Here is a 57671-nt window from a genome sequence, read left to right as displayed (position 1 = left end):
AACCGAAGCATTAATGGGCATTTTAAAGAACAAACTTATGAAAAGATACAATAAGAGCGGTAGTTAAAAGGTGGGGGTAGTAGTCGTGCGAAAATTACAAAACCGATTTGATTATTTCATTCTTTGCTCATACGGTTTACTAATTTTATACATATGTTTTGCATTCCTACACGGTGATTTGTTACTCAATTCCTATATCAGTAACCAAGTTGCTGCTGGCCATTGGAATGTATATCGATGGTTTTCTGAAAACCCATCGTTAAAGAGTATTCCGACTCCAATGGCCCCACTATACTACGTCACTAATGGATTATATATGTTTATTCTTCATATGCTACATATTGATCCAATGACAACAGCCACATCAGGAAATTTATTTCTTGTATTCGGTACTTCTTCAGGATGGAAAGCCGGTTTAGGTGCACTATTGTTAAAATTTCCAAACTTGTTTTTTTTAATCTTAGGTTCTGTTGTTATACTTCGTATTGCTAAGCTAAGGAATTTTAATTCACGTGCAATTATAGGTTTGTGGGTGTTATCTCCTATAACCATTGCAGGAAGCTTAATGCAAGGACAAATTGATATTGTTCCGGCTACAATGACATTGATAACTTTATATTTTATAGTAAAACGTGAGTATTACTGGTCCATGTTTTTCCTTGGTATATCAGCAGGATTTAAAAATTATTCATTGTTGTTTATGCTCCCAACAGCTATTATCATTGGCCAAGCACAAATACGAAAGACAATTCAACTATTTTTAGTAGCCGTCTTCACATATATACTATGTTTATTGCCGTTTGCTGGGAATGACTTGATCGTGCGTCTCTTTGAATGGAAGGATGATTCAAGTTTATTCGCTACCTCATTCAAATTAGGACTTCAACCGGTCTATTATTTTGTATTGTTTTATTTATTGCTTATCGGTGCCCTTGTGACATTCCGACATAAAATTGAAGATGTATTTTATGCTGTTTGCTGGTCAAGTTTTTTTGTTGTGGCTAGTATTATGCTAACCACATGGTGGCTACCTCAATGGATTATATGGTTAGTTCCATTCGGTGTATTTCTAGTAATTGAAAATCCAATTAGTAAGTTTTGGTTCTTGATTTTCTGTACTTCAGTTTTAATTAACAATTTAATTTCATTCCCAGATAACCTAGATTATGCAATGTCAATTTTTAAGGGTTCAGAAAATGCAATTAGTTATTCAGGAGTTGGTGGTCATTTATCTAGTGCAATATATACAGTTATCATTGTATCATTACTATTTATTTTAGTTTCATCATTTAAGTCAGTCGTATTTACACCAATTTCTGATTCTAATTACTCAAGCATAACTAAGTTTTTTTTTCTTAGGCAATATCAACCCATATTCCTAATTCCTACCCTTTTATATATTATTTTAATTTATATGCAACCCTTATTTGGAGTTTATATCATTCAACAGACAGAATCTAACGTTCCAGTTGGCCCGATTTTACAATCCACACCTATTGAGCAGGTTTTTGATACAAATGGACAACCCTTCAATACTTTAAAGATACTCTTTGCTACTTATGCTCGGACAAATAATTGCCTGGTGACGGTTGATATTGCCCCATTGCATTCAAATCATAAATCAGTAAAAGTGATAGAACATATCAACGCCAGCCAACTTAAAGATAATTCGTGGGTTAAGTTTAAATTCCCAATGATTCATCCTGTGGAAAACAGATATGTTATAACTATCACCTCAAACACAAATAACCCCAGTAATGCAATAACTGTATGGAGTACAAGTTCGTCTGTTTCTTCTCTGAAAGATTATTTAAGTTTTTATGGTAAAAAAAGGGAAGGAAGTATTGCGTTTGAAGTCGGACGTATTTTGCTTCCATAGAGATTGCACTCATTAAAGTAAGCGTCAAATAGTACACACCTTGCACCACTCATTCACTGATTCTAGTCTTTCTACATAAATGGGGCTACCCCGTCAGCGGTTTTCAACCGCTTTTGGGACAGCCCCACACAAAAAGTGCTATTAGCACGAAGCTTAGTAAGCAAAAGTTTGGAATCCAAGAAGTGAGAATCCTTGACTTACCTGCATGTTAAAACTAGTTGCATGATTCTAGTTTAAATTAATAAACTCCTAGGTGCTCTTATCCCCTTTTAATTCCAATGAAAGCACTTGCCCGCTTTATGGGATGTTGAAATCTCCCCAGAATCTACCTTTCTTTGTTGTTATCAGATGCCACCAAGGTACGGTACTTATTAAGGGACCTCAACTATCTTTCCATTCCTAAGTAGAAAGCAATGTAAGAGCCCTTTTTTTCTTCCGGGAACACGTACGCCAGCAGAATATGGTGTATGATAAACATTTGATGTTAGGCTCTAATGGTGGACACAGCAAATCGAGAATGTGAAAATAAGTAAATCATCGATTTGAGGTATCTGTGTTGGGACGTGTATATGATAGAGATTTTAAGTTGAATACGGTGAAGTTGGTGTTGGGGGGGAGGGGAAGACAGCCTCACAGTGGCACGGGATCTTGGTATGATTTCAAAGACGCTTTATGGGTGGATTGCTCAATATAAAAGGGGTCCGAAACATCCCTTTGTTGGCAGTGGGAATTTGAAGCCCGAAGTCCAAGCGACTTGGGATGTAGAGCGTGAGAACCGTGAGCTGAGAGAGGAAATAGAAATCTTAAAAAACGCTCATGACCCTTCGGGACACAGGCTATGATGAAAATGGTCATGGCTTTTTTGTTTGCTAAGAATCTCGCATAATGGAGACGAATCCGACCAGTTCGGTTCTGCTTTGTGGTGGTTTGACCCCGATAAAAAAACTGAATGGACAACCCTCGAAGCACAGGATATTGGACCGAGAGTCCGAGTAAAAAATCTTCAATGTCGGGTTGTCTTCGGATTCATCATTCTGTGGGATGGAGGTTGTCATTCATGATGGAAGCCATACTTGAGCGGTGTGCTGGGCTGGACGTACACCAGGAATCTGTAGTCGCCTGTGTGTTAACAGGCCCACTGGATCGCTCGCCCAAGTCTGAAATCCGGACGTTTGGCACGATGGTTGAGGATCTACTAGCGCTTGCAGATTGGCTCAACGAGAGTGGCTGTACGCATGTCGTCATGGAGAGCACGGGGGTCTACTGGAAGCCCGTCTGGAACGTGCTTGAAGCCTTTGATTTTGAATTGCTCCTCGCCAATGCGCACCACATCAAAAACCTCCCTGGACGTAAGACCGACATGAAAGATGCAGAGTGGATAGCCAAACTCCTTCGCTCTGGTCTCATTGAAGGTAGTTTCGTCCCTTCTCAAGAAACACGGGACCTGCGCGATCTGACTCGGTACCGGAAGAAGCTCGTACAGGATGCTACTTCCGAGAAAAACCGAATTCATCGACTCCTGCAGGATGCAAACATTAAATTGACTACGCATATGTCGGATATCTTCGGGGTATCCGGACGAATTCTGCTACAAAAGATTATGGACGGCGAAGTCATTACATTGGAGTTCCTAGAGTCGGAGATGAAGGGTGCACTACGGCATAAATCAGCCAAATTGCTGCAGTCACTGAACGGTCGCTTACGGAGACATCACCGAGATATGCTGCGATTTTCCTATGAACACCTGCAATTCATTGAGAAGGCCATTCTGGAAGTAGAGCAAGAGATACGCGCTCACATGGCGGATAAGCAGGAAGCTTTTGAACTCATTACGACCGTACCCGGAATTAATGCAAATGCGGCAGCAATCATCTTGGCTGAGATGGGTACCGACATGGAGCAGTTCGGCGGTGACAAACAATTGGCGGCATGGGCCGGACTCAGCCCAGGAAATCATGAGAGTGCAGGTAAAAAAAACGGGTTCGGTCCCGAAGCGGGAACAGTGCTCTAAAAGCAGTGCTTTGCGAATGTGCCTGGGCAGCAGCACGAACAAGAAATACCCGCCTGTCCGCCCGTTATTGGTTATGGGTCCGTAAGATGGGCGTCAAGAAGGCGCTTGTCGCTCTCGCTCATACTCTGCTTCGGATTGTGTACCACATCCTGCATCGTAAAGAACGGTATACAGAGCTTGGTCCAGATTATCTAGATAGTTTCAGGCAACGTAGTGAAGAACGTCGGGAAGCGGACATGATTCGTAGGTTGCAAGAGAAGGGATTCCAGGTATCTAAACCTTGATACCGATGCGAATATCCAGTCATTCCGCGAGACTGTAGTGACAGCCTCTATTTCCGTTCGTCCATATTCGATCGAGACTCTTCAGCTGATACGGACTCATTTTCGTAAAAAAGCAAACCCTCACTCCCTCAGATGATTAGCCTTTTCTCACGAATGCTCGCTCATTCGCAGGATTTCATTAACCTAGTTATAAGATGGAGTGGGAATGAGGAGATACCTCGTAAGGCAGAACCGTTCGAGCGCGTGCGGGAACAGAAGGTGCAGTGCGTTTTAACAGCATCTTCCATATAGGTCCTTTGCTGCACGCTTCTCTCCACAAGGTCCCTGGGATTCACTCTCCCAAATCTCGACGGGTCTACGCCCTTACATTCCTTCGTCCTATCTATCCAAGGTGTGGAGTCCAATCAACGTTTGCGCAACGGGTCTGCTTTGCCCTAAAGTGAGGGTTTCTTGGTACTCCGTGCTTTCTTTGTGAAATCCTGCGAATGAGCCAATCTACGTGTCGAGACCCTCAGGTTTCTTAAGCTGCTAACGTAAGTTGGACTTTAGCTAAACTGAATTCTTCCCCTTGTCTGGCCATAGCGACGAGCATTCGAGCCAGTTTACCGATTAATTTCATGATGGATTGCATCTTGGTCATCCGTTTCACTTCAATGTTGTGTGTATGCAGGGCTTGAAACGCAGAATTGTGGGGCAGCAGGCGAAACACAGTGAAGTAGAGGTGCTTGCGTAGTAGCGAATTGCCTCTCTTTGTGAGCTTTATTTTCCCCTTGTATTTACCAGAACTCTTCTCAGCGAGGTTCAAACCGGCATTTCGCAGCAACTGGTTTCCATGAGACAGCTTACTTAAATCACCGCCAAAGGCTAAAATGGCAGCCGTTGCAGGAGCAGATACCCCTACGGACAGAACGAGTTCTGAACCAGGAATCTCGGGCAGCATCTTCTTCATCATCTCGTCAGCTTCCTCAACAATCCTCTGAATTCGTTCGTACTCATCCACCAAATGTGTGAGTTCCCATTTGTCTTCCTCCAGGGCGAAAGTGTCTCCAACACTGTGTCTGGCTAACTCAAGAAGTTCAATCGCCTTGCGCTTCCCACGCAAACCACCAGGTCTCGACATGTACTCTTCCCAGATTTCTATCATTCGTTCTGGAGTCAGCTGTAGCAAGTCAGACGGCGTCGAGAACCGGCGCAATGTCGCTAGGGAACGAGCACTGAAAATATCCTCAAATGCTTGTCCATACTCAGGGAAACGAATATCCAGCCAACGATGGATACGGTTTTCGATCCGTCCACGTTCGACCACCCAGTGCTCCCTGTTTGTGACGACGACTCGGGTCCGCCGGAATGCTTCGTCTTTTGGGGAAAAGGAGCCATTCCTGTAATGAATTAATTTCGGGTTTGAAATGAAAAGAGCCGTAGTGAACCCGATTTTGTCAAGACAGATGGGATGGCTTTTAAGAGAGAAATGCAATTCAGATAAAAACCGTCTCACGCTGCGTTCCGTTTCTTTTGCCAATTTCTGAATTCCAAAGGCGAGCGATAACCTAGTGCGGAGTGTGGTCGGTCCGTGTTGTAAAAGTGAATGTACGATTCAATTGCCGCTTTCGCCTCGGCAAAGCTGTTGTATTCCTGCAGCCAGACTTCTTCCTCTTTCAGTGACCGGAAGAATCGCTCGATGTATCCGTCAGCATCAGGGTTGTTGTACCCCGTCCGCTCGTGATTGATTTGGCAGACCTTCATCGCTTCGATGAACCGTCGACTCGTCATCTGGCAGCCATTGTCCGTTCGAAGCGTCAAACCGGCACCTTGAACGCCGCTTGGGAAACGATAATTCAGCGCCATATCTACAGCATTCAGCAAGTCCTCCGTACGGCAGAACCGGGAAAATGAGTACCCCACAATCTCCCGGTCATAAGCGTCAATCACGGCAAACAGATAACCCCATCCGTCTTTCCCGCACCACACCTTCGTCATGTCGCACTGGAAATGCTCGTTGGACCTGGTGACTGGTATTTTCCCTCGCCGTTTCGCTCGTGAAGCGCCCCGTTTCTGGGTTTTCACCAGCAGCCCCATTTCCTTCATCAGCCGATACACCCGTTTATGGTTCACCCGCAAGTTGTATCGGCGGCGCAGCATGACTTGGATTCGCCGGTATCCGTACGTGGGGAATTCTTCGCACAGTTTCCGAATCCACTGATGAACCACAGCGTTCTTATCCACAGGAGGCCGCTTCGGTTTTGGCACATACGGCTTCAATAGGCTGTAACAGTACGTCCGATTCAGCCCTAACGCTTTTGCAATCACTGGGACCGGGAACCCTTCTTTGGTGAGCTGACAGACCAAAGAACGGCTATTTACTTCCGGCCCCAATTCGATTTTTTTCGCAACACATCCACCTGCATCGTAAGCTCACCGATCTTAGCCCTAGCCTCCTGCAACTCCTTCTCCAACTCCTGCTCCCTCGTAGAGGGTCCGGACTGAAGTCCAGCCCGCCCACCAGACAGGAACGCTTCACGCCACCTGTAATAAAGACTCTGGGCCACGCCATGCTGCCGACATACTTCGCTAATATTTGCACTAGGCATCATGCCCTCGAGGACGATGTTTATTTTTTCATCCACTGTCCACTTACGTCCCAGCATCACAAACACCTCTACTTCATCTTAACCCATCCCTTCTGTCTGGGTTGACTTTGGGGCAAGTATACCGTAAGTTGACCTACATGCTTCGACAGGACTATGGACTCGTCATTAACGAAAAGAAAGTGTACCGGTTGTGTAAGGAACTGGGTGTGTTACGCCCACAACGGAAGATCCGTCAGAAGCATTCCAGGAAACTGGCACAGAACCGGACAATCACGGCACCAAACCAGTTGTGGGAAGTCGACGTGAAGTACGGATACATCACAGGCGAAGACCGATTCTTCTTCGTGCTATCCTATATCGACGTGTACGATCGTCAAATTGTGGGATATCATATCGGTCTAACCTGCGAAGCCAGACATGCCCTTGAAGCTTTTCGGGCAGCCCTGTGGAAACGTCAGATTCTTCAATCCGATGCGCCGATGCCGGTCATCCGTTCCGACAATGGCCCCCAGTTTGTGAGCCATCTGTTTGAATCGGAGTGTGAGCGATGGAATTTCCTACACGAGCGTATACCGCCCAAGATGCCGAATATGATGAACGCATACATCGAGTCTTACCACAGGCTTCTCGAGGATGAGTGCTTGTCCATGTACGAGTTCGAGACATACGCCGAGGCATACCAGGCGGTCGTGGAATTCGTGAGCCGGTACAACAACCGCCGATTGCATTCCAGCTTGCACTACCTGTCGCCGGCAGAGTTCTACTGCCGCCATCTCGAGACAGGGCTCCAGCCCACACGCACTGTAAGGGTGTGACGCACGTTGGTGCGTATCCAGGGCCTTTGCCTCTAACTGCCCCAAGCCAGCGGGAGAATGGGCAGTCAGGGGACCGGAGGGTCAGCGACAGCGGCCCTGGACGGACCGACGACCGATGGCAATTTATAGACCAGGGCAAAGGCCTGAAGATCAACTGCGAAAGATTTCAATATCGGGAGTATGTGTCCAATCTACGGGTGTTAATTCGTGAAAAACCGGATGATGGTGTACTGCATCACTCGGACCGTGGAAGTCAGTATGCGTCAAGGGAATACCGGGACAAGTTGAAGGAATACCAGATGATCGGCAGCATGAGCCGCAAAGGCAATGGTTACGATAATGCTTGCATCGAGTCGTTCCACAGTGTCATTAAGCGGGAGCTAATTCATCTTGAAACATATGAAACAAGGGCAAGGGCAAAGCGAGACATCTGGGAATACATCGATCTTTGGTACAACCGAGTGCGGATTCACTCGCCAATCGGCTACAAAACGCCAGTTCAATATCACTCCATGTATGACCAAATGATACTCAAGGCGGCTGGCTAAACAGGTTAAGTGATACAAAACTGAATACTTAGACATTCTCTGTTTGGTCTGTCCACCCTATTGACTTAATTCCACTTTTTCACAGGGTTGAAGACAAAGCGGTAAAATATACGTTGACGTACGCCAAGAAAGCAAAGGAGTAATGAAGGATGGATACCAAAATAGATTTAAGCACTCCGGCTGTGGGTGGTTTTTTACGTTCCGCTTCTCGCTCCAAAGAAGAACGTCTCAATCCTTTTCCCTGGTATCGCAAACAACTTGAGAAGGGCGCAGTGTTAGCAGACGATTCATACGGGGGTTGGCACATATTCGGATATACCGAAGCGCAAACAGCGCTTCGAAATCATACACACTTCTCATCTGAACGATTCCGAAATTCAGGAAATATGACAAATCCTCGCCCCAGCATTCTAAATCTAGATCCTCCTCGCCACACTCAGCTTCGTAGTCTGGTCAATACTGCATTCACACCCAAAGCCATCCGTCATTGGTCAACACGTATTCAAGAAATTGTCGACGAACTGCTCAACTCCATATCTATCAACAACGAAACAGGAGAGACAATCGACCTTGTATCCACGCTCGCCTATCCTTTACCTGTAATTGTGATCGCTGAAATGATGGGTATTCCTGCAAAAGACCGTGAAAAATTTAAACGTTGGTCAGACGTTTTGGTGGAAGGACCTTCTAGTCTCACGCCGGAAATCATCATGGATTTAATGCAGAGAAAACAGGTTGCTCGTGAAGAAATGCGACATTATTTTTATGATGTTTTGACTAAATCTCAACATCCTGAACACAGTTTGATTGCCATACTTTTAGAAGCTAATTTAGAAAGAGAAAAACTAACCGCTGAAGAACTGATTAGTTTTTGTATTTTACTTTTAGCCGCTGGCAACGAAACAACCACAAATTTGATAACAAATTTTTGGAGGTGTATGTTACAATATCCGCAAGCACTGGAAGATTTACAACATGATCATAGCCTCGTCCCTTCCGCAATCGAAGAAACGCTCCGCTATTACTCGCCAGTCCAAGCCACGAGCCGCATCGTCACAGAAGATATCGAATTTTACGGGGTAGAAATGAAATCGGGCGATCACGTTACGATTTGGCTTGCCGCCGCCAATCGAGACTCAAGTATCTTTACAAATCCCGATACGTTTGATATTTACCGTTCGCCGAATCATCACTTAGCGTTTGGACATGGCATTCATTTTTGTTTAGGCGCGCCTCTCGCCAGATTAGAAGCAGAAATTGCCATTCATACCATGCTGCAACGATTTTCTTCGTTTCAAGCTGTGCCAGCAGAATGGGAGCCTATTATTAGTGGGTTTGTTTTTGGTCTACATTCGTATCCAATGAAAATTCGCTGAATGGGTAATGGCAACCCAGCAAAATAACTGATTTATTTCAATTTTCTCGAATCTATACCTGTCTCTTCCAAACGTGATAAAATTACTAAAATAGGATAGGACGTGAGGAAGGAGAAACCATATGCCTGACATTACTGATGAATTGCCCAGACTCGCGCCAATTATGCAAAACTTACTGAAAGAAAATGTATTAGTAGGGCCAACACTTACTAATGTAGCCGTGATGGAAATTACCCAAGAATATCAAAACCTGATTAACCAAGAGGCGCAAAAACTGGTTCACACATATTGGACGACAGAATTATTTTCTCACCCATTCATCCAACCATATTTTCAAAAGGTAGTCGCCACCAATGCTATGATTGACGCGATTACCAGCACCGCAGCATTTTATGCGCATTTGCGCTTAGGTCAAGAAGGTCTGGATGAAAGCATGATCTTCGTTGCCTCAAAGTTATTGGAAACAAGTATGCAACGCTATACTCCGAAAAATATATTCTGGTTGGCGTTTATTGTAAATGCCTATGATGATTACCAGGCTATACAATATTACCAGCCCATGTTAGCCACTGATTTTGTCAGCGGATCCTTTCATCGTCCCTGGTCAATTTATCGCTTAGAAGAAGAATTTAAGTTGATTCTCGACTATGGTGCAGCTGAATGGGTAACCCATACATCAGACATGTCCATTCGTTTGACGCAACGTGGAGAAAAGCATCTCTATAAATTTCGACAGTTTTTGGATGCTACTGGATTTCTGGAAAAACGCGCACAACTGAACCGTTTTGCCGGTTTTGGTCAAATGCAAGATTATGATGACGTTATGAATACCCTCACTAACACTCAAGAACTACGCTCCCTCGTGCTTCAAAACGCTAAGTTGAAACCAGGTATGCATGTCCTAGAACTTGGCTGCGGCACTGGTGCACTGACACTAGAAGGAGGACTGGTGAATCAGGTTGGTTCACACGGTTTAGTCACTGCCATCGATCCTTCTGTTGGAATGTTAAATCGTTCCATGCAAAAACTGAAAAGTTACCCTGAGTCTTCGGTCAAGTTTGTGCAAGCAACAGCCGAGGAGCTTCCATTTGAAAACAATACATTTGACGCGGCGATAGGGTGTCTATTTTTACATTTCACGAATATTCAAGTAACATTGAAAGAGATACACCGAGTCTGCAAGCCAGGTGCATGGTTTACCACCGTCTATGGACTTCAATTTCCACAGACAGAACCTTTTATGACAGAATGGCTGACACCTATTTATGAGAATAACGAAACTTTAAGAAATTCGACAACCGATCAACTGCCCTCAGAAGACACTGTTCGTGAAATCATCGATACTCTAGACGAAACATACGATCAAGTACAAATTTATCCAGTCGAAATGATTGGAAATACATTTCATATCGACAAAACTATTGAATTTTGGTTTCGCGCTGCACATATTTTTGAACCTTTTATGCGCAACTTACCTTGGAAAGCTCAACAAGACTTAATTGAGAACCTAACGAATCGAGGTTACCAAATTCAGAATAAATATGGTAAAGAGGGTATGATTCAACACCATCCCGGACAGTTTTTGCAAGCTCGCGTTATCAAAGTCTAACCTTGAAGGACGGTGTAACGTGGAACAATTCTACTGCATTTACTGCCAGGATCTTTGCAAAATCAAACAAAGTGCTCGTGTATTCCAAACTGGGTTTATTCGTGTCAATCAAAAAGACTATCCCATGGGAATCTGTCAAGACCATGCTCGAGATGACAAGGAAACAGAAACTCTTACCACGCCCTGATTGACGTTGAAAAATGAAACAATGAGTTTCGCATCTCCATCTATTTTATGTCGATTTAAATTTGATTGTTATATACTAGAAATATATCGAATATAGATTTACATTTGAGATATTTAAGAATGGTATTTATGAGATAACACTTAACCAAGGGTAAAAACTATTCATGGTAGGAACAAAATAAGAAGCGATAACCACCAACAAAACACTCCCATTCTATGGTCTGTTTGGCGGTTTTATCGCTTCAACTGCATCATTTTTCTCTATTTTTCTTATGCCTAGTTGTCAATTATTCGACATGTGTAAGCTGTCGATGCATATGGACTAACTTTTTATACCATTCACCACTCTCTTTGAGAGTACGTCGTTGGGTTGCAAAATCGACGTGCACGATACCAAAACGTTTGCTGTATCCATGCGCCCATTCAAAATTATCCAATAGTGACCAGAGAAAATACCCTTTGAGTTGGTTGTTTTCTGCACAAAACCGTTCTGCTGCCCGCAGATGCCCTTCCAAATAGTCAATTCTCGCAGGATCAGACACTTTTCCATCTACCATCACATCATCAAAAGCAGCCCCGTTCTCCGTAATATAAATCGGAATAGAAGTATATTCGCTGGCCAAACGAGTCAATAATCGATACAGAGATTCCGGATGAATTTCCCATCCCATAGCTGTACAAACGTCAGGATGCGCAGGCACTTGTTCAACCTGAAGAAACGGATTGTCTGAAAAATGCCGAACAACACTGCGCGAATAAAAATTGACACCGAGAAAATCGATGGGCACGGCAATCGTCTCTACATCTCCATCTTTTAGAAAATCCCAATCAGGAACATGCGTTTGAAATGCTTCAAGCATATCTTCTGGATAATACCCGTGAAAAATCGGATCAAGGAACCAACGATTTGAAAATCCGTCAGCCAGCATTGCAGCCTGCTTATCTTCTGGGCTTTCTGAAGCTGGATAACAAACATTCAAATTGAGCGTAATTCCAATTTGTCCATCCATGCCAAGCTGCCGATACGCTTTTACCGCTTCCCCGTGAGACAGCAAGATATGATGAGCTGCCATCACGGCTTCCTGCCAATTCTGGTGTCCGGGTGCGTGCTCGCCAATACCGTAGCTCAGAAAAGACGCACACCAAGGTTCGTTATGCGTAATCCACTTTGATATGCGCTTTCCAAAATGTTTGAAAAGAGTTTCACTAAATTCACGGAAATGGTCAATTACATTACGTTCCAGCCACCCACCTTCTTCTGCCAACCAAGCAGGAAGATCCCAGTGGTAGATAGTTCCTACGGGTTCAATATGATGTTTTTCCAGTTCATCCAGAAGCCGATGATAAAATTCTATACCGCGCATGTTTAACTTTCCTTTTTCCGGAAAAATTCGCGGCCAAGCAAACGAAAAGCGATAAGCTTGAACACCGAGATCGGCCATTAAAGCAATATCCTCCGGAAAACGATGGTAGTGATCACAGGCAATGTCACCATTATGACCTTGATACGTTTTACCGTCATAGCAAAAAGTATCCCAGTGCGAAAGTGTGCGACCATCTTCACGACTTGCACCTTCAATTTGATAGGCAGAGGTGGCTACACCAAACAAAAAATCTCCAGGAAAATTCCAGTTTTTAGTCAATGATATAACTTCCTTTCTCAGTCAACCTGTGGGAATCAATAGTGTTCTCATAGCTATCTATCAGACTGTAAACTCGAATTTGTTCACACACTTCTTTCAGTGACAAATCTACCGAAAGAAATTTTTTAGAAAGCAAAACGGTATACGGAGTTGCAGGCAGAAGATCGAAATAATTGTCGCTAAAAACGCCGTCTGCTTCTGATAATTCAAGCATGACGTACTTTGCAAAAGTTTGACTTGTCAAATGGATTTCAAAATGATCGTCCAGTTCTTCCATATCTAAAGAAATATCGGGAGACAAAAGCTCCAAATGCTTAGCTTTACAGAAAATTACCGTTCCTGTTGACGAGTGATTTTCACCAAATTGACCTTCGTACTGGAAGAACATTTGTCGAGCATGACCTGACTGAAGTTGAGAATTCAAATCAACTTGCAATAGGATGCGACTGTCCATCGCCGATATCTGGACTTCCTCATGTCCATGTGCGACGACTGTGCCATCGAATTTTTTCAAAAACCAGGCAACTGTCCCTTGAACGGGATCGAGTGTATCGTTGGTTAAATGTAATTCGACCGTACTCCCCTCTTCACATGCACTGAGTAGAATCGGAGAATAGAAACGTTTAGCAAAATAATGTAATGCTTTCCAACGACCAAACGAATCTAAGCTCGACCACGAGGCTACAGGCCAACAATCATTTAACTGCCAATACAAGGTTCCCATACAGCGACCGCGATTTCGTCGCCAGTGTTCTACACCATAACGAATGGCTTCTGCCTGTAAAATTTGTGAAATACAAGATAGAGCTTGAAGATTTTTCGGATATTTGAAATTCTCCGATAAATAGTAGAGAATCTTGCCATTTGCAGATCCGTTTTTTTGATGTTTCTCCATGATATAAGAGAAAATATTCCTATCCTGTTCTTCTGTAAAACTACATATAGTTTTTATGGATGGAAATGATTGAAAACCAAACTCAGAACAGAAACGAAAGTAATACTTGCGATAGTCAGTAAAAGGTTTTAGTCCATGCCATACTTCCCAATAATGGACATCTCCCTCCCTTTCACTATTTGGCGAGCGAAATCCTCCACCTGATGAAGGAGAAGCTGGCCAGTAAAAAGTTTGGGGGGCGATTTCTTGGCAAATGGCTGGAAAGTCTTCCTCAAACATTCGCAAATAGTCTTTTTGCCGTTCTACTGACTTGGGTAGATCCCAATCATGCCAAGCGAGTTCCATCTCATTATTGCCGCATATGAGACCAAGGCAGGCATGGTGGCGAATACGGCGGAGATTATCTTCTACTTCTGCACAAATATTAGCTTGGAATTCTTCGCTTAAACGATATACCGCACAGGCAAACATTAAATCTTGCCAGACAATGAGTCCATATTCATCACAGAGATCGTAAAAATCATCTCCTGGATAAATGCCGCCTCCCCAGACTCGAATCATATTGAAATGAGCTGTTTTGCAGGCATGGATTAAGCGTTCCGTTTTTTCTCGGCCAGTTCTTCCCAGTAAATTATCCTCTGGAATGTAATTGGCTCCACGAGCGAATATGGGAACTCCATTAATGACAAAAGCGAAAGATTTTCCCCACCGATCAGGTTGCTGAACCACTGTCAACGTACGCAAACCAATTCTATAGCTTCGTTGATCAAAGACCTTATTTTGCTGACCAACCGTAATTTCAACTTGATACAGCGGCTGATTACCTAAATCTTGCGTCCACCAAAGTTCAGGATCTTTAACTTGTATACGAACATCTGCATGGCCATTGCAAACTACAGTGCGTTCCTCTTGAACAAACCCGTTGGGGTGCATCAGCCTCACAACCACCTCAGGGTTTAACGCTTCGGATTTTTCATACGTTTCAATTTGAGTCAGCACATCGACCCAAACCTGATCAGCTTCATGAGTCTGCAAAATCGATGCGTCTAAAAGTCGAGTTCCCGAAAAAGCTACCAATTCTAATGATCGCCAAATTCCTGCATCTGGAATTTTCGGACCCCAGTCCCAACCAAACATGTAATGTGCTTTGCGCAAATGCGGGAAACCGGCAATCGTGTGATCGGGGCCCCAAAGTGGAAATTTTTCTTGCATCTTTTCCACGTACTGCAAGGGAGAATCAAAGCGAATTCGTATGATATTTTTACCATTACAAAGTTTATCTTTAACATTCCATTCATAAGTACGATGCATGTTTTCAGTTCTGCCTAGACGAGAACTGTTTATCCAGACTGTCGCTAATGTATCTAGACCATGAGCTAGCAAACAAACATAATCAGCCTTTAGAAATGATTCGTCTACTATAAACTCATGTTCGTATTCATAGTCTTTAGCAGCTATTTCTAAAGCAATCGCTTCGTGATCACGATAAAAAGGGTCCGGAATTTTCCCGGCCGTCAATAAATCTTGCATGACGGAACCTGGCACCTTTGCTGGATTCCATTCTGTCTCACCGACCGCTCGCATCTGCCAATAACCATTTAAACTCATGGCTTGCCGAAACATTTTCTGCATGGCAAACTGCCCCCATTTCCCAAAAACCAGACAAATCGTCCAGAAACACTCATGAAATTTGAAATTTACTGTAAGGTTTCTGCAAAATGACAAGCAACATGGTGTTCTTTTTCAAACTCACGCAGCGCAGGCGTCTCTTCTCTACAACGCTCCTGAACGAATAAACAACGATGAGCAAATGGACATCCTTTACGACCTTCCAGTAAGTTAGGTGCCCCATTACTGGTTTCCGGTAACGGTTTGCTCCAATCACTTCCAGGCGTTGCAGCAAACATGAGACGCGTGTAAGGATGCAATGGATGCTTGAGTAAACTGCGCGACGATGCACTTTCCATGACTCGTCCGCCATACATGACCATGATTCGATCTCCAAAGTAACGAGCCGACGCCAAATCGTGCGTAATATAAAGATAGGAAAGTTGAAAATCTTGTTTTAACTCGTTCATTAACTCTAAAATTCCTGCACGAATGGAAACATCGAGCATGGAAATAGGTTCGTCTGCCACGATGAACTCTGGACTCACTGCCAGTGCACGTGCAATGGCAAGTCGCTGGCGTTGCCCACCAGACAATTCATGCGGATACTTGATACGAAATTCACGCACTGGTGTAAGACCTACTCGTTGCAAAAGATAATCAATATGGGCAGATACTTCAGCATGGTTCTTTGCACGATACTTGCGCAAAGGAAATTCCAGATGTTTCTCCAGCGTTCTTACAGGATTCAGTGAACCAAAAGGATCTTGAAAAACCATTTGCGCTACTTTGTGATAGTTCACTAATGAACGACCACGAATGTGCGTAACATCTTGACCTGCTACTTGAATTTTCCCTGCTGTCGGTTCAAGAATACGAACCAAGGAACGGCCTATGGTACTTTTTCCACTTCCTGACTCACCGACAAGAGCCAAAACTTCGCCAGGTTGAATATGAAAGCTCACATTGTCAACAGGCGTGATAAATGCCGGCCCTTTACGTGTTCGAATAGAAAAACGAATTTTCAAGTCGTCGACTTGTACAAAAGCTGCTTGGCCGGCCATTCCGAATCTCCCTCCTTGGTTGGACTGTAGAGATGGCATTCAATCGTGGCGTGTGACAATCGATGCAATGTCGGACGGATTTCCATACATGCAGCTGTTGCATACGGACAGCGCGGGGAGTACGCACATCCACTCGGCAAATCAATTAAATCTGGTGGATGTCCTTGAATGCCTTCAATCACAACATCTTCGTACGTCAAACGTGGAATAGCGCGCATGAGCCCTTCTGTATAGGGATGATGGTCAACTTCTGGCAACAGCACTTTTGCTTCTGTGTTCTCAACCATTCGTCCCGCATACATAATGGCAACACGTGAAGCAATTTCTGTTACTAAACTGAAATCATGACTAATAAATAGGATGGCAAAGCCTCGCTCAGCCTGCAGTTCCTGAATTTGATTAAGTATCGACCGTTGCACTACCACATCGAGAGCTGTTGTGGGTTCATCCATAATGACCAATTGCGGTTCCAATGCAATAGCAATAGCAATGACTACGCGCTGGCGCATTCCACCCGATAACTCGTGTGGAAAACTGCGCAAATGTTTTTCGTCAATACGCACGAGCCGCAGCAAATCACGCGCTCGTTCTTTAGCCTCCTTGACAGACATTTGTGGACGATGGCTGCGAAACGTGTCTACAATTTGTTTCTCCACCGTCATCACAGGATTTAGTGCTGTCATTGCACTCTGAAAGACCATTGACATTCGACTCCAACGAAATGTGCGAAGCTCTCGTTTGCTTAAAGCGTAAATATCGGTTCCCATCACACGAATTTGCCCTTTAGTTAGTCGAGCATTGCCTCTTAACAAGCGCATAATGGCGTTTGCTAATGTCGATTTTCCCGATCCCGATTCACCGATTAAACCAACAATGGTTCCCGGATATACAGTTAAATTAACATCACTAACTGCCTGTACTGGCCCAGAGGGGCTGTCATAAACAACTGTGACATCTTCAATTTCTAGAACGGGCTGTACTTTGCTCACGACGCTTCCCTCCTTGCTTGCGCAGGCGCGGATTTGTTAATTGATCAATACTGAAATTCATCAACACTAGCGATAGACCAACTAAAGCAATTCCCAACCCTGGCGGAACAATCCAATACCAAGCGCCGTTCAGTAACGCTCCACCTGCTTGCGCCCAATAGAGCATGGTCCCCCAACTGACCGAATTGACGCTTTCAAGTCCAAGAAAGGCTAACCCAGATTCAGCAAGAATGGCACCGAGACAAGCAAAAATAATGTTAGAAGCAATGACGCTCGTCATATTAGGAATAATTTCCGCAGCCATAACTCGCAGAGTGGAAGCTCCTGAAAGACGCGCTGCTGTAACAAACTCGCGATTGCGCAGCGACATCGTTTGAGCTCGAAAAACTCGAGCTCCCCAAGCCCAGCCAGTGAAACCTATAATCAATCCGTTAATCCAAGGCGTGGTATTATGCACCATTGATTCGATGACAATGAGAAGAGCGAGACTCGGCAGAACCAGAAAAATATTCGTGACAAAGTTAAGTACTGTATCTACCCACCCACCGATATAACCTGCCGTTACACCAAATGCCAGTCCAATCAAGGTTGCCAAGAGCCCAGCACCCATACCTACCGTTAAAGTGGTGCGTGTTCCGTAGATAAATTGCGAAAATATATCCTGTCCTGTAGCCGTCGTACCAAACCAATGAGCATAACTTGGAGGCAAATTCATAGCAAAATTCGTTGAAAGTGGATTGTAGGGCGCAATCACAGGCGCCAAAACGGCGACCAATAAAAATAGAGAAAAGAGACACAATCCTACCAACGAACGACGATCGGAACAAAGTAAACGAAAAAAACGAAATCTTTTACGTCTGATGGGAAGATTGACTTCATTCGCATGGATATCTTCAAGAGGATGCGTCATCATACAGTGGCACCTCCTGCACGAACTCGCGGATCAAGTCGACTATAGAGCAGGTCAACCAACAGATTAGCAAGAAGTACTGACAACGCGATCATTAAAAAGGCAGCCTGAATCAACGGATAATCTTGTTGCAGCACTGCAGCTTGCAACTGCGCTCCAATACCGGGATATGAGAAAACAACTTCTGTAAGAATCGAGCCACTCACGACGTTGCCTATCGCTATAGCGAAGCTGGTGATCTGAGGAAGAATGGCGTTTCGTGCAGCATACATGAGCATTAACCGGGAAGGTCGCACACCTTTTGCCTCTGCAAAAACAACGTAATCTTCACCTAGCGTCAAAATCATATTGTTGCGCATCCCTATCAACCAACCACTAAATGAACCCAGAAAAATCGTAATACCTGGCAAAATCGCATGTTTTAAAACTGACAAAATAAACGAAATGCTCCAAGACGGCTGTACACTGAGCGCATAACCATGAGCTAATGGAAACCATCCCAATTTAAAGCTTAAAAAGTAAAGCAACAAAAGTCCTGTCCACATATAGGGGGCCGCTTGAAAAAACAGAGAGACAATAGGAAGTGTATTGTCCAGAGCACCACCACGCCGCCAAGCAATTAAAATACCAAGCCCTGTTCCCAAAAAGACAGAGATTAACGTTGTTATCCCTACTAAACCGATGGTCCAAGGCAAACTATGCGCTATGACAGTTTTGGTTGGAGTAGGGTAGTACGTGAAAGACAACCCCCAATGGAGGGTGATAAGCCCCTTAAGATAGTCGAAATATTGCACTATCAGAGGTTGATTGCTGAACCCAAATTCGAGTTTTAACGCCGTCATGGCCTGGGGTGTCAAATTGTTTTGGAATTTGGCAAACATAGCGTCGGCAGGGTTGCCAGGCATCATGCGCGGCAAAACAAAGTTAATCGTCACAGCAGCCCAAACAGATACGATAAAAAACGACAAACGACTGAGAACGTATTTCATGCTGCTTCCTCCCACTATGTTGCCGCAATCCTATAGGGCGGCGAGCAGATGGACTGCATCGCCGCCGTTTGGCTCATTCCATTCAACTTCTTGGTTTTAGATGCATAAGGACAATCTCTGCTGCCGGCCATGACCATGGAGCTGGTGAAACATATGGATTGCTCGCACTCGGCCAACCTGTATAATTTTTGGTACTGTATTCGTACCAAGTACCACCATAGAACAGTGGGATAGTCGGTAAATTTTCAGCGACAATTTTCTCCACTTTATACATAGCCTGTTTTTGTTGAGCCAAGTTTGTGGTAGATTCAAAATCAGAAAATGCCTGATCAGTTGCCGCATTGTCCCATTGTTCATAATTTAAGCTGCCATGCGACTGATAGACATCCTCATCAATATAGTAAGGATTGGGTCCGCCGCCAGACGATGCAATAGCCAAATCAAAACTATGTCCCTGGAGTGCTGCTTCATACCCAGCATATTGCATTTGCTGAACATTGACCCGTATGCCAATCTGTTGCAAATCCTGTTCAATCAATTGAGCGTCTTCATCCCAGTCCGTCCAACCAGATACAACAGCCAAATTGAAAGATAATGGTTGACCATTGGGAGCTTCCATCACACCATTGACTTTCTTATAACCGTGACTCTCCAGCAGTTGCTCTGCAGCACTTGGATTATACGTAAATTTCAAATCCTTAGCCGGCAAATTGGGATCTATCCAACTTGAACTGGTAGGCAAAATAGTTGTTGGACTAGCCACCTGAACATACCCGTATTCGCCTTTTTGAGCGAGCGCGTTACGGTCAATCGCCATACTGATAGCCTCACGTACTACTTTTTGACCAAGCAGTGAGTTTGTCAAATTAGGAACCAAATTGACTACGTTATTAGGCGGGAACCAATACTTGTTGTATGGACTCTTGGAGGCGTATACTTGTTGAATATTGTTAATAAATTGTCCTCCCCAGTCTACTTGACCTTGGGCCAACGCCAGATTAGCACTATCGTTACTGCTGTATGATGGGAAAATTACCTCTGGCACAGGCGGTTTTCCTCCGTAATAATTGTCGTTGGCTTTTAAGGTGTATTCTTGGGGAGAGAAACTCGCCAAAACATAGGGCCCAGTTCCTACTGGATTACTGTTCAAATATTTGGATGGATTCCCGACCTTCGACCAGATATGTTCAGGTACAATAGGCTCTTGTACGACATACATGGCAAATGGCACATCCGGCTTTTTGAACTGAAACACAACGGTTCCAGCCCCTTCTGCTTTGACGCTGCGCAACTCAGTCCAGACACCGGAAGTATCAATAGCTGGATATTTTTTCAACAAATCAAACGTAAACACCACATCTTTAGAGGTGAAGGGCTGTCCATCTGACCATTTAGCGTCTGTATTGAGTTGGACAGTCAATGTTGTATCTCCATTGCTCCACGACATGCTTTTACCAAGCAAACTATAGACATTTGAACTGACCAAACTGTAATAGAATAACGGTTCATAAATCATGCCAAAAGTTCCAGGATTAGCTGTAGTTTGGTATTGGAAGGGATTAAAATTGTCTTGAAAACTTCCGTATGGCGCAGGAACAACCGTTAACGGTTTTCCTTGGCCTGAGCTCGCAGAGACCGAGGTGCTATGACTAGCCGATCCGTTGGTTGCATTGCCACACCCAGCCAGTGCAGCCACGGTAAGTGCAACCGTTCCAACAACGACGCCTGTTTTCCATTTGCTGTTCAACGATGAACCCCCTTATTTTTCATCAAAACCGCTTTCGAAAATAAAAACATGTTATATACCACACACCACCTCCTCCAAGCACAACAAGAAACCGCTTACAATTATGTTTGGAAAGTGAAATGCAGAATCGAAAACAACTAAGAAATAGAGCAAACACTTTCTCGAACTACAATTTCTGTATCTACAGTGATAACTGTAGGTGGTTTATCCTCACGAGCCATTAATTCCAACAACTCGAAAGCCGCCAAACGTCCCATCTCTTCCTTGTTTTGACGAACCGTTGTCAAACTTGGAGTGACATATCGGGCAAGCTCAATATCATCAAAACCCATAACAGATATGTCCTGTCCAGGTTTCTTTCCAACTTCCTGCAAAGCTCGAAAAGCTCCAATCGCCATCATGTCGGAAGCACAAAAAACAGCCGTAGGCAATTCAGAAACCTGCAAAAGTTTTTTCATAGCCTCATAACCTGAGACTTCTGTAAAATCCCCGTCCAGCATCCATTCCGACCGGAAGGGTAAATCTAATTCTTGCAACGATTGTTGATATCCTAACATCCGATCATGGCCAGGTTTCGTGCCCAGCCGATCACCAATAAAAGCAATTTTTCGATGACCATTGTTTAATAGAAAGGACATCGCTGCTCGCGTACCACCCAGATTGTCTGACATGAGATAACTGGCTCGCGAACCAATAAGATCTAAATCTATAGAAACCACTGGTATACGACTGCGAGCCAACGCGACTAACCCTGGATCAGTCCGCGGCACACCAACCAAGAGCAATCCATCAACATCTCTATGTTTTGCCCGCGCTTCAAAACCACTCGGGAAATTTTCCCGCTCAGCATCTGAAAACAATAAAAGATCATAGCCTTTACCACCTACTACATCTTTAAAACTAGCAAGAACATCATGCAAGAACGGATGGCGCAATCCACTATTGACATGATCTTGAAAAAATACGCCGACAGTCATAGAACGATTGGTAGCTAAACTACGCGCAGCTGCGCTTGGCTGATAGCCTAATTCGCTCATAATGCGTTGAACTTTGCCGCGCGTTTTGAGACTGACATCTGGGTATCCATTCAAAACTTTAGATACCGTAGTCGGTGAAACTCCAGCTCGTTTGGCAATGTCGTAAATAGTTGTCATAGACAGCGTCCTTTGTACTTCAAGTCTGGAACGATGATTACAAAACCGCTTTCATTAATGCATTGTATTCTTTTTTTGCTTTCAGATTCCTGCTTATTAAAAAAATTTTTTCAAAAATAAGAACATCGCATTTTATTGAAGTAAAAATGATAAACTTAGTAGAAAAAATCAGAAGCAAATATCCTTTTCAACGCTTGCATAAGCATATTAAAGACGTCCATTGCCAACGTCGTACCGATACCGCTTCCGAAAATAACTCAAATTCTATCAATGGCCTTTCGGCCTCAGTGGAGGATTTTTCGCTTGCCATCTTTTCGTTTTCACGGAACATTTCGTACAAATCAAATGCCTAGCTATTTTGCTCTCGTCTTTTCCATTACTCTAGTAGGAGTAGGTTTAGCTGTAACTCGACCTTACCTATCGTTGTATCTGACAAATCAAATTCACACTTCGCCCGTAGAATTGGGTGCGTTTATGTGTACCAACGGCATAGGCGGTATTATAGCCAGTACTTGGCTCGGAAAAAAATCGGACACCGGTACGCCGAAGAAATTTATTATTCTTTTGTCTTGTCTAGCTGCTGGATGCGGTTATGCCTGTTTTTTATTTATGCATAATTATATACAATTACTCATCTTTACTACTTTTCTGTTAGGTATGGGTGCAGCAGCGTTTCCTCAACTTTTCGCTTACGCAAGAGAATCGGCCATAGCATCCTCCACTTCCCATCCGGCACGAACTATCGCCTCACTCCGCGCATTTTTCTCATTTGCTTGGGTGGTTGGCCCACTGTTTGGTGCCTGGGGACTCAGCCTGCTTGGTTATAATGGACTATTTATGTCTACTTCTTTGATTTACTTTTTGATTTTCGGAGTTGCTTTACTATCTTTGCAAAGGCGCCAGCACACACAAATCCCTAAAATCGAAACGTCTACACTGTGGAAAAATTTACAACGTCGAGAAATTTTTTATTCCAGCATCGCTTTTGTCTTTGCCTCTACAGCATCTAGTGTGAATGGAATGTATATGCCGTTATTTGTCACGCGAACCATTGGAGCGCAAGAACATGTGGTGGGATGGGTGTTCAGCCTAAGTGCAGGATTGGAAATTCCTATTATGATCGGTCTCAGTGCGGTTTCAGAAAAAATAGAAAAACGTAAAATTCTGTTGTTTGGTATCATTTGTGGAATTCTCTATTATACAGGTGTCATCTTTACCGATGCCGCCTGGCAAATGCTTATCTTACAAGTATTCTGCGCTATATTTATTGCAATCATTTCCAGTACGGGTATGAGTTATTTTCAAGATTTCATGCCCGAATCCGCAGGATCGGCCACGACTCTTTTTAGCAACACCAACAATATCGGCAGTGTGGCGGGTAGCCTACTCGGTGGTACGATTGCTCAAACCCTTGGTTTTCGTGCTGTTTACGAAAGTAATATTGGTTTAGCACTGTTTGCCTTTTTCCTTCTTTATTTAGCTAAAAAACGTCAGCCGCTCAAACATTCAGAAACCAATATGGCCATACATCCAAGTCAATCCCAACATGAGAGCGTCATATTCAGGCAAGATAAATGAAAATAGATAAGAATCCAGCGAGGTGGAGTTAAAAATGGAAAAATATGCTATAGCTGCCATTCCTGGCGATGGAATTGGTAATGAAGTCGTACCTGCTGCCATGCGTATACTTGATGTCGTAGCTGAAATTCATGGTGGAATACAATGGGAATGGACATCTTTTCCTTGGAGTTGTCAATATTACTTACAACACGACATGATGATGCCTTCTGAAGGTATCGACATTTTGCGCTCATTTGATCAAATATTCCTAGGCGCTGTGGGTATGCCCAATCTTGTACCCGACCATATTTCTCTTTGGGGATTACTGATTCGTATACGTCGTGAATTGGAACAATCTATCAATTTACGGCCAGCTCGCTTACTAAAGGGACTCCGCTCACCATTACTTCATCCTGCTGATTTCGATCTCGTTGTCATTCGTGAAAACAGCGAAGGAGAATATACCGAGATCGGCGGACGTATGAAAAAAGGTGAGGATGAAATTGTCGTTCAAAACGCAGTTTTTACTAGAAAGGCTACAGAACGGGCAATGCGTTACGCTTTCGAACAAGCCAAAAAACGTCGCAACCAAGTCACGAGCGCTACAAAATCAAATGGAATTTCGCATAGTATGCCCTTTTGGGACGAGGTCTTTCGAGAAGTCAGCACAGATTATCCGCAGGTTACCACTTCCAGTCAGCATATAGATGCCCTGACCGCTTTCTTGATTACTCGTCCACATGATTTGGATGTGATTGTGGCCTCCAATTTATTTGGAGACATTCTCACCGATGTAGGGGCGGCTATCATGGGGAGTATTGGTATTGCACCAGCTGCCAATCTTAACGTGGATCGTAAATACCCATCCATGTTTGAACCCGTCCATGGTTCTGCACCTGACATTGCTGGACAAGGTATAGCCAATCCTTTAGGACAAATATGGACGGGCAAACTCATGCTAGATTTTCTTGGATACGAAGAAATGGGAACTCTATTATTAGAAGCCATTGAATTCACTTTGCAATCTGGAATCAAGACCCCAGATCTACATGGAAAAGCAACAACCGAAGAAGTAACAACAGCGATTATAGAATATTTGCAAAAGACGCGCTGAATTTCCTTCTTTTTTATAACTCCTCACTGCACATATTGAAATTACTTAAAAGTTAGTCACTGCTATCGCTGCTCGACTTTGAAAACAGCGCTATATCCCCCGCAAAATCTTCAATTTTTTCATATTTTCCTGATTGCGGGGGAGAAAATCCTTTTTCTACCCAACGCTCCATGTGCATCAGCGCAGCTTCATAGTAAGGTAGCACAGGTTGCTGTTTTCCGCGATGAGAGCGTAAAAGACCGTCCACATGATTCCCGCGATCAATCTCATACAAACGATGATAGGTACTTGCCCCTGCTGACTCGACCAATTTGGCATAAGCTTCTGCATGATCTCGAAAAGGGATGAGACAATCATAGTTTCCAGCTACTGAAAGCAAGGGCTTAGTGATTTGACCGTTATTTTCTATACGCTTAATTCTTTCATTAAAAAAAGGGAGTCGTTCCAACCATGGATAGTCAGCCAAAAATTGCGGATTTTCTAGCCAATCCTTTGACCATTCGGCTGCAAACGGCTTCCAATCTGGATCTAAATTTCTACCATAGAGCCAAAGTGAAACAAGCCAATAGACTCGATAATATACATCCCAAAAGGGTTCCGAATCAGGATGTAGACCCATCTCGATTAAATTTTCAAAAGCACTTGCACGTTCCGCTGTCGAATAATCTCCACGCCAATTACGATAGATAGGATAAGATTGAACCATAACAGGTAAAGTGGTCAGCAAGTGCCGTTGGCGAGTATGCCATAAGACTCCTTCCCACTCTACACCACCATGATAACGATGAGGATACAATTCCATCATTCTTCGCGTAATATATCCACCATTACTTACTCCAGAAATATAGATATATTGAGCTTTTGATCCATAATAACTTTCCACATGCGAGGCAGCCCAATCTGTTAACTGGGCATAGATATCTGTCCATTCTTCCATAGAACGGCTGGGATCGCGCAAAGTAAGTTGTGGCGTACCTTTATCGCAAGCTGCATAGGCATATCCTCTTTGAATGACGATATCGCTGAGCAATAAATCAAGTGAATATTCATTTCGAACCGCCGGTGTTGCCCCTATCATTAACTTCCCATTCCAAAGATCGGGACTTGGCATACGGAGGAGCACACGTGCGGCACTTAATCTCCCTGTACAAAAAAGTCCTGGTACCAAGGAGTTTATACTAGGTCTCTCATATACCAGTGCCTCTGCATCGGGATCAACCCCTAGTCCATTTGTGGTTAAATCTTTTACGGTTTCCATGCAGATAGAAGGGTCCATTCCATTTCCCCCACTCTAGCCATGTGTTTGTTGAAGTTTATCTAGCATCCACAGCAATAAAGTCATTTTACTCCTCAATTCCAACGGTGGCCTCTGAAAGTTGATAAATTTCATCTGGAGATTGGCCACGCGCACGCTGGAGTACATTCATCCGTCGTTGAAATTGTGACATGGCATATTGTATATAATCATTCTTGTCCAGCGGAAAAGGCGGTTCCACACCTGCATGGGCAGATTCAGTCTCTCTATCACTGAACAATTCGTTAACCACTCCCACTGCAAAAGGAACGAGTAATTGAATACGCGTTTGTATAACATCCCATATTCGATCATCTTCAGCAATCAGACGAGAAAGCAAATAAGTACCATAGCCAATATGACGTGACTCATCCTTTTGCAAATAAACAATGGCACGAAGCAAGCCGGGCATTTTCCCGTTTTTTTCTAGTATATTATGGAATGCGTAATAACCGGTTTCAGCCAGAATACCTTCTACCACCATATTATAGGTCACTGACGCTTCTGCTTGGGCGGCAGGTGATGGATCATGAATAAGGCGTTCCATGGATTCGGGAAGGTACTTGCTAAAGATGGCTTCATAGCTCGGGCCAATTTGCTCGGAAAAATCTTCTCGAACCCTTGCAATATCATCAAAAAAACGTCTAAATACTTCTGTGTGTTTAGCTTCCTCCCAGAGAAAAGTGGTCAAATACATTTCTTCTTCCAAACGTCCTTCGAGTGAAATGGCTCGAATGAGCGGCAATAAATCTCGTGTCACAGCTTCTTCTCCCGCCTGAAAGAGCGTGCAAAGACGAAGAATGACTCGTTGTTCCGATTCACTAAAAGTTAACCAATCTTCCCGATCCTTTTCCATGTCAATGTCACGCGGATCCCAAATCCCGATTTTTTTGGCTTTATGATAAAGACGCATGGGCAAACTGGCATGATCTAACCCTTTTTTTGTAACTGTCTGATAAATTCTCAATTTCCTTTCCTCCTTCAATCCTGTAGGATACAGATATAAAGATAGATCACCATTTCGCGGGGGTGCACAGATGTCTATAGAGTCCTTCCCCAAACTCACCACACCTGGTCGTCTATCCTATCAACGTCCTGTTCCCGCCTTGCCAAACCGATGCCTGAAACAGCTATTGCAAGCTGTTGAGAAAAACCGCGCACAGCTTCTCTCTACTTGGGAGGCCATGACAGCAGCTGGTGGCCAATGGGACAGCAAAACTCGCGAAGGCGCGCGCACTGCGCTTCTATACTTATTGACTCACTTGCAACTCGTCACTGCTGACGAAGCCCGTGCTATTGATGAGACTTTGCATTGTTTTCGCAAAACAGCACTCGGTAACTCCACTGCGGCAATTCTGCTTGTACTCTCGGATTTTGAAGAAATGATACTATCCATCGCCCGCTCACATTTACCAGCTGAAGATTTTGAAACCGTCTATCACTGGTTACATGTTTATTGTGTCAACCTGATGCAAATGTTTATTGAGGCATCTTCTGACCAAGCGCTCGATGAGAAGCAACAATTTCCAACCCATCACCAGACTTCCCGTATGCATAGAACCATGTTGGCTGTAGAAGTACAGAAACTTTTGCTCTTTGATGAACATCTATTTCTAACGCATGACGTTCATGAGGTCTTTCAGACGTTAGTGACAGACAGTTGCCAACTGGCTGGTTTTAAACGCAGTGCCCTTTTTCTTTATAACCCTTTAAATCAATCTGTTGAGGGATTATTTGGGCATCACGTCGAACTAGATGTTATCCGTCGAATTCGTGAAAACGGTTACCGTGTACCTCTGCTTAACCGGCTTTTGCAACTGGACAGACCTGTTTTTCTTGAAGATGTCTCAAATCTGCTACCTGTTCAACATGTGCAATCTTTTCACTTAACTTCATTGCTTATCTGTCCTGTACGAGGGCCTGCATCCGAAACTTTAGGAGTACTTTTGCTCGATCACAATGGACAAAGATTCCCGCACGTACCCAGTCAGCTTGAATTGGTAAAAGGGATGCTCGACAGAGTTTCATTTGCACTCTCATCTCATCTCCACCAAGAGCAAGAACGAATTCCTAACCACAGTTTCGCTTTGACGGAAAGAGAGTTGGACGTTCTTTATCTGTTGGCAGATGGTCTTGACACGAAACATACCGCTGAGCAACTACACATCAGCGAATACACTGTTTCAGAACATATCACTTCTATACTCCGCAAACTCAAAGTGAAAAATCGTACTGCCGCTGTTGCCAAATCACTTCGAGAAGGCCTGATCCGCTGAACGAGTTTGTGCATCGTCGGATGATAAATTTTGTAACACAGTTTGCTCTAATTGGGAGATTTGCTCTCGCAACTGTCTTACTTCCTGCTGCACTTGGAAAAGCGATTGCTGCCATTCCGTACTCAGCGTACGTTGAACTGAACGTTTTTGCCGCCAAGTTATCAGACGCTGAAAAAGCAACAACATGGAATGATCTTTACTCACCGCATCGATAAAAGCGTCTTCCAACGTTTCACGATATCCTGAACGACCATGGTCTTTCCCATAAAGCAAATGATTTTGAAGAATCTTTTGAATCTGTGGATTTCCCGGTCCTCCGCTTTGACGATAAAACGCCTGAATACGAAATTCTAAACTAAGTTGTTCTTGCTCTCGTGAAGATGCTGACATATCCACCACCTCCAACGTAACTTTTCGCCCAAGTCAAAGACGCGCCCGCAGTGCGTTCCAAATGACACCTAGTATAAAAAGAGCGCTTGCTGAGAGAGCTATCATGCCAATTCGATGCGCCATCAAAGAAAACTCAAAATTTCCACCTCGAGACGTGATCAAAATAGCTCCTCCTAAAAAAAGAATACCTGCAAGAAAAGCAAATGCGACACGGTTGGTAAGGCGTGAAAGATTGCGCTGAGCCACTTGCGAAAGTTGAGCGTCTATCGTGAATTGTAATTTATTCCATTCCAGATGCTCGAGAATTTTGTTCAAACGTCGTGGAAACGTTGTCGCCAATTTAGCAGTTTCCGTCAAAAGTGCTGCATTGGTATGATAATTGAGACGTCGACTCATCCAGTCCCGAACAATTTGTACATCTGCTGTTTCCACTAAATCGTGGAATGATATTTCCGGACAAAGCCACCGCGCATTCCCTTCAGCCGCAGAAAATCCTTTGGCCCAAAGAGCAAGACCGGTAGGAATACGACAGTGATTTTTCAGGGCAATCATGATGGTACGAAAGAGAAGATTCCCCCAATTGTAATGACTTCCTTGATGGCTGTCTGTGTAGTGAATGAAGAGACTGCGCAATTGATCTTTCAATTGAACAGGATGTGTGTAAATGGTGGGTTCATAAATATCGAGTGCTGACTCAGCAGCATCTTCTGCTTGATTGACGCGAATATGCAGGAGCATACGGAAAATGGCTTCTGTATGCAATGTGTCCATCCGTCCCGTCATACCCCAATCGAGAATGACTGCTCGTTTCGTTGTCCGCTCAATCATGATGTTAGAACCGTGTGGATCGGCGTGGTAAAAACCTTTGAGAAACATTTTTACATAGTAATGAGCGAGATCGGCCATTCTTTCTAGTCGCTCTTCAAAAGTCAGAAAATCGACTGGAAAATCTTTGAGATTCCAACCGTCAATGTATTCCATCACCAGAACTTGAGGTTTTACACAGTAAACCTGAGGAATGTGCAAGGTAGCAAATTCGTCACAATATTGTCTCTGTTGATTCATCGCTTCAGCCTCTAGCCGCATATCCAATTCGTTCATCGAACTGCTGTAGTAGTCTTGAAGAAGTCCCTTAACATCTAGCGTTTCACGTAACTCAACGGGGAAAAATCTTTGCAATCTCCCAACCAGTTTACGAATAGCCGCTATATCTGCTGAAAATAACTTTCTGGCTAAAGGACGTACAATTTTGACTGCTGCTCTCCGACCATCTTGCAAATAGGCTTGATACACCTGGGCCAGAGAAGCAGAACCAATGGGCACGGGATGAATAAAGTCAAATTCATCGCGCCAGTTTGGCATGGATTCATCCAAAACGACTTCCATGTAAGCAAAATCAATGGGCGGCACTTCAGCCAAAAGCGGTTCTAACTCCCTTGTCAGAGCATCCGGTAACAGCTCTTGCCTTGTCAGCATTACCTGCCCCAGCTTGATATACGTGGGTCCCAACTCTTGAAAAGCTAAACGCAATCGCTGGCCAAGCAATCGATATCGGCTTTCTTCGTCTCTGCTTCGGTCTTTCAAGATATGCAAGATACCGTGTTTGACCAGCGTTTTACTGACGGCTCGAAAACGTCGTGCCGGCGTTATGGATTGACGCTCATTGGCAATCTTCTCACGGATATTGGCCTTGCTCTTGGCTTGAGATGATTTGACCGCTGCGCCTGCCATTCGATTTGCCCCCCTTCACTCCTATACCTCTTGAGTGGACCATAATGATTCAGGCTTAAAATGTGAATAATTCAATACCCCCCGAAACGTTTAGACCAATTCCGGTAATATATTTTGCTTTTTCCGAGCAAAGAAAGACAATGGCGTTAGAAACATCTTCTGGATCACCTGGACGTTTAAAAGCTGTGCGTTGCACCATGCGCTCGTTCATCTTACTGTTCCCCATTCGAAATGCTTCAGTTGCAATAATCCCAGGAATAATCGCATTGACGCGAATTCCATGGCGTGCACCTTCTAGAGCCATACTTTTAGTAAAACTCAGCAAACCTCCCTTTGTCGTTGCATAACTAGCTTGACCAAATCCCCCGAGCGTACCAGCAACGGAAGCCATATTAATAATTGTACCGCTGCCCTGTTCTTTCATAATGGGCCAGACCGCTTTTGTGCAGTTGTACGCCCCCGTCAAATTGACCCGTAAATCTCGTTCCCACCACTCGTCGCGTTGGTTTTCAATTTGTGAAACGTGATCGAGCGTGCCCGCATTATTTACAAGAATATCAATCCTCCCCATCTCTCTATATACTTTGTCGATCACGTCACGGACCTCATTTCGGTTGGTGACATCCATCTTGGCCACTATCGCTCTTCTGCCCATGGATTCAATCTCACGAGCCGTCTGCTTAGTAAACACGGTTTGGGTACTTTCCATAACTTGTGCCAGCGGTCCCATTTGCATGGCTCGCTCTTTACTAGTCGCGTCGCCTTCAACAAGAATATCGGTTACCACAACATCAGCCCCAGCTTCTGCAAGCGCTAATGCATCTTGCCGACCCAATCCGCGCGATGCCCCCGTCACAATGGCAACTTTTCCTTTTAATAGTTGATCCCAAGATGAGGACATGACTTCCACCTCTTTGTCTTATGAATGCAGGCGATATCTATCAGAGCAAGCTATAAAATTGGCTGGTCGCTTGCTAAAAAAAGCAGCCAGTCCTTCCATCGGCTCGCCTGTAGTAAAGGTTTGCTCAAAAGCCTCGCTCTCCAACGTATACCCATTGCCTTCTCGATCCTCAGCCGCAAGCAAACAGGCTTTAGCCAAACCCATTGCCTGTATGGCTCCTTTGGCAAGTCGATCAGCAAACGTCATCACCTCTACATTGAACGTTTCGGGTGATACTGTCTTGGTCACAAGTCCGTATGCTGCTGCCTCTTCGGCACTCAATCGACGGCCAAGAAAGATAAGCTCCGTCGCTTTAGCGCGCCCGAGTAATCGCACCAATCGCTGTGTACCCCCTCCTCCGGGAATAAGACCGAGAGAGATTTCGGTTAGACCGATACTGCCAGCAGACATGATGCGAAAATCACAAGCAAGAGCCAATTCACAACCACCCCCCAGCGCATGTCCGGAAATAGCAGCAATCACTGGTTTGGGTAATTGTTCTAATTCTTTTAAGACTTGTTGTAGGCGTCTACTGGAGGCAGCAATACTGCCAGGACGGTTTATCTGCTCGCTGCCTTTAGAAACCATCATTTTGATATCCATTCCAGCCAAAAATATTTTGGGATGCGCAGAGCGAATCACAATGACACGAACTTCAGGGCGACTGGAAACATCTTCTATACATTTTTGCAAATCTTCCAATAACTCATCGTGGATGGTGTTGGATGGAGGATGATTCAGTGTCCAAACAGCCACGCCATTCTCTTTCAGTTCAATTTGAATAGTTGAATGATCCACGCTCATCTCCCCTTATTTTTAGATACGCAGACCAACCTGCTCATAAAGACGACGAGCTACAATCAGATGCTGAATTTGACTCGTACCCTCAAAAATGTCGTATACTTTGACGTCACGATAGAGCTTTTCTACCAAATGGCCATCCAGTCCAATGGGTCCCATTAAATTGAGACAACCCGCGCAAATTTCGAGGGCCATTTTCCCAGCAACAGCTTTGCAGACTGCTGCCTCTTTGGCATTTGGCATAGATAAATCTCCCATCCATGCCGCCTCCCAAGTCAATAAACGAGCTGCATCAATTTCCTGACGCATATTGGCTAACTGTGCGCATGCCAAGGTATATGATTTTCCGTTTTTAGGATATTCTCGGCGTACAAAATCGAGGGTGTATTCATAAGCAGCACGCGCGATACCTACAGCCATAGCTGCAACCACAGGACGGGTTGTGTCAAAGGTAGCCATGGCAACCCGAAACCCAGACAGGCCATTCTGCCTTGCTTGATAAGCTTCTTCCCCACCGAGCAGATTCTCATCTGGCACAAAACAATCTTCGAAAAACAGTTCTGCTGTTTCTGAAGCGCGCATCCCCATCTTTTGGGCAATACGTGGGCTGCTGAAACCTGGCGTACCTTTTTCGACCACAAACGCACGATGCCCAGCTCTGCCCATTTCCGGATGAATTGTGGCAAAAACCACAACCCACGATGCTCTTTGCCCATTGGTAATAAAAATTTTCTGTCCATTGAGCAAATAACCGCCATCTACTTTTCGTGCAGTAGTACGTATCCCAGCTACGTCCGAGCCAGCTCCAGGTTCAGTCAGTCCATACGCCCCCCAACGAGGCTCATCTGGTGTAAAGATAGAAAGAAAACGTTGCTTCTGTTCTGCCGTGCCTGACGCGAGAATAGGCGGTCCTCCAAGACCCGGTCCCGGCAATGTCAACGCTATTGCCGGATCTCCCCACCCGACTTCTTCTGCAGCAATGACACTTAGTCGATTAGACTGTTTCTTCTGTTCTCGTTGCTCGAGTGTTACTGTTTTAGAACCACCATTTTTGGATTCATGAGTGTGAGCCTGAGAACCAGGAGTACTGAGTGATATCCCCATGCGATTGACTTTTACTAACCATTCATCAGGCACGCGATGTTCTGCATCTGCTTGAAGAGAAATAGGGCGCATTTCAGATTCCGCAAACCAATGAACCAAGTCCCTTACTTGTTTTTGTTGAGGTGTCAGTTCAAAGGAAATCATGTCATCCTCTCACTTTCACTTCACAGTCAAAGTAGATCGATTATAATTTTGTCCTGAGACAGTACGTTCGCCGAGTTGATTCAGAAACTGCGATTCACAACCATATAGCATGACCTGTGCTTGGGCGTCGCGCATCCACTTCTCCACAGGATATTCTTGTACAAATCCATGACCGCCGAGTAACTGTACAGCATGATTAGTGACAAAACTCACTGCGCGATGCGAACGCAGAATTGCCTCAAGAGCGTACTGAAAAGCATTCTCCTGCCCCAGATCGGTTGCTGCAGCTGCCCGCCAAACCAAGTGATGAGCTGCTCTTTGTTCCATTTCCATATCTGCAACCAAAAAAGAAACACCCTGAAACTGAGCAATCGGCTGACCAAAGGCTTGGCGTTGTGCCGTATATTCCACTGTATAATCTAATGCCGCCTTAGCCAAACCAACTTCTGCCGCAGCTTGCCGAATATAAATGCGGCTTAGTGCCTGTTCCACTAAAAGCTGAGCCTCTTCACCACGAGCAAGAACAGCATGCTCTGGCACCCAGACTGCATCAAAGGAAATACGCCCACAGCCTGCAGCTAAAAGTCCCAGACGAATGTCTCCAGCTAGGACTGTCCAAGGAGTTTCAGACTGATGCAACAAAAGCACCAGCCATTCTCCGTCTTCATCACGAAAACAGGCTATTATGCCTGCCACTTGATGAGCCAGTCGAATGGGTTGAGAGTGCCCATTCAATTCATAACCATGTGCTACTCTCTCTAATCGTAAAGACTGTCCCCATTCGGATGGCCATGAGACAGCATCCAAAAACCCAAACTCGCATCCACTCGCAGAACATTGCGAATTTTTTATTTGCGGGTTTTCTGACAAAAGCCGAAAGAAAGACGATGCGTCTGCTGTTCCGGGGAAACCTTGAAGAATGCCTAAATCTCCATAAGCCAATTCTTCTAAGACCTGTACTTGTGTGGTTAGAGGGAATTCTAACCCGTCCATCCACTCCGGCAACTCCAGTAAGAAGAATCCCAGATCTGATGCCTGATGGAGAAGCGGCTGTGGAACCTGACGCAGTTCTTCTGCTAATCGAGCCTGTGGCCGAATCTGTTCTCGCGCAAAATCACGAGCAGTCTGCAATAAACGATTCTCTTCTGCAGTCGGACGGAATGATATCACCGTTGACTCCCCTCGCTTAGCTTGTCAAATGTATGTCTCAACCGGAGACTTGACCCTCATCTTGTTTTGACCACATCGTTTTAAGACGCTTTCTGTCTATTTTGCCGATCACGTTTTTGGGCATAAACGGTATAAATTTCACCCAACGTGGAGTCTTGTATTTGGCCAAATGTTTCTGGCAATACTGCAGCAATGTTTCTTCATGAATTTCTATTCCGGGCCTTTTCACAATAAAAGCCATTACTTCCTCACCCATAGCCTCTGATGGGACTCCAATCACCGCTGCCTCAAGCACAGCTGGATGACGCATGAGCAAATCTTCTAAATCGCGTGGATAAATATTAAATCCACCGCGAATAATCACATCTTTTTTCCGGTCAACCACAAACACATAGCCATCACTGTCCATGTATCCAACGTCTCCTGTATAAAGCCAACCGTCACGCAAAGTCTCATGTGTGATTTCCGGAAGTCCATGATAACCACGAGTCACATTAGGACCTTTGACGATAAGTTCTCCGACGTCACCGTTGGGAAGAATTTGTCCTTGTTCATTTACAACACGCACTTCTACTCCAGGTAAGGGCAATCCAACAGAACCCGGTTTAACAGGAAGGTTAAAGCGAGGCGCCGTGACAATGGGCGCCGCTTCCGAAAGGCCATAACCTTCAAAAATTACACAATCAAAAGCTTGCTCAAATTGCTCTCTCTCAGATACTGGCAAAGGTGCAGATCCAGAAATACAAAGAGCCAGCGAGGTTACATCAAAACGAGATCGTTCAGGGTGGTGCAGTAAAGCATGGAACATGGCTGGAACAGCAGAAAAATGAGTGACCCGGTAGGTTTGAATTGCTTGGAGGACAAGTAACGGATCAAAATGCGGCAACATGATATTACGCTCGCCACGGAGAATGGAAACATTCATCATTGTATAACCAAACGCATGGGAAAGCGGCAATATCAGTAAACCTACATGCTCAGCACCGCCAAAGTCGTAGTCTTTTGCCAATTCAGCAGCCGCCTGAGCATTGGCTACTAAATTGTTATGTGTCAATTCCACGCCTTTCGGTTGCCCTGTAGTTCCAGAAGTGTACAAAATGACCCCAATATCTTCATCCTTACATTCATCTAGAAAAGTAAAAGCCGCCGTGTCCCGTTTTCCTGGTTGATGACGCTCTACCGCCAGCACCTTGGGTGGTGGATTGAGCTGCTGGGCTACATTTTCCAATTTCTTCTGCATTATTTCGCAAGTAATCATCACTTTAGGTTGGCAGTCACGTGCAATGAAAAGGATTTCATCCCCTTGCAAAAGAGGCATTACAGGAACTGTAATTGCACCAAGCATTGCAATGGCCGAATATACAAAGAAAACTTCGGGGCGGTTAGGCATGCTGACGAGCACAGTATCTCCTCGGTCGACTCCCTGATGGTGCAGTTCTTGTGCCCAACCTTGCGCCAATCGCAGATGATCGAGATTGCTAAAAGACTGGCCTTCATAAATCAAGCTCGTATACTCACCATAAGTCTCAACATTTTGTTCCAACAGCCGGGATAAATGCATCTGCGCTTCGCCTCCCCGTACTTGTGGAAATGAACCTGAATCAGGAAGCGTAAGCGCTGAGAACCGACTCAAGACGCATAGCTAAACCGAGATCACCCTCTACTCGCAATTTTCCGCTCATAAAGGCTGCTGTCCCATTCAAACGACCTTCCACCATCTCTTTAAAATCGTCTGCAGCCAATTCAAGTGTACAATTGGCCAGTTCCTTTTCTCCTTGAGTTACCTCCGCACTAGTTGGCGTGAGATGTATCTGGTAAACCGCGCCATCTTCACCTGTGAGATTGAACTGATAGATTGCCGTTAACCCGCCAGTTCGACTGGGATCGTTTTTCAAAACCTCATGAATCTTCTCAAAAATCTCCTGGGTACTCGGCATTTTGCATACATCCTTTCTATCCCTGATAAATGTCACGCTGTATATAGCGCTTTTCATATTTATTCAACCGCCAAAACACCATAACCACCATCCCTGATTTCCACTAAAATACCCCCAGAAAACTGGGGGTATGTCAAACTTTCCAAGTCATTGTAAAGCCAGTTGCTGTGGATTGTCTTTGCTATTCCTGTTGCCATCCCGATATAATTGAAGTCATGACTTCGATTGTACGGCGGTGCTAATAATGAACCTTTATGCCTGGTTAGCCATTTCAGTATTTCTTCTCACTTTAATCTTTGTTATTTGGCAACCAAAGGGACTTTCAATTGGTTGGAGTGCAACTGGCGGAGCGATATTAGCTTTGCTTCTGCACGTCGTTCATCTGAGCGATGTATGGACTGTCACAAAAATTGTTTGGGATGCTACTCTGGCCTTCGTAGGTATTATTCTCTTTTCAGTCATTCTTGACGAAATCGGATTTTTTGAATGGGCTGCCTTGAAAATGGCTCATGCTGCAAGAGGAAATGGACGCAAGGTATTTTTCTTCATTATCTTACTTGGGGCTATTGTTTCAGCTTTTTTTGCCAATGATGGCGCAGCTTTAATTTTAACTCCTATTGTGTTAGAAAAAATGAAACTGCTAAAGTTTGATACAAAAAAAATGCTTCCTTTTCTTTTGGCCAGCGGCTTTATCGCTGACTCCACATCTTTGCCTTTTATCACCAGCAATTTGGTCAATATCGTTTCAGCAGACTATTTTGGAATTGGCTTCCTACACTATGCATGGCGTATGATCGTGCCTGATCTATTCTCCTTTGCAGCCAGTCTAACTGTACTCTATCTATTTTTTCGCAAAGATATCCCAGCTTCCTATCGCCCCGAAGACTTGCCCGACGCAGCCGTAGCTATACGCCACAAAGGAATGTTTAAAGCTTCCTGGGTTATTCTTAGTATCTTATTCATTGGTTATGTTTTGTCCGATTTATTGCATATTCCTGTCTCATTTGTGGCTTTATCAATTGCGCTGATCTTCTTAATAGCAGGGGCAAAGACGCATTCAATTGAACCGCGTAAAACCATTCGTTCTGCTCCATGGTCTATTGTTGTTTTTTCCATTGGCATGTATGTCGTTGTTTATGGATTACAAAACGCAGGTCTAACTTACTTTTTAGGTCACTTGCTCCGCTGGTCGACAAATGGCGGTCTATACAGCGGCACATTGTTTACTGGTTTTGCCGCCGCTATCCTCTCCAGTATCATGAATAATTTACCTACAGTAATGATTGACGCACTGGCTATCCATGCTGCCAATGTCAAAGGTATCCTGCAAAGCGCCATGGTCTATGCCAATATCATCGGTTGCGATCTCGGCCCAAAAATGACTCCCATCGGTTCTTTGGCCACCTTATTATGGCTCCATATATTGGCACAGAAAGGTGTCAAGATCAGTTGGCAAACCTACATCAAAACAGGTATGGTTCTCACGATCCCTACACTTTTCATTACGTTGTCCGGCTTATATCTTTGGTTAAGCTTGATTCATTAATTAAAAAAAGAAACGACTATCTGCATGCTGTGATGAACGCCGATTCTCTTCCAAACCATTCTCCATATGAATATGAGATATCGCAAAAAATTTGAAAGGCGTGCTGTCCTTGGATGATTTATCGCCTTCTTTACATGATCGAACAATGCAGGGTATCCAGTCAGTGATCGATCGAGTCTTTCAACATGTGCAGGGCATGGAAAAAATCATCATCAATCGCTCTATCCAGATGATCTATCCTCGCCGTCAACTACTCACCGCCTACGCTAACGCTTAGAGGCGGGAGCTTGTAACTGATCTAGTGGTAAATGGCTTTCGCCTCCCACGTCACGGCAACCGAAGTCGCACACAATCGCTACCATAGGCTGGCTGACACACAGCCCGATTACAAGTGTCATGCACTTGTAATCTCGATCTCATGGCGAACTTCTCTACCACGGTCACGAATGTTTCTTGCACCGACCAAATCATCATTCAGTTTGTAATGGCATTTGCGGCACTCGAACCAATGCTTTTTCTTGTCTCGATTTTCCTTTTCGGTATGACCACACTTTGGACACTTTTGGCTGGTATACTTTGGAGACACCGACAGTACAGGAATCCCTTCTGCTACGGCTTTATACCGAATGATGGATTCCAGTTGTCCGAATGCCCAAGAAAACCTCCAATACCGATCTCGTAACCGAACCGTGGTTCGCATGTTGATGTTGGTCAGGTCTTCCAAAACGATGCAAGGTCTACTGCCTGATGCTTTGGCAAACTTAATGACTTCGTTTGCGACTTGATGGTTGATGTCCGTCATAAAACGGTTTTCTCGCCCTGCAAGTTTCTTGAGTTTCCGCTTTGCAGAACGAGTGCCTTTGCGCTGTAAGTATTTGCGTTGACGAACGAGCTTGGCTTTCTTTTCCTTGATCGAGCGTCCCTTGAAGAACATCGTTTTGTTATCCTGATTGGTTGCAACAGCCAAGAAGTTCATGCCACGGTCTACGCCGATCATGGCATCGCACTCTGTCAGATTCGGTTCATCTATGGCACGTTTGACCGTTACATGCAGAGAGTAACCTTTGTGGGTCGGAACCAATTCCGCAGAGCCAAACAGCCAATCTGGACTCAGCAGATAGGGCAGATAGTTTTCACCCACAAGGAACGGAACCTTGATACGTTTGTCAAGTGTACCAATGGAGACGCTATGCTTGTCTGTTTCTACCGTATAGTCTCGATTGTATGAATACACCAATTTGCTGTGAGAGAACGAGGACAATTTCATCCTCTTATTACTCTTTGCACTGGCGTAGGTACTTGCAACAGCCGAACACACATTACAAGCCATTTGCGACTTGAGTCCGAAGTCTTCTCGTAACTGTCTATACACCAGTTGTTGTAGTTTCTTAAAAGCGGACAACCCACCATTCTGAAAGGCAACTTTGCTGGTGAAATTGAGGGCATTTCGATTGGCTGTCAAAGTCGTATCTAATGCTTGCTTCTGTTCTGGGGATACCAGAAGTTTCAATCGTATTGTACGAACCAATTCCATGCTTACTCACCACCTTTCAGTGAGTATATTCTACCATTAGTTTTACTGAACAAACAAAGAAAACGGCATTCCTCCACCACTTACGCTATTGCTTAGAAGTAGGGGAATCCTGCCTTACTGTGTTGAATTTCCATGGAGTCAATTGGAAATGTGGCCATCCCCATACTTACAGAAATCATCGGAAACTTTTCTTCCTCTCCCCATGGTCGCCTCATTATTTCAAGAATATTTTCTGCCAATTCAAATATTTCCATCTCATTTTTTACCAAAATAGCCACTAAAAATTCGTCACCCCCCAGCCGGGCAATCGTATGCGTAGGGGAGGCAACCCGTTGGAGCCTGTTACTTAAACTAGCCTAGTGAACCTATTCATTCGCGTTGCCACAAGCTGCTTGAATAGAAATACCTTCTTCCAGCAGACGTCGATGTATGGTCTGCGCAAAATGAAGCGCGTGATTTCCATCACCGTGTAGACAGACCGTTTCTCCTATAATTGGAATGTTTTCTCCGTTTAAGGTACAAACCGTACCTGTTCGTATCATCTGCAAAACTTGTTGAACCGCCTGCTCACCATTTTCAAGCAAGGCTCCTTTGACATTACGAGGAGTCAATGACCCATCAGCCTGATAAGTCCGATCAGCAAAAACCTCACTGGCGGTATGCAAACCTATTTCTCTGCCAGCGCGAACCAACTCACTCCCCGATAAGCCGTAAAGAACTGCATCAGGACTTACATCTTTTACAGCTTGAGCGATTGCTTGCGCTAAATCAGCTTGAACAGCAGCCATATTGTAAAGAGCACCATGCGGTTTGACGTGGTGCAAACGAATTCCTGCGACCGTACAAAACGCTTGAAGCGCACCTATTTGATAAACAACCATCTCATACGCTTCATCCTTACTAATATCCATTCTTCTGCGACCAAAGCCAAGTTTGTCTGGTAGCCCCGGATGTGCTCCCACAGCAACACCAGCATCACGAGCTTCGTAGACCATTTGGCGCATGATGGCTGGATCCCCAGCATGAAATCCACAGGCTAAATTGACTGAACTGACATACTGCAACATCTCACGACCTGCACCAATTCGATAGGGGCCAAAACCCTCAGCGAAATCACAATTCAAATCAATTGTAAGCAATGGTTATAACCTCATTTTCAGGAATGAAATCAATGGCCTTGAGGAAAGAAATTTCAGAAAAGCTAAACTGATAACAGTATCCAAATGATACCACAAATAAGTCCGTAAATTTTGTGACTTATGCAAGAAAATCTGCATAAGATGAGATACCTAGCATTGACAACTGAGCACATGCGCGATAATATTTTAACAATTCAATAAATAAAAGGCTGAGATGAAGAGAGTACGTGTTGCTGTCGCTGCAGAGAGCCGGTGGTGGGTGAAAACCGGTGTGAAAGGGACACGGAAGTTCACTTCGGAGCTGTTGGGTGAACACCTGCTTAGCAGGTTTGAGTAGCCTAAACCGGAAATCAACCAAATTTCCGTTATAACAATGAAGTGAAGGGCTTTGCGCCTGGAATTAGGGTGGTACCGCGAGTAACCCTCGTCCCTATAGGACGAGGGTTTTTTGTCGTTCAAAAAATGACAAAAGGACCTCCTGGACACGCAAAGCCTGGAATTAGGGTGGTACCACGAGCGAATCTCGTCCCTATAGGGACTGAGGTTCGTTTTTCTTTAAAAGACATTTTCAACATTCATTAACCTGCTTGAGAAATGAAAAAGAAAGAGGTTGGCGACTGAGGATTGTCACCTACCCAATAAGCGAGGAGGTCTTTTTATGAGCACACGAGAAGTTCGTTCTAATTGCCCTTATCCATTAGCCAGTCGTCAAAATCAAGCAGCTAACAGCGTAATTACCGTTCACGATATTCAAATCGGTACCCATTCACCAACTATCATCGCTGGCCCATGCTCAGTAGAAAGTTTAGATCAGATAGTTGAACTCGCAAAGGAAATTCAAGCTGCTGGCGCTCAAATGTTGCGCGGAGGGGCATTTAAACCTCGCAGTTCCCCTTACTCTTTTCAAGGCCTTGGCGATAGAGGATTATACTATCTTGCTGAAGCCAGAAAAGTTTCAGGACTCCCTGTAGTATCTGAAATCATGGAAGCAAGCCAATTAGATACTGCCTGCGATACAATCGACGTCATTCAAATTGGTGCTAGAAATATGCAAAATTACTCTCTGCTCAAAGCCGTCGGAAGAACGGATAAACCTGTACTTTTAAAGCGAGGTTTTTCTTGCAAAATTGAAGAATGGCTGATGTCTGCTGAATACATCCTCAGTGAGGGGAACCAACAGGTAATACTCTGTGAACGAGGCATTCGTACATTCGAAACAGCCACACGCAATACTCTCGATTTAAGCGCTGTACCGGTAGTGAAAGAAAGAAGCCACTTGCCTATTTTGGTCGATCCCAGTCACGGAACAGGTGTTGCACGCTATGTACCTTCCATGAGTATGGCTGCTCTAGCTGCCGGTTGCGACGGATTGCTGATTGAAGTCCACAGTCATCCCGAAAAAGCTGCATCTGATGGCCAGCAGACCATTACCCCAGCAGAATTAAAATTGTTAATAGATAAAATTCATCTATTTTACAAAATAGAAAAAAACACTAATAAGGAGGTCGCTTTGCATGGATGATCAAGAATTGCAGACCTTGAGAGGTAAAATTGATGAAATTGATGACCAATTAATCGCCTGTCTTGCAGAAAGAATGCAATTAGTCCTAGAGGTAGCTGCTCGAAAATTGGAAATCGACTGTCCCATTGTTCAGCAGAATCGAGCCTTCGAAGTGGAAAATCACTATATTCATATGGGAAAAGCTTTAGGTTTAGACAGCCAGTTCATGACCGATATTTTCCATAAAATCCACAATGAATCTTGCCGTATGCAAGCTCGTCTCTGGCAAATTTGAACTGTCAAAGCGGAGCCCAGTCCAATCTCAAAGGTAAAACATTTTTTGGGGAGGACTGGGCAACCATATTTTTTAGTAAATCTTTAGATAGCTGACCCCATAACCTTTTCCCATTTACCATTTTCTGCCGAGCGTTCAACTGCTGCCATTACCCGTTGGTTATATAGACCATCAGTAAAATTGGGCGATGGTAAATTACGATAATCGATTCCTTGCTCACGCCGTTCAATTGCCATTAAAAAAGTAGCAAACAAATTAATAAACGTATGTTCATAACCTATAATATGGCCGGGCGGCCAATACGCTTGCAGATAAGGATGAACAGATTCGGTACACTGAATTTGCCGAAAACCCTGGCAATCTGCTGGATCGTCCACAAAATACGCATAAAGTCGATTCATATCTTCCAAATCCCAACGCAGAGAACCTTTTTCGCCATTGATTTCAAAACGGTTGCCATTTCGATTGCCTGTCGCAAAGCGCGTTGCTTCAAATACACCCAAAGCCCCATCCAAAAATTTTGCTAAAAATGCTGCGGCATCATCTACATCCACTTTACCTGTAACGTCTTGTTCATTTCCAACCATGAATGGCCTCTCCTGAATAAAGGTTTTCATCACAGCTGTTACGTCATCGATTTCACCCACCAAAAACCGAGCTAAATCAATGATGTGTGAACCAATATCCCCCAGCGCACCCGAACCTGCTAACTGCTTCTGCAAACGCCATTCCATGGGATGATCTGGACTTATCATCCAATCCTGCAGATATTGTGCACGTATATGGTAAATCTTCCCCAAACGGCCTTCCTGCAACCATTGCTTAGCCAATTGGACAGCTGGCGCAAAACGATAATTATGACAAATCATATTTATTCCTAAAGCCTTTTTTGCTTCCATCTCCATCTCTACAGCTTCTTCTAACGAAAGAGCCAGTGGCTTCTCGCATAATACATGTTTGCCAGCACGCAATGCGGCTATCGCAATCTCCCTGTGCAAATGATTGGGCGTGACAATATCTACAATATCAATATCGTCACGCTCTACTATCTCTCTCCAATCACTGGCCACTTCTGCAAAACCGTATTGTGCCGCCGCTTGACGAACACGTTCTTCCTGACGACCCACCAGTACCTGGAGGGTAACGGGACGTAGATTCGGAAAATAAAACGAGACATCCCGAAACGCATGGCTATGCGCTTTACCCATAAACTGATAGCCAATCATGGCTACGCGCAAAGCATTACCTTCACTCATGGATACCCTCCTAACATTCTACCGGCTTTCCCAATTCAGCAGAGCGATAAAGTGCATCCAACAGTTTCTGTAATGCAACACCCTGTTCTGGCGTGGAGATGGGTTTTGCTCCACCTAGGCAGGCATCAACAAAGCGCTCAATTTCTAATTCATGACCACCTTTTTTAGGTAAAAAGGCAGGTGTCGTATCCAGCAATGTGTCATGTCTTTCTTCATAGATTTTCAATGGAAAGACATCAGCCCCAGCTTTATCTCCCATCAAGGAAACTTGCATGGTTTCACGCTTCTCTACATTAGCAGCAAAGGCAGTTTCTAAAATAAGGGTCGATCCGTTTTGAAAGCGAATCATACCACGCGCCATATCCTCGACAGAAAATTGCTTCCAGTCCCAATCTCCCATCATGCCAACACCTTGTCGATTACCAATCTTTTGATAGGTGGCCGCGAAAACTGTATCAGGCAATGGATAGCCCATTAAGTAAAGAGCGGTATCGAGCATATGTACGCCGATATCAATGAGTGGGCCACCGCCCTGTAACTCTTTATTCGTAAAAACTCCCCATCCTGGTATCCCGCGACGCCGCACAGCTATAGCACGACTAGCGTAAATCTCTCCGAGATCGCCAGCATCAATAAATTTCTTCAAGGTTTCAACTTCGGGGAAATGTCTGTAATGCAATCCGTAAGTCAATATTTTACCTGCCCGTTGAGCTGCATCTGCCATTAATTCCGCTTCCTGCCAACAAAGAGCAGGAGGCTTTTCACATAATACATGGCAACCTGCCTCAAGCGCAGCAAGAGTTGCAGAGACATGGAATTTGTTGGGAGTGCAAACGCTTACCGCATCCAAAGATACTTTATCCAGCATCTCTTCCACACTCGCAAAAACATACGGGATATGATGAGTAGCTGCCACTTCTTTAGCTCTATCCAATTGAATATCTGCCAGTGCTACAATTTCAACACGTGATCCACATTTTAAATAATTGGGTATATGTACGCCTTGGGCAATGCCACCTGCACCAACAATTCCTACGCGTAAAGGCTCAGTCAATTTGCAAACCTCCTATTTCCGATATATCTACAATTCGGCGTTTTTGATGGGATAACTGCGCTGCATCATTGATGAGCGTTAAGTGTTCAATATCTTGCCAGGATGTATTTTGCGGTTCATGATGTAAAACAGTCGCTACCCATTGAGAAAAAGGATGCGGCAATGGTTTTGGCAATAACGGAGTTTGCCAAGCTTGATGAGGCAAATGTCTAGAGGCAATACGAACGGATTGTTGATCCACCATTAGACTCCCATCTGAACCATGTAACTCTAAAAGGAAAGAACGCTGTCCGGAAACAAAGCCTGTCTCCAATACAGCCACACATCCTGATTCGTATTTCACGCATACAGTCGCCTGATCTTCTACATCTGAGCTATAAAATGATGAAAAAAGGGCTGATACGGATACTGGTGTGCCTGCCAATCGATTGGCTAAATAAATGGGATGTGCACCCAAATCAATAAGCGCTCCACCTCCCGTCAGTGAGCGATCCAAAAATTCAGCCGGCAACCACCCTTGAGGGTGTTCCGCACTTGACAATATACCGTCATGATGCAATCGACAGCGAATCGAATGAAGTCTACCGAGCAGCCCTTGTTCAAGTGCGCTTACCGCATAGAGAAAGTATGCGTCGGACAATCTTGGTAAACAAAGCGTCAGCACTACGTTTTTATTTTCTAGAATCTCTCGAATCTTTCTACATTCATCTAAATTCATGGCAAGCACTTTTTCCGAAAATACATGTTTGCCCTGTTTTAGCGCTTCAGAGATAAGGGCAAAATGTTGATTGGTAGGTGAAGCAATAATGACTCCGTCCACCTGCTCCCAGATGTCATTTAAATTTTGCACATACATGGCGTCAAACCGCTCGGCAAAAGCGCGACCACGTATTTCATCTGTATCCCAAATGAAATGCAACTCTACTTCTGAATGATTTACAGCATACTGCGCATATTCTGCAGCATGCACATGCCATCCACTTAACAGCGCTACTCGCATCATTATCCTCGCCTTCGAAGTCTTGAAGAAATATACATTGGCCAACCGTTCATTCTCATAACAACGCAAAATCAAACCCACCAGAGTTGATGCTGGCGTTCCCGAATCCGTAAGCGTTTAAGAAATTCCACTGCTTTTTGAAATCCCTCTTCCACCGACATCAAGCTATCTTCATGTTCAATACTGACAGTCCCTGTATAACCCACTTTTTGCAGTGTACTGAAAATGGATTTCCAGGTTTCTTCACTTTGACCGTAACCAATCGTTCGGAAAATCCAAGATCGCGCCAATTCTTGCTCATAGGGCTTCGTATCAAGCACACCATTGCGGCGGACGTTATCTTCATCAAAAGCTGTATCTTTGGCGTGCATATGAAAGAGTGCTCCTGCTTCAGCGAGAATTTTCAAACTTGTGGATGGATCAATACCTTGCCAGAAAAAGTGGCTTGGATCGAAATTCACACCAATCCACTCTCCACAACGTTCGCGCAATCGCAATGCAGTTTCCGTATTATAGACAAGAAATCCGGGATGGGGTTCAATTGCAACGCGTACTCCATACTTCTTGGAAAAAGTGTTCACTTCTTTCCAATAAGGTATAGCGATTTCTTCCCATTGCCATTTCAGCACCTCATTAAACTCTGGAGGCCAGGGACAGGTGACCCAGGATGGATGTTGTGAATATTGCGATTCTCCCGGACATCCTGAAAAAGTATTAATGGTTTCTACTCCTATGAGGGCAGCCAATTGAATCGTCTCTTGAATTAATTGGCGAGCTTCTTTTGCCGATTCTGGATGAGGATGGAGAGGATTGGCATGACAAGAAAAAGCGCTAATTTCCAATCCATGTTGGCGTATGATATCTAACCATTCTTGTCTTCTTTGTTGATTCTCTAGCAACTCCTGAAGCGGGCAATGTACATTCCCAGGAAATCCACCTGTGCCGATTTCAAGCGTTTCCAAGCCACTGGATGCCACTTTATCTAACATCTCTTCAAAACTTAGATTCGCAAAAAGAACAGTAAAAATACCAATCTTCACAACTCTATTCCTCCTAACAGCACGCTATGGCGAGTTGGTTAACCAGCCTCTGATAGAATTGCAAAAGATAGGGAAGCAATGAAATATGTATCAACTCTGCAAGGAAGGTAGTGTCTCCAACGCTTGAACTTTGCCACAGATTGGCTGTTTCATCTCATGAGGTGCTGCCCATTCTACAGCATTAGCCAAGACTCGTTGAATTTCCGGGTGATGATAGGTGGGGAAAGTTTCATGACCAGGTCGAAAATAAAAGATTTTTCCTAATCCACGGTGATAGGTGCACCCGCTTCGAAAGACTTCTCCCCCGCTGAACCAACTGAGGAAAATCAATTCTTCGGGCTGGGGAATATCAAAATATTCACCATACATTTCTTCCTGCGGAAGTTCAATGAATTCATTGATTCCTTGAACAATCGGATGATTAGGTTGAACTACCCAAAGCCTCTCTTTATCGTTAGCCTCACGCCACTTCAAATCACAGGAAGTACCCATTAACCTTTTAAAAACCTTGGAAAAATGAGCAGAATGCAGAACAATCAGTCCCATACCTTTCCATACTCTCTGCACGACTTTTTCGACAATTTCATCTGAAACTTCTTGATGTGCAATATGCCCCCACCAAATGAGGACATCTGTCTCATCTAACACTTTGTCATTCAACCCATGCATAGGTTGATCGAGCGTAGCCGTTTTGACGTCATACCCCTTTTCACGAAGTGGAGAGGCGATTGCTTCGTGAATACCATTTGGATATAAGGTACTGACTTTCGGATTTTTTTGCTCATGACGAAATTCGTTCCATACCGTTATGCGAACAGACAATAAGAAAACCTCCACCATAAAGCATCTAAAACGTTTTCTCGACTCTAACACGTTTTTTTTACAAAACCATGACAATCATCTCATTCTTGCGTCTATCTTGAGAAAAACTAATTACAACTACTGCGCAATGTAACCGCCGTCGATAACTACTGCCTGCCCTGTAATGCTACGTCCTGTGTGGCTAGCCAAAAAAAGCACGTAATCAGCTATTTCGCTCGTTTCCAAGAGTCGCTTTTGGGGTACAAGTGGATAAATAACCTCTTCCAAAACTGACTCCAAGGGAACACCTCGCTGAATAGCTAAATCCTTCAACTGGTTTCGCACCAGTGGAGTATCCACATAACCTGGACAAAGCGCATTTACAGTTATGCCATGCTCGGCCCCCTCTAGTGCGGCAACTTTGGTCAGACCAATTACACCATGTTTAGCAGAATTGTAAGCAGATTTGCCCGCAAATCCTATAAGTCCGTTAATAGAAGCTATATTGATTATCCGCCCCCATTGACGTTCTTTCATATATGGGAAAGCGTACTTTATCGACAAAAAAGGACCTACCAACATCAGCTGCAACAACTGTTGAAACTTATCTGCAGGAAATTCTTCAATATTAGCTACGTACTGCATACCTGCGTTATTGACAAGAATATCTAAGGATCCATAAGAATGAACCGCAAATTCCAAGAGACACTTGACATCATTTTCTGCCCCTGCATCAGCCTGAAAACAAATCGCTTCCAGACCTCTCTTCTGCAATTGAGACACGGCTACATCTGCAGCTTCTTTGCGAATGTCAGAAACAACCACTTTAGCGCCAGCCTCAGCCAAACGTTGAGCAATGGCAAAACCAATGCCGCTGGCTGAACCGGTTACTACAGCCGTCCTGTTGGCTAACGACAAAGATAGCATGCTATCTCTCCTCTTTCGATGGAATGAACCGACCAAAAGTGAACCGCTCACCGCCTATGCTGAACATAGAGATGGGATCTTGTAACTGATATGGTGATGAATTCAATTCAATCGTCCATCGAGCATCTTTGCCCATTCTGCCACTGTCATGACCTCGGCTTGCCTAGGAAAAACTTTTTCTATTAATACTCGATGCACTTCTTCATCAGCATCTAAACAGGCGTCAGCAAGAACCACCAACTCATAATCTTTGTCAGCCGCTTCACGCAATGTCGAAAGTACAACGCCACTTGTGGCAATACCACAAAGAACTAAGCGCTCAATGTGTTGGGCACGCAACAGCACTTCTAAATCACTACCTGTAAAAGCACTCACGCGCAGTTTCGTAACAACAGCTTCTTCAGGTTGCGGTGCTACGGACTCGTGAATTTGGGTTGAAAATTCAGATTGAATCATGTCGTTTGGATTTTTGGCAATTCTAGAAAATGACAAATTTCGACTGCTAATTTCAGGATAACCAGGACGAAACGCGACCCTCACAAAAATCACCATAACTTCTGATTTTCTCGCCAAAGCCACCGCATGCTTAAACGGTTCAAGCACGCTAGGATCTTCTGCGAAACGTGAAACAATGCCATTTTGCATATCCATAACAAGAAGAGCAGTTTGACTCATAGGCAATTGCTAAACACCCCCAACGCTCAATTCTTCACTTGACTAAGTTTGCAATTTGTTCGTTGACTTGAAAATTACATAAACCACCGTGATAGCAAACGACTTGTTCAATATCTAAGGCAGCAAATTTTTTTAGAGACTTCAGCGCCTCTTCCATATCTGGTGTTGCCTGTGCGCTGGGTCCAAGAAGCTTCCCATTCTCACTCACCATCGCGTCCCCCGTAACCAGCGTCTTACTATTACGATGGTAGAGACTGATATGACCAGGTGTGTGCCCTGGGGTGTATATCACTTGCAAACCTCCAAAAAACGGAAGCCACTCTCCATCTTCTACTGTTTGATTGACTTTAGCTTGGGGAGGATTCAAAAAGATACTCTCCACCTGACTGCGCATCTCTGCTGGTACTTGTTCCAACATCTGAGCAACACGTTGGCGATTCATTTTGATAGGTTCTTTTTCACCTTCAATGTAAGGTTTATCCTCCGCGTGAGCATAGACAGTAATCGACTTTGGAAGCTCCTTGATTAAACTTTCAATGCTTCCAACGTGATCGATATCCTGATGCGTTAAAATAACGGCAGTTATCGTTTCAAACGACACTCCCGCTTTTTCCACCGCTTCGCGAATTTCATTGAGTTGCCCGGGCATGCCCGCGTCTACTAATATGGCTTGTGAATCATCGTAAAAGAGTGTTGGATGAATTAAATTTTTCCGCCCCATTATATTCATTTCCAATTCCAGCATTTCGACTCCATTGGCTATCTTCATCTATCCCAAGCTGATTTTTCACAGCTTGGGTTTCACCTCCTTATGAACAATGAAAACATGCAACTAATTTACGTTGACGTTAACTGAATAACTTGTATAATATCCTAGACCAAGTGTAAATCGCAATCAACTCGAATATATTTTCTTTTCTGTAGGATAACCTAGAGCCATGTCCTGTAGAAGGAAAGAATACAACCAAAATCAGCTTAGATAAGAAACGGAGGTATATGATTGGCACAACAGGATAAATACTTTTTGACTATCGACAACGTTGCCAAACAGCTTGGTATCACACCAAGAACGCTTCGTTACTATGAGGAAGTTGGACTCATTTCTGCAGCAGCACGCACAAATGGAGGTCATCGACTTTACGATGAAAAAACGATAGACATGCTGCAGCAAATATTGCGTTTAAAAGAGCATCTCGGCATTTCACTGCAAGAGATTCAAGAAACATTGTCTGCTGAACAATCCTTGCAAGAATTAAAGAAGAATTTTCAAGAGCAAAATGAAAATATAGAAGAACAAAAACGGATCGTCCAAAATTTTATTCAAATACTAGAAGAGTTGATTGAAAAAATGAATCGAAAAGTAGAAAATGTTCAAGCAATGAAATTGCAATATCAAGAAAGAATGGTTCGAGCTAAAAACTTGTTAAAAGAAATAGACTGTTCAAAGGAATAATTCCCCCGTCCAATTGCATAAATACCACAAATACTAGACTCATTGGACTCATGGTCCATGAGTAAATTTATATTTCTTCCCCTAAATACTAGCTCATGAAACCCATTTTTATAATTAAATTATTTATAGTAATTATTGGTATTTTTATATAAAATCAATAGATAACTAGTAAATCTCTTATTTTGATAACAAAAGGAACTTATTCTAGGTACTTCGCCATTGGAGTTCTTTCACTTTCTGCTATTTCAGGAATACAGTTCTTTACGCCTGCCAAAATACAAGCTTTTAACGATTCTCTTGTTAATAAAACGATTACGTTCTCAAGTGATTGGCGGAAAAGCTTACAATCCTATTCAACATCAAAACTTGGAACCACATGCATGAAACAAAGTTTGGGATGGTATGCACTGGAAAACCTTTCATTCCACTTGGGATTATAAATATACTCAATCTACAAGTATTGCGCCCACTTATTAGCATTACGGATCAATTTTTTAATCTGCCTGCACAATCTTTCAATGAGACGCATATTCCGGACCAAGTTCAACCGTTTGAAGGGAGCTATTGTTAAAGAGATGAGCGCTGTCCGTCCATATATGAGCGGTGCAGCGCCTATTTTTTAATTCCTTGATTGATTTTCTGTTAGTTCTCATTCGTTCATCTCTCTCATGAATATTCCGTTCGTATCCCTTACCTCTACCCGCAAAGCATATTGGCTTTCTATATTTTCATATTTCAACTGTGTTAGCCTGTTTGTAACGCTCATCTCTGTTTAAACGTTTCTTTTCCTTTCTCGATCCCGTCGCTTTGCATTTCCCCGTTCACCGTTATGACGACAGGACATATGCTTACGGTGCTCGAAAGTATTGTAAACGGAAATAATGTTCCAAATGTTTCAATTCAATCTCTTTCGTTTCAAAATATAGATATGAGTCCAATCGGAACATTTTTAGATTGTCGAAGCACAATCTGTTTCGTATAATGAACGTATCCTAGTTCCTTGAGGGCAAACCTGTTGAAAGACAGGGACGCAAAACTGCGGGTCCTGGATGGAAAAATATAAAATTAAGCCAGGATGGCTGAGTTGCAAGGGTTCGGTAGGAAATCTTACCGAAATGGGGTAAAGGGAATTGCACAACATTCAGCCTAAAACAATGACAGACAAAGAGAACAAAAGGGATACTGAAAGCTTACAGGATTGGGAAGGTTTAATGGCAATGGCTCGAGACTTTGGTTTAACGAAAGAAGAAGTCAGACGCTTCCTCTCTTCCCGCACTATCCAAACGTTGTCTTGAAGGAATAATGTCAATAGTATGAAATGATTCACTTTTATTTAAAATTTACACATGGAGTGGGCGGGGAGACATCTGTGATTGGCAAACGCATACAAGCCTTACGAAAATCTCGTGGTTGGTCGCTCAATGAGTTGTCTGAGCGTTCTGGGGTAGCCAAGTCATACCTAAGTATGATTGAACGAGACAAACAACAAAACCCGTCCATTCAAGTTTTGGAAAAACTTTCTCATGTCTTTCAAATTCCCTTGGTGGAGTTATTACCTGTGGATGTGGTATCCACGGTGGATTCAGAAAATCCATACGGGCTTGATGAAGAATGGCTAGAAATTGCTAGAGAAGCAAAACTTTCCGGGATTGATATTGAAGAATTTAAACAATTTGTTGAATATCAAAGATGGAAAAAAATCCAGGATAAAAAGGATTCTTAATTTTTTATATAATCCGTATCAGTGGCATAAATCAAATGTTTAATCCTCATTTCTTGCGCAATGAGGATTTTTATTTGGAAATTCTCTATTTAGAAATGATTTTCAATATCCCTATCTCTCTTTTCGCAATCGACTCCCCAAGAAAAGCATTCCTATGCCAAGCAGAATAAAACTCAAAGCTTCGGCTAAAGTTTCCAATACAGGTACCCCAGTCACGGGAGATGTTGCTCCAATGACAGAAGATTGACCAGGAGATGAAATGGGAATGACATGAACTGTTTGTCCTTCTGAATGCCCGCCTGACGGGTGACTAGAAATGCCAGAAACTCCCCCTTGACTTCCGTTTCCAGAACCTGGTTCTCTAATCGGCGGTGCATTCCCTCCTGATGGATTGGGCTGCGTTACAGTAACAGGAGGATTTCCTCCATTGGGTAAATTGGGCTGAGGTGGTCTATTGGGCGTTGTCGGACCTGACGGATTAGAAGGTGTGCCCACGGGAATCGCTTGAACTTGCACTTGCATATAGCCTAAAGCCCCCTGATAATCATTATGAGCGCTTAAAGGCCATTGAAGCGTGTACTGAATGAGCAAGGATTGACCTTCCAATAAAGTAAAAGGTTTGGATTGTACTGTTTGAGAAAAAGGACCCTGTGTTTGAATGGTAGCTTCTTCATCCCCAACGACATAAGCCGTATCACTCATATGCGGTGGAAAATTATCATATTCAAACGCTTTTTGATATCCTGTTCCTGAATAGTCTTTGGAGATATAGGTGCTGGACAAAGTTGTGCCTGTATGACCATTATTTGAAAACAAAGGTCCCCATAGTTTTGTTGTAAAGACCACTTGCTCAGTAACATTTGTTTCGTTCATGATTTCTACAGAACCTGTGCGTGTATCCCCGGGCACTAAGTGATGAACATTAGAAAAAATATGACTTCCATCAGCATATTGTGTAAAAGCTAAACCACCAGAAAATGAAGACGTAAGAGACGGATCGGCCAAAGCAGTCATGCGAAATAATCCATCCGACAGCAATAAAATGCCCACTAACGTACTTCCTGCCACGGCTATGAATCGTTTAGGAAGACGCAATCGACTCATCTTGCACTCACTTCCTTTCAACTACAACCCTACTTTACGAAAACTCTCTAATTTGAAATTTGCGAAACATTCTCATGTTGCACTACATAAGCCCAAGTCATTAATGTGTTGCTAGACGTATTCGGTACAAATGGCGAGGAATTTTTGCAGCCAGACTCTCCAAGCGGGGAAGTATCCTGTACATAAAGTTGATAGACTACTACTGCAGTTTGTCCCGGAGCTAGAGGAAACCAGGTGGTATTCGAATATGCTGCACTTCCTGCAACGGAATCTACTGCATTAGGAAGTGATAGTGGAATGGATTGTTGTAACTGATTCCAATTGGTGTTTCCCAAAGAAAATATTTGAGAAAAAAGTAAAGAGCCTGAAGCCAAGACAGTACATGACGGATCATTTCCACCTGCTACAACTTCTTGTTTCAGCTTGCTAGCATTTAATTGAGAAAAAAGAGATTGGAAAAAAGATTGCCACGCAACTTCAGGGATATCCGCTACTGTATGGTATCCTTCCGACTGCAAAGAAGAAAAGAATTGTTGACAATAATTTTGCAGAATTTGTTGTTGTTCAGGGGACCATTGGCCGTTTGTCATATAGGCTAAACAACCTGTTAAATGAGACTGATTTTGAATCATTGTTGGCAATTGCAATAACCATTGCTGACAACGCGGCGCAAAAGAAGATATATCAAGATTAGCTAAGGATGTTTCCGTGCTACCAACCGTCCATTGCTGATTTTGTAAGTCTTCTATTAAGGATTGAACAAGATCCTTTTCATCGTTGGTAGATGGCAAAGTTAAAATTTTATAACTACCCGCCAATTCATGTGCCGCGTTAGGATTTCCACCTAAATATAAAGTAGCTGCTGAATCTAATCTAACCCATTCATTCACCGTACCCGTATTTGTAACCATATAAAGAATATCTCGATGAGGTTGAAAATGATTATTCAAAAATGCTGAATAATCTGTACTATCGTATGGTTCGATGAGTAATGAATGGTTTGTGTCTTGCTTTAATTCCACTTGCACAGTCCCCGTTCCAAAAGATACAGGGGATGATTGCGTCTGGTGTGTGAACAATGCATAGGTTCCACTTATGCCTATCGGAACCATTGCAGACATTGTAGATAAGCCAAGATAATATAGCCAACTTTTCTTCATGAAACAACACGCCCCCTACTACTGAACAGCCTTTTGATAAAATGCAGAATATAAATGGATTGACTAAAAATCTGTACGCCAAACGTGTGGAAGATTTTTTCAAATCTGCACTCTTTGCGTAATGAACTATGATTCTATGGATTCATTGCCAAAGACTGCAGACTTGTCAGTGCAATATCAGGGAGCCCTGCCGAAAGGGTCCACTTTCGGCAGGGAACTTTCAAATACAGAAGTGCACAAATGGCTCTAACAATAAATCGCAGGTGATTAGCTTCTGAAATTTATAGGTGGATTAGGTGATAATGTGGTAGAATCATTACCACTTGAGGATGATGATGGTACTCCTGGAGTACCTGTTCCGGATGTTGGTCCATTCCCACTTGGAGATGTCGGAACAGAACCACTTCCAGAAGTTGTACCAGCGCTTGACGTGTTTTGAGTAGGACTGGTAGGCGAAGTCAGAATTGGATTTTGGTCATCGTTATGGTTATTTTCCCACTGTGCAGCATTGAATACTACCTGTGCACTACCCCATGCGTCTTGATAGTCATTTCCTGCATGTATCGGCAATTGGCCCGTGTATTCAACCACCATATATTGTCCAGGTTGAAGGACTATACCCTGAACGTCCGACGACCCACTGAACGGCGTCTGCCCGTTCATAAACGTCCCCGTCTGTTGTGGATAATCCTGTCCTGTTGCCGGATTGTATCCTGCCTGGTTGTACGTATAAGTAATCGTGTTTGCAATGATGTCACTTGCAGGTGTCAATGTTTGGCCATTACTACCTGTCACAGTGAACGTGGGTGCCTGTGTGCTGCTGTTTGTCGCATTCATGGTAACAGTCGGTTGCTCATTATATATCTGGTAATTCAATGTATAACTGGCAGGATGATTATCGTTTTCATACTGCGAATTTTGACTGGTACCAGGATAATCTACCGATTCCCAATCCCCGCCCATCACCTGAGGACCATTCGAGAGTAAGCGCGGTTGCCAGAAATCAGCGTACGTCGACTGTGCTGTAGAAGCTACGGGTGAATCACTTGATGGCAATGAACCCTTGCTATATCCGTTGAGCGTTGTCACTTTCCCATTGTTGAGTCCATCATCCCAGAAGATTGGACCATGAGCCTGAGTATTGATGTCTACCACTTCATTCACACTACCTGTGTTTTGCACCACCACATAAGAACCCACATAATCTCCTGGTACCATGTTGTAAAAATCGATCGTGTGATTATTCGAGAAGGTTTGGAACCCTTGGCCTGTCGTGGCAATATCGACTACACCTGCACCAAAGGTTTGCGTATTCGACTGTGCTTGTGCTGTAAATAATGCGTACGATCCCGCTCCCATCATTGCCAACCCAGCTAATGATGTGGCTGCTGCTGCTCCTATTTTTGATTTCATGCTGAATTTCATCCTTTACCCCTCCCACTATAAATTAATGTTTTCTTCTATTTACTCTCTCATTCTCACGATTACGCACCTTGACAATTTGAGAGGGATTGCCAGAATGCTAGATGTGCCAATTTTCAAACGGATACTCCGTGGCAGGAACAGAGATTGGCGTTAATTTACCAATACATGGAACATAATGATGTTCGCACCTTTGGATGTCCACACGTTCCCTTGCGGTTTACCCTCCCATGTCACACTGGGTCTATGCCCTCACATTCCTTCGTTCTACCTCTCAAGGGGTGGATGCCGTTTCTTGCTCCTTTGCTGGGTCGTTGCCCTTATGGAATAGTTACTACGGCTTATCCGTGCTTTCGTTTGTCTTGGTCTTTCATCGTGTCTCACAAGCGAGTAAGTTGAAGTACGAGTTTGAATCAGTTAAGCAGCCATCTGTAGTTGGGACTTCCGAAGCGGTCCCAGTAAATCTTCAGAGTTGTACGGTACTTGCTTTGTCCCCAATGTGTGCAGGACACGAATGAGCTTTCCACACAGCGCAATGAGCGACTGTTTCTTCTTCAAGGGATTGCATGTTCGTGTCGTATAGTAATGGTGCAAAGCCTTGAACTCTGGATTCGTAGCTACCATCGGTAATATCGCTCGGAATAGAAGTGCCCTCAGCCGTGAGCGTCCACGTTTAGAGATGCCAGTTTTCCCTTTTCTCTTGCCAGAGCTGTTTTCTTTCAAATTGAGTCCAGCAAGCCGAATGATCTGCTGCCCATGGTCATATCCCTGAAGGTCACCGACTTCAGCCAGGAAGCCAGCAAGTGTCGTTACACCCATCCCTGGTACACTCAGCATCTCGTCAGTGCCTGGAATCTGGTTGAGCAGTTGCTCCACCTGAGCCATGATTTCGTCACGTTGCCGAGTGAACATGTCGTATTGCTCCAGTAGAGCCGTCAGTTCCAACCGAGCAGCCTTGAGTCCCTCTTTCAGACCAATGGACTTTTCAGCGGCTGTTACGAGCCGTTTTGCTCGCTTTATACCGACAGCCCGTTTCACACCGCCACTTTTCCACTGGTTCACAATCTCACTGGCGCCTAGTAAGACGAGGTCCTGTGGAAACGGAGACTCACGCAGTGTAATGAGAGATGCCTTGCCTTCCCAATCCTTGAACACCTGGGTGTATTCCGGAAAGAACCGGTCGAGCCAGTTCTGTATCCGCCGCTGCACCTGACCTAGATTCACCATAACCTTTTCCCTCAGGTTCATGAGGATTCGTAAATCCGCATAGACACCTGTTGGGAGT

The 57671-nt window shown here is 44.0% G+C and carries 52 protein-coding genes, 2 pseudogenes, 1 riboswitch and 1 other annotated feature (2 of these 56 only partly in view); of the genes and pseudogenes, 18 read left to right on the top strand and 36 right to left on the bottom strand.

Annotated features, from left to right (window positions below):
- The 4 genes from ACOJUR_RS04390 to ACOJUR_RS04375 form a co-directional block, all read left to right on the top strand.
- A protein-coding gene (locus tag ACOJUR_RS04390; RefSeq protein ID WP_420949342.1) for a glycosyltransferase crosses the window boundary here: on the top strand, positions 1 to 54 show its 3' end. The gene continues 1065 nt to the left of window position 1, outside the view; 54 of the gene's 1119 nt are visible here — the last part of the coding sequence; the start codon falls outside the window, past its left edge; its stop codon occupies positions 52 to 54.
- A gap of 295 nt (positions 55 to 349) precedes the next feature.
- A complete protein-coding gene (locus ACOJUR_RS04385) occupies positions 350 to 1879 on the top strand; it encodes a hypothetical protein (protein ID WP_420949341.1) in 1530 nt (509 codons plus the stop codon).
- 1057 nt (positions 1880 to 2936) lie between these two features.
- Entirely contained in the window at positions 2937 to 3890 is a 954-nt protein-coding gene (locus ACOJUR_RS04380; RefSeq protein ID WP_420949053.1) for an IS110 family RNA-guided transposase, read from the top strand.
- Positions 3891 to 3976: 86 nt separating this feature from the next.
- A complete protein-coding gene (locus ACOJUR_RS04375; RefSeq protein WP_306955528.1) occupies positions 3977 to 4174 on the top strand; it encodes a hypothetical protein in 198 nt (65 codons plus the stop codon).
- Between the two features lie 520 nt (positions 4175 to 4694).
- Here the strand turns inward: ACOJUR_RS04375 and ACOJUR_RS04370 are convergent.
- The 3 genes from ACOJUR_RS04370 to ACOJUR_RS04360 form a co-directional block, all read right to left on the bottom strand.
- Positions 4695 to 5480: a transposase gene (locus ACOJUR_RS04370; RefSeq protein WP_420949340.1), complete on the bottom strand. Its 786-nt coding sequence runs from the start codon at positions 5478 to 5480 to the stop codon at positions 4695 to 4697.
- Positions 5481 to 5665: 185 nt separating this feature from the next.
- Positions 5666 to 6520 (bottom strand): IS3 family transposase, encoded by an 855-nt coding sequence (locus ACOJUR_RS04365; protein ID WP_420950498.1) that lies wholly within the window; start codon positions 6518 to 6520, stop codon positions 5666 to 5668.
- Positions 6521 to 6531: 11 nt separating this feature from the next.
- A complete protein-coding gene (locus ACOJUR_RS04360) occupies positions 6532 to 6819 on the bottom strand; it encodes a transposase (RefSeq protein WP_370541913.1) in 288 nt (95 codons plus the stop codon).
- A 44-nt stretch (positions 6820 to 6863) separates the two neighbouring features.
- Here ACOJUR_RS04360 and ACOJUR_RS04355 point away from each other — a divergent pair, with 44 nt between their 5' ends.
- The 4 genes and pseudogenes from ACOJUR_RS04355 to ACOJUR_RS04340 all read left to right on the top strand — a co-directional run bounded on the left by ACOJUR_RS04355 (position 6864) and on the right by ACOJUR_RS04340 (position 11110).
- Positions 6864 to 7577, top strand: coding sequence for a DDE-type integrase/transposase/recombinase (locus ACOJUR_RS04355; protein WP_420949339.1), 714 nt, complete (start codon positions 6864 to 6866; stop codon positions 7575 to 7577).
- A gap of 194 nt (positions 7578 to 7771) precedes the next feature.
- Positions 7772 to 8125: pseudogene (locus ACOJUR_RS04350) on the top strand (IS3 family transposase); the annotation flags it as partial.
- A 149-nt stretch (positions 8126 to 8274) separates the two neighbouring features.
- Positions 8275 to 9501, top strand: a complete 1227-nt coding sequence (locus ACOJUR_RS04345; RefSeq protein ID WP_420949338.1) for a cytochrome P450 — start codon at positions 8275 to 8277, stop codon at positions 9499 to 9501.
- A 121-nt stretch (positions 9502 to 9622) separates the two neighbouring features.
- Positions 9623 to 11110 carry a class I SAM-dependent methyltransferase gene (locus tag ACOJUR_RS04340; protein WP_420949337.1) on the top strand — a complete coding sequence of 496 codons (1488 nt, stop codon included), beginning with the start codon at positions 9623 to 9625 and terminating at the stop codon, positions 11108 to 11110.
- 473 nt (positions 11111 to 11583) lie between these two features.
- Here the strand turns inward: ACOJUR_RS04340 and ACOJUR_RS04335 are convergent, their stop codons facing one another.
- The 8 genes from ACOJUR_RS04335 to ACOJUR_RS04300 all read right to left on the bottom strand — a co-directional run bounded on the left by ACOJUR_RS04335 (position 11584) and on the right by ACOJUR_RS04300 (position 22295).
- Positions 11584 to 12939, bottom strand: a complete 1356-nt coding sequence (locus ACOJUR_RS04335; protein WP_420949336.1) for a GH1 family beta-glucosidase — start codon at positions 12937 to 12939, stop codon at positions 11584 to 11586.
- Complete coding sequence (locus tag ACOJUR_RS04330; RefSeq protein ID WP_420949335.1) at positions 12932 to 15466, bottom strand: beta-mannosidase; 2535 nt, start codon at positions 15464 to 15466, stop codon at positions 12932 to 12934. The genes ACOJUR_RS04335 and ACOJUR_RS04330 overlap by 8 nt, the downstream gene beginning before the upstream one ends.
- 65 nt (positions 15467 to 15531) lie before the next feature.
- A complete protein-coding gene (locus ACOJUR_RS04325) occupies positions 15532 to 16506 on the bottom strand; it encodes an oligopeptide/dipeptide ABC transporter ATP-binding protein (protein ID WP_420949334.1) in 975 nt (324 codons plus the stop codon).
- Positions 16467 to 17495 (bottom strand): ABC transporter ATP-binding protein, encoded by a 1029-nt coding sequence (locus tag ACOJUR_RS04320; RefSeq protein WP_072873895.1) that lies wholly within the window; start codon positions 17493 to 17495, stop codon positions 16467 to 16469. Before ACOJUR_RS04320 ends, ACOJUR_RS04325 begins: the two co-directional genes overlap by 40 nt.
- Entirely contained in the window at positions 17464 to 18408 is a 945-nt protein-coding gene (locus tag ACOJUR_RS04315; protein WP_083574157.1) for an ABC transporter permease, read from the bottom strand. Before ACOJUR_RS04315 ends, ACOJUR_RS04320 begins: the two co-directional genes overlap by 32 nt.
- The gene (locus tag ACOJUR_RS04310; RefSeq protein WP_072873894.1) at positions 18405 to 19394 is read right to left on the bottom strand and encodes an ABC transporter permease; all 990 of its coding nucleotides are present in this window, start codon (positions 19392 to 19394) and stop codon (positions 18405 to 18407) included. The genes ACOJUR_RS04315 and ACOJUR_RS04310 overlap by 4 nt, the downstream gene beginning before the upstream one ends.
- Positions 19395 to 19476: 82 nt before the next feature.
- Positions 19477 to 21141 (bottom strand): ABC transporter substrate-binding protein, encoded by a 1665-nt coding sequence (locus ACOJUR_RS04305; protein ID WP_072873893.1) that lies wholly within the window; start codon positions 21139 to 21141, stop codon positions 19477 to 19479.
- Between the two features lie 137 nt (positions 21142 to 21278).
- Positions 21279 to 22295, bottom strand: coding sequence for a LacI family DNA-binding transcriptional regulator (locus ACOJUR_RS04300; protein WP_072873892.1), 1017 nt, complete (start codon positions 22293 to 22295; stop codon positions 21279 to 21281).
- A 303-nt stretch (positions 22296 to 22598) separates the two neighbouring features.
- On the opposite strand from ACOJUR_RS04300, the gene ACOJUR_RS04295 reads away from it, so the two are divergent.
- Together ACOJUR_RS04295 and ACOJUR_RS04290 are read left to right on the top strand one after the other, a co-directional pair.
- Complete coding sequence (locus ACOJUR_RS04295) at positions 22599 to 23873, top strand: sugar efflux transporter (protein ID WP_420949333.1); 1275 nt, start codon at positions 22599 to 22601, stop codon at positions 23871 to 23873.
- A gap of 34 nt (positions 23874 to 23907) precedes the next feature.
- Entirely contained in the window at positions 23908 to 24969 is a 1062-nt protein-coding gene (locus ACOJUR_RS04290) for a tartrate dehydrogenase (protein WP_420949332.1), read from the top strand.
- A gap of 52 nt (positions 24970 to 25021) precedes the next feature.
- On the opposite strand, the gene ACOJUR_RS04285 is transcribed toward ACOJUR_RS04290, so the two are convergent.
- Together ACOJUR_RS04285 and ACOJUR_RS04280 are read right to left on the bottom strand one after the other, a co-directional pair.
- The gene (locus ACOJUR_RS04285; protein WP_242650265.1) at positions 25022 to 26227 is read right to left on the bottom strand and encodes an alpha/beta hydrolase domain-containing protein; all 1206 of its coding nucleotides are present in this window, start codon (positions 26225 to 26227) and stop codon (positions 25022 to 25024) included.
- 85 nt (positions 26228 to 26312) lie between these two features.
- Positions 26313 to 27230, bottom strand: coding sequence for a R2-like ligand-binding oxidase (locus ACOJUR_RS04280; protein WP_420949331.1), 918 nt, complete (start codon positions 27228 to 27230; stop codon positions 26313 to 26315).
- Between the two features lie 70 nt (positions 27231 to 27300).
- On the opposite strand from ACOJUR_RS04280, the gene ACOJUR_RS04275 reads away from it, so the two are divergent.
- Positions 27301 to 28539, top strand: a complete 1239-nt coding sequence (locus ACOJUR_RS04275) for a LuxR C-terminal-related transcriptional regulator (RefSeq protein ID WP_420949330.1) — start codon at positions 27301 to 27303, stop codon at positions 28537 to 28539.
- Here ACOJUR_RS04275 and ACOJUR_RS04270 read toward each other — a convergent pair.
- Genes ACOJUR_RS04270 through ACOJUR_RS04235 form a run of 8 tightly spaced genes read right to left on the bottom strand, consistent with a single transcriptional unit; the run spans position 28513 to position 36756 of the window.
- Entirely contained in the window at positions 28513 to 28929 is a 417-nt protein-coding gene (locus tag ACOJUR_RS04270) for a hypothetical protein (RefSeq protein WP_420949329.1), read from the bottom strand. The genes ACOJUR_RS04275 and ACOJUR_RS04270 overlap by 27 nt on opposite strands.
- 33 nt (positions 28930 to 28962) lie before the next feature.
- Positions 28963 to 30660 (bottom strand): ABC1 kinase family protein, encoded by a 1698-nt coding sequence (locus ACOJUR_RS04265; RefSeq protein ID WP_420949328.1) that lies wholly within the window; start codon positions 30658 to 30660, stop codon positions 28963 to 28965.
- A gap of 55 nt (positions 30661 to 30715) precedes the next feature.
- Positions 30716 to 31561, bottom strand: coding sequence for an SDR family NAD(P)-dependent oxidoreductase (locus tag ACOJUR_RS04260; protein ID WP_420949327.1), 846 nt, complete (start codon positions 31559 to 31561; stop codon positions 30716 to 30718).
- Positions 31562 to 31579: 18 nt separating this feature from the next.
- Positions 31580 to 32398 carry an enoyl-CoA hydratase/isomerase family protein gene (locus tag ACOJUR_RS04255; RefSeq protein ID WP_420949326.1) on the bottom strand — a complete coding sequence of 273 codons (819 nt, stop codon included), beginning with the start codon at positions 32396 to 32398 and terminating at the stop codon, positions 31580 to 31582.
- Between the two features lie 18 nt (positions 32399 to 32416).
- A complete protein-coding gene (locus ACOJUR_RS04250) occupies positions 32417 to 33649 on the bottom strand; it encodes an acyl-CoA dehydrogenase family protein (RefSeq protein ID WP_420949325.1) in 1233 nt (410 codons plus the stop codon).
- A gap of 15 nt (positions 33650 to 33664) precedes the next feature.
- Entirely contained in the window at positions 33665 to 34819 is a 1155-nt protein-coding gene (locus tag ACOJUR_RS04245) for an acyl-CoA dehydrogenase family protein (RefSeq protein ID WP_420949324.1), read from the bottom strand.
- A gap of 37 nt (positions 34820 to 34856) precedes the next feature.
- Positions 34857 to 36380, bottom strand: a complete 1524-nt coding sequence (locus tag ACOJUR_RS04240) for a class I adenylate-forming enzyme family protein (RefSeq protein WP_420949323.1) — start codon at positions 36378 to 36380, stop codon at positions 34857 to 34859.
- A 40-nt stretch (positions 36381 to 36420) separates the two neighbouring features.
- Positions 36421 to 36756: an SCP2 sterol-binding domain-containing protein gene (locus tag ACOJUR_RS04235; protein WP_072873879.1), complete on the bottom strand. Its 336-nt coding sequence runs from the start codon at positions 36754 to 36756 to the stop codon at positions 36421 to 36423.
- 244 nt (positions 36757 to 37000) lie between these two features.
- On the opposite strand from ACOJUR_RS04235, the gene ACOJUR_RS04230 reads away from it, so the two are divergent.
- The gene (locus ACOJUR_RS04230; RefSeq protein WP_072873878.1) at positions 37001 to 38302 is read left to right on the top strand and encodes an arsenic transporter; all 1302 of its coding nucleotides are present in this window, start codon (positions 37001 to 37003) and stop codon (positions 38300 to 38302) included.
- Between the two features lie 100 nt (positions 38303 to 38402).
- Positions 38403 to 38579: a hypothetical protein gene (locus ACOJUR_RS04225; RefSeq protein WP_420949322.1), complete on the top strand. Its 177-nt coding sequence runs from the start codon at positions 38403 to 38405 to the stop codon at positions 38577 to 38579.
- Positions 38580 to 38696: 117 nt separating this feature from the next.
- Here ACOJUR_RS04225 and ACOJUR_RS04220 read toward each other — a convergent pair whose 3' ends face one another.
- From ACOJUR_RS04220 to ACOJUR_RS04210, 3 genes and pseudogenes are all read right to left on the bottom strand, one after another.
- On the bottom strand, positions 38697 to 39836 hold the full coding sequence (locus ACOJUR_RS04220; protein WP_420949321.1) for an RNA-guided endonuclease InsQ/TnpB family protein: 1140 nt from the start codon (positions 39834 to 39836) through the stop codon (positions 38697 to 38699).
- Between the two features lie 92 nt (positions 39837 to 39928).
- Positions 39929 to 40174, bottom strand: a pseudogene (locus tag ACOJUR_RS04215) (diguanylate cyclase domain-containing protein); the annotation flags it as partial.
- Positions 40175 to 40201: 27 nt separating this feature from the next.
- Entirely contained in the window at positions 40202 to 40975 is a 774-nt protein-coding gene (locus ACOJUR_RS04210; protein WP_420949320.1) for a LamB/YcsF family protein, read from the bottom strand.
- A 202-nt stretch (positions 40976 to 41177) separates the two neighbouring features.
- Positions 41178 to 41410: a binding site (T-box leader), on the top strand.
- 223 nt (positions 41411 to 41633) lie between these two features.
- Between ACOJUR_RS04210 and aroF the strand changes: the two genes are divergently transcribed.
- Positions 41634 to 42497, top strand: a complete 864-nt coding sequence (aroF, locus tag ACOJUR_RS04205) for a 3-deoxy-7-phosphoheptulonate synthase (protein WP_420949319.1) — start codon at positions 41634 to 41636, stop codon at positions 42495 to 42497.
- Positions 42490 to 42771: a chorismate mutase gene (locus tag ACOJUR_RS04200; RefSeq protein ID WP_420949318.1), complete on the top strand. Its 282-nt coding sequence runs from the start codon at positions 42490 to 42492 to the stop codon at positions 42769 to 42771. Before aroF ends, ACOJUR_RS04200 begins: the two co-directional genes overlap by 8 nt.
- 83 nt (positions 42772 to 42854) lie before the next feature.
- On the opposite strand, the gene ACOJUR_RS04195 is transcribed toward ACOJUR_RS04200, so the two are convergent.
- The 8 genes from ACOJUR_RS04195 to ACOJUR_RS04160 all read right to left on the bottom strand — a co-directional run bounded on the left by ACOJUR_RS04195 (position 42855) and on the right by ACOJUR_RS04160 (position 50293).
- The gene (locus ACOJUR_RS04195; RefSeq protein ID WP_420949317.1) at positions 42855 to 44027 is read right to left on the bottom strand and encodes a Gfo/Idh/MocA family protein; all 1173 of its coding nucleotides are present in this window, start codon (positions 44025 to 44027) and stop codon (positions 42855 to 42857) included.
- A 10-nt stretch (positions 44028 to 44037) separates the two neighbouring features.
- Positions 44038 to 45081, bottom strand: a complete 1044-nt coding sequence (locus ACOJUR_RS04190; protein ID WP_072873871.1) for a Gfo/Idh/MocA family protein — start codon at positions 45079 to 45081, stop codon at positions 44038 to 44040.
- Entirely contained in the window at positions 45074 to 46084 is a 1011-nt protein-coding gene (locus ACOJUR_RS04185; protein WP_420949316.1) for a Gfo/Idh/MocA family protein, read from the bottom strand. The genes ACOJUR_RS04190 and ACOJUR_RS04185 overlap by 8 nt, the downstream gene beginning before the upstream one ends.
- Before the next feature lie 68 nt (positions 46085 to 46152).
- Positions 46153 to 47121 carry a sugar phosphate isomerase/epimerase family protein gene (locus ACOJUR_RS04180; RefSeq protein WP_420949315.1) on the bottom strand — a complete coding sequence of 323 codons (969 nt, stop codon included), beginning with the start codon at positions 47119 to 47121 and terminating at the stop codon, positions 46153 to 46155.
- 90 nt (positions 47122 to 47211) lie between these two features.
- The gene (locus tag ACOJUR_RS04175; protein WP_370541544.1) at positions 47212 to 47943 is read right to left on the bottom strand and encodes a ThuA domain-containing protein; all 732 of its coding nucleotides are present in this window, start codon (positions 47941 to 47943) and stop codon (positions 47212 to 47214) included.
- A 117-nt stretch (positions 47944 to 48060) separates the two neighbouring features.
- Entirely contained in the window at positions 48061 to 48849 is a 789-nt protein-coding gene (locus ACOJUR_RS04170) for a 3-hydroxybutyrate dehydrogenase (RefSeq protein WP_420949314.1), read from the bottom strand.
- 102 nt (positions 48850 to 48951) lie between these two features.
- Positions 48952 to 49524: a cysteine hydrolase family protein gene (locus ACOJUR_RS04165; RefSeq protein WP_072873944.1), complete on the bottom strand. Its 573-nt coding sequence runs from the start codon at positions 49522 to 49524 to the stop codon at positions 48952 to 48954.
- Positions 49525 to 49558: 34 nt separating this feature from the next.
- Positions 49559 to 50293, bottom strand: coding sequence for an MBL fold metallo-hydrolase (locus ACOJUR_RS04160; protein WP_072873867.1), 735 nt, complete (start codon positions 50291 to 50293; stop codon positions 49559 to 49561).
- A 231-nt stretch (positions 50294 to 50524) separates the two neighbouring features.
- Between ACOJUR_RS04160 and ACOJUR_RS04155 the strand changes: the two genes are divergently transcribed.
- The 3 genes from ACOJUR_RS04155 to ACOJUR_RS04145 all read left to right on the top strand — a co-directional run bounded on the left by ACOJUR_RS04155 (position 50525) and on the right by ACOJUR_RS04145 (position 52700).
- A complete protein-coding gene (locus ACOJUR_RS04155; RefSeq protein ID WP_072873866.1) occupies positions 50525 to 50977 on the top strand; it encodes a helix-turn-helix domain-containing protein in 453 nt (150 codons plus the stop codon).
- A 995-nt stretch (positions 50978 to 51972) separates the two neighbouring features.
- Positions 51973 to 52069: riboswitch (cyclic di-GMP riboswitch) on the top strand.
- A gap of 62 nt (positions 52070 to 52131) precedes the next feature.
- Entirely contained in the window at positions 52132 to 52272 is a 141-nt protein-coding gene (gene sinI / locus ACOJUR_RS04150) for a DNA-binding anti-repressor SinI (RefSeq protein ID WP_207549721.1), read from the top strand.
- A 23-nt stretch (positions 52273 to 52295) separates the two neighbouring features.
- Positions 52296 to 52700 carry a helix-turn-helix domain-containing protein gene (locus tag ACOJUR_RS04145; protein ID WP_420949313.1) on the top strand — a complete coding sequence of 135 codons (405 nt, stop codon included), beginning with the start codon at positions 52296 to 52298 and terminating at the stop codon, positions 52698 to 52700.
- Positions 52701 to 52811: 111 nt separating this feature from the next.
- Here the strand turns inward: ACOJUR_RS04145 and ACOJUR_RS04140 are convergent, their stop codons facing one another.
- The 4 genes from ACOJUR_RS04140 to ACOJUR_RS04125 form a co-directional block, all read right to left on the bottom strand.
- Positions 52812 to 53804 carry a hypothetical protein gene (locus ACOJUR_RS04140; protein ID WP_420949312.1) on the bottom strand — a complete coding sequence of 331 codons (993 nt, stop codon included), beginning with the start codon at positions 53802 to 53804 and terminating at the stop codon, positions 52812 to 52814.
- 47 nt (positions 53805 to 53851) lie between these two features.
- A complete protein-coding gene (locus ACOJUR_RS04135; RefSeq protein WP_420949311.1) occupies positions 53852 to 54964 on the bottom strand; it encodes a hypothetical protein in 1113 nt (370 codons plus the stop codon).
- A 267-nt stretch (positions 54965 to 55231) separates the two neighbouring features.
- Positions 55232 to 56377, bottom strand: a complete 1146-nt coding sequence (locus ACOJUR_RS04130) for a TasA family protein (RefSeq protein WP_165611966.1) — start codon at positions 56375 to 56377, stop codon at positions 55232 to 55234.
- A gap of 426 nt (positions 56378 to 56803) precedes the next feature.
- Positions 56804 to 57671 carry the 3' portion of an IS110 family RNA-guided transposase gene (locus tag ACOJUR_RS04125; protein ID WP_420950494.1) on the bottom strand. The gene runs 419 nt beyond the window's last position, so the window shows 868 of its 1287 coding nt (coding positions 420-1287); the start codon falls outside the window, past its right edge — the gene reads right to left on this strand; the stop codon is at positions 56804 to 56806.

The sequence above is a fragment of the Alicyclobacillus tolerans genome, assembly GCF_048984885.1.
Classification (GTDB): domain Bacteria; phylum Bacillota; class Bacilli; order Alicyclobacillales; family Alicyclobacillaceae; genus Alicyclobacillus_I; species Alicyclobacillus_I tolerans.
The sequence above is the reverse complement of the archived record's forward strand: the minus strand, read 5'-3'. Positions and strand labels throughout refer to the sequence as shown.

Coding starts and splice junctions, on each gene's coding strand:
- ACOJUR_RS04375 (WP_306955528.1), top strand. CDS start 3,977: ATGGGCGTCAAGAAGGCGCTTGTCGCTCTCGCTCATACTCTGCTTCGG.
- ACOJUR_RS04275 (WP_420949330.1), top strand. CDS start 27,301: ATGTCTATAGAGTCCTTCCCCAAACTCACCACACCTGGTCGTCTATCC.
- ACOJUR_RS04330 (WP_420949335.1), bottom strand. CDS start 15,466: ATGCAGAAAATGTTTCGGCAAGCCATGAGTTTAAATGGTTATTGGCAG.
- ACOJUR_RS04345 (WP_420949338.1), top strand. CDS start 8,275: ATGGATACCAAAATAGATTTAAGCACTCCGGCTGTGGGTGGTTTTTTA.
- ACOJUR_RS04385 (WP_420949341.1), top strand. CDS start 350: ATGACAACAGCCACATCAGGAAATTTATTTCTTGTATTCGGTACTTCT.
- ACOJUR_RS04340 (WP_420949337.1), top strand. CDS start 9,623: ATGCCTGACATTACTGATGAATTGCCCAGACTCGCGCCAATTATGCAA.
- ACOJUR_RS04140 (WP_420949312.1), bottom strand. CDS start 53,804: ATGAGTCGATTGCGTCTTCCTAAACGATTCATAGCCGTGGCAGGAAGT.
- ACOJUR_RS04310 (WP_072873894.1), bottom strand. CDS start 19,394: ATGAAATACGTTCTCAGTCGTTTGTCGTTTTTTATCGTATCTGTTTGG.
- ACOJUR_RS04380 (WP_420949053.1), top strand. CDS start 2,937: ATGATGGAAGCCATACTTGAGCGGTGTGCTGGGCTGGACGTACACCAG.
- ACOJUR_RS04130 (WP_165611966.1), bottom strand. CDS start 56,377: ATGAAATCAAAAATAGGAGCAGCAGCAGCCACATCATTAGCTGGGTTG.
- aroF (WP_420949319.1), top strand. CDS start 41,634: ATGAGCACACGAGAAGTTCGTTCTAATTGCCCTTATCCATTAGCCAGT.
- ACOJUR_RS04290 (WP_420949332.1), top strand. CDS start 23,908: ATGGAAAAATATGCTATAGCTGCCATTCCTGGCGATGGAATTGGTAAT.
- ACOJUR_RS04360 (WP_370541913.1), bottom strand. CDS start 6,819: ATGCTGGGACGTAAGTGGACAGTGGATGAAAAAATAAACATCGTCCTC.
- ACOJUR_RS04235 (WP_072873879.1), bottom strand. CDS start 36,756: ATGCCGAGTACCCAGGAGATTTTTGAGAAGATTCATGAGGTTTTGAAA.
- ACOJUR_RS04260 (WP_420949327.1), bottom strand. CDS start 31,561: ATGTCCTCATCTTGGGATCAACTATTAAAAGGAAAAGTTGCCATTGTG.
- ACOJUR_RS04135 (WP_420949311.1), bottom strand. CDS start 54,964: ATGAAGAAAAGTTGGCTATATTATCTTGGCTTATCTACAATGTCTGCA.
- ACOJUR_RS04195 (WP_420949317.1), bottom strand. CDS start 44,027: ATGAGTGAAGGTAATGCTTTGCGCGTAGCCATGATTGGCTATCAGTTT.
- ACOJUR_RS04240 (WP_420949323.1), bottom strand. CDS start 36,380: ATGCATTTATCCCGGCTGTTGGAACAAAATGTTGAGACTTATGGTGAG.
- ACOJUR_RS04200 (WP_420949318.1), top strand. CDS start 42,490: ATGGATGATCAAGAATTGCAGACCTTGAGAGGTAAAATTGATGAAATT.
- ACOJUR_RS04160 (WP_072873867.1), bottom strand. CDS start 50,293: ATGAAGATAGCCAATGGAGTCGAAATGCTGGAATTGGAAATGAATATA.
- ACOJUR_RS04145 (WP_420949313.1), top strand. CDS start 52,296: ATGATTCACTTTTATTTAAAATTTACACATGGAGTGGGCGGGGAGACA.
- ACOJUR_RS04265 (WP_420949328.1), bottom strand. CDS start 30,660: ATGGCAGGCGCAGCGGTCAAATCATCTCAAGCCAAGAGCAAGGCCAAT.
- ACOJUR_RS04185 (WP_420949316.1), bottom strand. CDS start 46,084: ATGATGCGAGTAGCGCTGTTAAGTGGATGGCATGTGCATGCTGCAGAA.
- ACOJUR_RS04230 (WP_072873878.1), top strand. CDS start 37,001: ATGAACCTTTATGCCTGGTTAGCCATTTCAGTATTTCTTCTCACTTTA.
- sinI (WP_207549721.1), top strand. CDS start 52,132: ATGACAGACAAAGAGAACAAAAGGGATACTGAAAGCTTACAGGATTGG.
- ACOJUR_RS04315 (WP_083574157.1), bottom strand. CDS start 18,408: ATGATGACGCATCCTCTTGAAGATATCCATGCGAATGAAGTCAATCTT.
- ACOJUR_RS04300 (WP_072873892.1), bottom strand. CDS start 22,295: ATGACAACTATTTACGACATTGCCAAACGAGCTGGAGTTTCACCGACT.
- ACOJUR_RS04250 (WP_420949325.1), bottom strand. CDS start 33,649: ATGATTTCCTTTGAACTGACACCTCAACAAAAACAAGTAAGGGACTTG.
- ACOJUR_RS04220 (WP_420949321.1), bottom strand. CDS start 39,836: ATGGAATTGGTTCGTACAATACGATTGAAACTTCTGGTATCCCCAGAA.
- ACOJUR_RS04285 (WP_242650265.1), bottom strand. CDS start 26,227: ATGGAAACCGTAAAAGATTTAACCACAAATGGACTAGGGGTTGATCCC.
- ACOJUR_RS04165 (WP_072873944.1), bottom strand. CDS start 49,524: ATGAGTCAAACTGCTCTTCTTGTTATGGATATGCAAAATGGCATTGTT.
- ACOJUR_RS04325 (WP_420949334.1), bottom strand. CDS start 16,506: ATGGCCGGCCAAGCAGCTTTTGTACAAGTCGACGACTTGAAAATTCGT.
- ACOJUR_RS04170 (WP_420949314.1), bottom strand. CDS start 48,849: ATGCTATCTTTGTCGTTAGCCAACAGGACGGCTGTAGTAACCGGTTCA.
- ACOJUR_RS04270 (WP_420949329.1), bottom strand. CDS start 28,929: ATGTCAGCATCTTCACGAGAGCAAGAACAACTTAGTTTAGAATTTCGT.